Annotated in this window: 43 protein-coding genes and 1 pseudogene (1 of these 44 running past the window's edge); 11 read left to right on the top strand and 33 right to left on the bottom strand. The window is 43.3% G+C overall.

Going from position 1 to position 57,671, the window contains the following annotated elements:
• The 6 genes from AB5542_RS00950 to AB5542_RS00925 form a co-directional block, all read right to left on the bottom strand.
• A protein-coding gene (locus AB5542_RS00950; RefSeq protein ID WP_279037868.1) for a M16 family metallopeptidase crosses the window boundary here: on the bottom strand, nucleotides 1-519 show its start. Its footprint begins 699 nt before the window's first position; the window shows 519 of its 1,218 coding nt (coding positions 1-519); its start codon is at nucleotides 517-519; its stop codon lies off the left edge, out of view.
• A 1-nt stretch (nucleotide 520) separates the two neighbouring features.
• The gene (locus tag AB5542_RS00945; protein WP_279037867.1) at nucleotides 521-1,561 is read right to left on the bottom strand and encodes a hypothetical protein; all 1,041 of its coding nucleotides are present in this window, start codon (nucleotides 1,559-1,561) and stop codon (nucleotides 521-523) included.
• Between the two features lie 36 nt (nucleotides 1,562-1,597).
• Nucleotides 1,598-2,143 (bottom strand): DUF4924 family protein, encoded by a 546-nt coding sequence (locus AB5542_RS00940; RefSeq protein WP_027202772.1) that lies wholly within the window; start codon nucleotides 2,141-2,143, stop codon nucleotides 1,598-1,600.
• Nucleotides 2,144-2,229: 86 nt separating this feature from the next.
• Nucleotides 2,230-2,601 (bottom strand): RNA-binding S4 domain-containing protein, encoded by a 372-nt coding sequence (locus AB5542_RS00935; RefSeq protein WP_368242955.1) that lies wholly within the window; start codon nucleotides 2,599-2,601, stop codon nucleotides 2,230-2,232.
• Nucleotides 2,602-2,743: 142 nt separating this feature from the next.
• Complete coding sequence (gene pth, locus AB5542_RS00930) at nucleotides 2,744-3,313, bottom strand: aminoacyl-tRNA hydrolase (RefSeq protein WP_087421030.1); 570 nt, start codon at nucleotides 3,311-3,313, stop codon at nucleotides 2,744-2,746.
• Nucleotides 3,314-3,333: 20 nt separating this feature from the next.
• Entirely contained in the window at nucleotides 3,334-3,903 is a 570-nt protein-coding gene (locus AB5542_RS00925; RefSeq protein WP_027202775.1) for a 50S ribosomal protein L25/general stress protein Ctc, read from the bottom strand.
• A gap of 368 nt (nucleotides 3,904-4,271) precedes the next feature.
• Between AB5542_RS00925 and AB5542_RS00920 the strand changes: the two genes are divergently transcribed.
• Nucleotides 4,272-4,442 (top strand): DUF362 domain-containing protein, encoded by a 171-nt coding sequence (locus AB5542_RS00920; RefSeq protein ID WP_071595998.1) that lies wholly within the window; start codon nucleotides 4,272-4,274, stop codon nucleotides 4,440-4,442.
• Nucleotides 4,443-4,755: 313 nt separating this feature from the next.
• On the opposite strand, the gene AB5542_RS00915 is transcribed toward AB5542_RS00920, so the two are convergent.
• Nucleotides 4,756-5,292 (bottom strand): 5-formyltetrahydrofolate cyclo-ligase, encoded by a 537-nt coding sequence (locus tag AB5542_RS00915; protein ID WP_279037864.1) that lies wholly within the window; start codon nucleotides 5,290-5,292, stop codon nucleotides 4,756-4,758.
• 149 nt (nucleotides 5,293-5,441) lie between these two features.
• On the opposite strand from AB5542_RS00915, the gene AB5542_RS00910 reads away from it, so the two are divergent.
• On the top strand, nucleotides 5,442-7,022 hold the full coding sequence (locus AB5542_RS00910; protein WP_279037863.1) for an NAD+ synthase: 1,581 nt from the start codon (nucleotides 5,442-5,444) through the stop codon (nucleotides 7,020-7,022).
• Nucleotides 7,023-7,044: 22 nt separating this feature from the next.
• Nucleotides 7,045-7,764: a Crp/Fnr family transcriptional regulator gene (locus tag AB5542_RS00905; protein ID WP_087421027.1), complete on the top strand. Its 720-nt coding sequence runs from the start codon at nucleotides 7,045-7,047 to the stop codon at nucleotides 7,762-7,764.
• A gap of 1 nt (nucleotide 7,765) precedes the next feature.
• Here the strand turns inward: AB5542_RS00905 and AB5542_RS00900 are convergent, their stop codons facing one another.
• Both AB5542_RS00900 and prmC read right to left on the bottom strand, forming a co-directional pair.
• On the bottom strand, nucleotides 7,766-8,221 hold the full coding sequence (locus tag AB5542_RS00900; RefSeq protein ID WP_087421026.1) for a regulatory protein RecX: 456 nt from the start codon (nucleotides 8,219-8,221) through the stop codon (nucleotides 7,766-7,768).
• 12 nt (nucleotides 8,222-8,233) lie between these two features.
• The gene (gene prmC / locus AB5542_RS00895) at nucleotides 8,234-9,085 is read right to left on the bottom strand and encodes a peptide chain release factor N(5)-glutamine methyltransferase (RefSeq protein ID WP_288215161.1); all 852 of its coding nucleotides are present in this window, start codon (nucleotides 9,083-9,085) and stop codon (nucleotides 8,234-8,236) included.
• A gap of 66 nt (nucleotides 9,086-9,151) precedes the next feature.
• On the opposite strand from prmC, the gene cls reads away from it, so the two are divergent.
• On the top strand, nucleotides 9,152-10,606 hold the full coding sequence (cls, locus tag AB5542_RS00890) for a cardiolipin synthase (RefSeq protein WP_279037861.1): 1,455 nt from the start codon (nucleotides 9,152-9,154) through the stop codon (nucleotides 10,604-10,606).
• 213 nt (nucleotides 10,607-10,819) lie between these two features.
• Nucleotides 10,820-13,252, top strand: coding sequence for a bifunctional UDP-N-acetylmuramoyl-tripeptide:D-alanyl-D-alanine ligase/alanine racemase (locus AB5542_RS00885; RefSeq protein ID WP_279037859.1), 2,433 nt, complete (start codon nucleotides 10,820-10,822; stop codon nucleotides 13,250-13,252).
• 78 nt (nucleotides 13,253-13,330) lie between these two features.
• Here AB5542_RS00885 and AB5542_RS00880 read toward each other — a convergent pair whose 3' ends face one another.
• From AB5542_RS00880 to AB5542_RS00855, 6 genes are all read right to left on the bottom strand, one after another.
• Complete coding sequence (locus AB5542_RS00880; RefSeq protein WP_279037858.1) at nucleotides 13,331-14,530, bottom strand: TlpA disulfide reductase family protein; 1,200 nt, start codon at nucleotides 14,528-14,530, stop codon at nucleotides 13,331-13,333.
• A gap of 60 nt (nucleotides 14,531-14,590) precedes the next feature.
• Complete coding sequence (locus tag AB5542_RS00875; RefSeq protein WP_279037856.1) at nucleotides 14,591-15,571, bottom strand: hypothetical protein; 981 nt, start codon at nucleotides 15,569-15,571, stop codon at nucleotides 14,591-14,593.
• Between the two features lie 10 nt (nucleotides 15,572-15,581).
• A complete protein-coding gene (locus tag AB5542_RS00870) occupies nucleotides 15,582-17,093 on the bottom strand; it encodes a RagB/SusD family nutrient uptake outer membrane protein (protein ID WP_279037853.1) in 1,512 nt (503 codons plus the stop codon).
• Between the two features lie 10 nt (nucleotides 17,094-17,103).
• Entirely contained in the window at nucleotides 17,104-20,529 is a 3,426-nt protein-coding gene (locus AB5542_RS00865) for a SusC/RagA family TonB-linked outer membrane protein (protein WP_368242953.1), read from the bottom strand.
• Between the two features lie 277 nt (nucleotides 20,530-20,806).
• Complete coding sequence (locus AB5542_RS00860) at nucleotides 20,807-21,979, bottom strand: FecR family protein (RefSeq protein ID WP_279037848.1); 1,173 nt, start codon at nucleotides 21,977-21,979, stop codon at nucleotides 20,807-20,809.
• Nucleotides 21,980-22,063: 84 nt separating this feature from the next.
• Nucleotides 22,064-22,630: an RNA polymerase sigma-70 factor gene (locus tag AB5542_RS00855; RefSeq protein WP_087421017.1), complete on the bottom strand. Its 567-nt coding sequence runs from the start codon at nucleotides 22,628-22,630 to the stop codon at nucleotides 22,064-22,066.
• Between the two features lie 92 nt (nucleotides 22,631-22,722).
• Between AB5542_RS00855 and AB5542_RS00850 the strand changes: the two genes are divergently transcribed.
• Both AB5542_RS00850 and AB5542_RS00845 read left to right on the top strand, forming a co-directional pair.
• The gene (locus AB5542_RS00850; protein WP_279037845.1) at nucleotides 22,723-24,003 is read left to right on the top strand and encodes a M64 family metallopeptidase; all 1,281 of its coding nucleotides are present in this window, start codon (nucleotides 22,723-22,725) and stop codon (nucleotides 24,001-24,003) included.
• A 127-nt stretch (nucleotides 24,004-24,130) separates the two neighbouring features.
• On the top strand, nucleotides 24,131-25,324 hold the full coding sequence (locus AB5542_RS00845; RefSeq protein WP_279037843.1) for an ATP-binding protein: 1,194 nt from the start codon (nucleotides 24,131-24,133) through the stop codon (nucleotides 25,322-25,324).
• 57 nt (nucleotides 25,325-25,381) lie between these two features.
• Here AB5542_RS00845 and AB5542_RS00840 read toward each other — a convergent pair whose 3' ends face one another.
• The 12 genes from AB5542_RS00840 to AB5542_RS00785 form a co-directional block, all read right to left on the bottom strand.
• Nucleotides 25,382-26,728 carry a hypothetical protein gene (locus AB5542_RS00840; protein WP_279037840.1) on the bottom strand — a complete coding sequence of 449 codons (1,347 nt, stop codon included), beginning with the start codon at nucleotides 26,726-26,728 and terminating at the stop codon, nucleotides 25,382-25,384.
• 12 nt (nucleotides 26,729-26,740) lie between these two features.
• Nucleotides 26,741-28,219, bottom strand: coding sequence for a RagB/SusD family nutrient uptake outer membrane protein (locus AB5542_RS00835; RefSeq protein WP_279037839.1), 1,479 nt, complete (start codon nucleotides 28,217-28,219; stop codon nucleotides 26,741-26,743).
• Between the two features lie 10 nt (nucleotides 28,220-28,229).
• Nucleotides 28,230-31,700, bottom strand: coding sequence for a SusC/RagA family TonB-linked outer membrane protein (locus tag AB5542_RS00830; RefSeq protein ID WP_279037837.1), 3,471 nt, complete (start codon nucleotides 31,698-31,700; stop codon nucleotides 28,230-28,232).
• Nucleotides 31,701-31,841: 141 nt separating this feature from the next.
• Nucleotides 31,842-32,960: a FecR family protein gene (locus tag AB5542_RS00825; protein ID WP_279037835.1), complete on the bottom strand. Its 1,119-nt coding sequence runs from the start codon at nucleotides 32,958-32,960 to the stop codon at nucleotides 31,842-31,844.
• 45 nt (nucleotides 32,961-33,005) lie between these two features.
• A complete protein-coding gene (locus tag AB5542_RS00820) occupies nucleotides 33,006-33,560 on the bottom strand; it encodes an RNA polymerase sigma factor (protein ID WP_279037833.1) in 555 nt (184 codons plus the stop codon).
• Between the two features lie 401 nt (nucleotides 33,561-33,961).
• Nucleotides 33,962-35,347, bottom strand: a complete 1,386-nt coding sequence (locus tag AB5542_RS00815) for a hypothetical protein (RefSeq protein WP_087421010.1) — start codon at nucleotides 35,345-35,347, stop codon at nucleotides 33,962-33,964.
• Nucleotides 35,348-35,367: 20 nt separating this feature from the next.
• Complete coding sequence (locus tag AB5542_RS00810; RefSeq protein ID WP_279037832.1) at nucleotides 35,368-36,867, bottom strand: RagB/SusD family nutrient uptake outer membrane protein; 1,500 nt, start codon at nucleotides 36,865-36,867, stop codon at nucleotides 35,368-35,370.
• Nucleotides 36,868-36,877: 10 nt separating this feature from the next.
• Nucleotides 36,878-40,384 (bottom strand): SusC/RagA family TonB-linked outer membrane protein, encoded by a 3,507-nt coding sequence (locus AB5542_RS00805; RefSeq protein WP_279037831.1) that lies wholly within the window; start codon nucleotides 40,382-40,384, stop codon nucleotides 36,878-36,880.
• A 142-nt stretch (nucleotides 40,385-40,526) separates the two neighbouring features.
• Nucleotides 40,527-41,642: a FecR family protein gene (locus AB5542_RS00800; protein ID WP_087421007.1), complete on the bottom strand. Its 1,116-nt coding sequence runs from the start codon at nucleotides 41,640-41,642 to the stop codon at nucleotides 40,527-40,529.
• A 353-nt stretch (nucleotides 41,643-41,995) separates the two neighbouring features.
• A complete protein-coding gene (locus AB5542_RS00795; protein ID WP_279037827.1) occupies nucleotides 41,996-42,553 on the bottom strand; it encodes an RNA polymerase sigma factor in 558 nt (185 codons plus the stop codon).
• A 135-nt stretch (nucleotides 42,554-42,688) separates the two neighbouring features.
• Nucleotides 42,689-43,780 (bottom strand): TlpA disulfide reductase family protein, encoded by a 1,092-nt coding sequence (locus tag AB5542_RS00790; RefSeq protein ID WP_279037824.1) that lies wholly within the window; start codon nucleotides 43,778-43,780, stop codon nucleotides 42,689-42,691.
• 77 nt (nucleotides 43,781-43,857) lie between these two features.
• Nucleotides 43,858-46,158 (bottom strand): sensor histidine kinase, encoded by a 2,301-nt coding sequence (locus tag AB5542_RS00785; RefSeq protein ID WP_279037821.1) that lies wholly within the window; start codon nucleotides 46,156-46,158, stop codon nucleotides 43,858-43,860.
• A gap of 110 nt (nucleotides 46,159-46,268) precedes the next feature.
• Here AB5542_RS00785 and AB5542_RS00780 point away from each other — a divergent pair, with 110 nt between their 5' ends.
• From AB5542_RS00780 to AB5542_RS00765, 4 genes are all read left to right on the top strand, one after another.
• Complete coding sequence (locus tag AB5542_RS00780; protein ID WP_279037819.1) at nucleotides 46,269-47,645, top strand: glycosyltransferase family 2 protein; 1,377 nt, start codon at nucleotides 46,269-46,271, stop codon at nucleotides 47,643-47,645.
• A gap of 21 nt (nucleotides 47,646-47,666) precedes the next feature.
• Nucleotides 47,667-48,599 (top strand): DUF4922 domain-containing protein, encoded by a 933-nt coding sequence (locus AB5542_RS00775; RefSeq protein ID WP_279037817.1) that lies wholly within the window; start codon nucleotides 47,667-47,669, stop codon nucleotides 48,597-48,599.
• A gap of 2 nt (nucleotides 48,600-48,601) precedes the next feature.
• The gene (locus AB5542_RS00770; RefSeq protein ID WP_279037891.1) at nucleotides 48,602-50,029 is read left to right on the top strand and encodes a SpoIID/LytB domain-containing protein; all 1,428 of its coding nucleotides are present in this window, start codon (nucleotides 48,602-48,604) and stop codon (nucleotides 50,027-50,029) included.
• 90 nt (nucleotides 50,030-50,119) lie between these two features.
• Entirely contained in the window at nucleotides 50,120-51,382 is a 1,263-nt protein-coding gene (locus AB5542_RS00765; RefSeq protein WP_087421001.1) for an MFS transporter, read from the top strand.
• An 85-nt stretch (nucleotides 51,383-51,467) separates the two neighbouring features.
• On the opposite strand, the gene AB5542_RS00760 is transcribed toward AB5542_RS00765, so the two are convergent.
• From AB5542_RS00760 to AB5542_RS00735, 6 genes and pseudogenes are all read right to left on the bottom strand, one after another.
• On the bottom strand, nucleotides 51,468-52,649 hold the full coding sequence (locus AB5542_RS00760; protein WP_279037814.1) for a thioredoxin family protein: 1,182 nt from the start codon (nucleotides 52,647-52,649) through the stop codon (nucleotides 51,468-51,470).
• 51 nt (nucleotides 52,650-52,700) lie between these two features.
• Nucleotides 52,701-53,993 (bottom strand): BT_3987 domain-containing protein, encoded by a 1,293-nt coding sequence (locus AB5542_RS00755; RefSeq protein WP_279037811.1) that lies wholly within the window; start codon nucleotides 53,991-53,993, stop codon nucleotides 52,701-52,703.
• A gap of 16 nt (nucleotides 53,994-54,009) precedes the next feature.
• A complete protein-coding gene (locus AB5542_RS00750; protein WP_279037810.1) occupies nucleotides 54,010-55,047 on the bottom strand; it encodes a hypothetical protein in 1,038 nt (345 codons plus the stop codon).
• Nucleotides 55,048-55,068: 21 nt separating this feature from the next.
• A complete protein-coding gene (locus AB5542_RS00745) occupies nucleotides 55,069-55,611 on the bottom strand; it encodes a hypothetical protein (protein ID WP_140402583.1) in 543 nt (180 codons plus the stop codon).
• Nucleotides 55,612-55,624: 13 nt separating this feature from the next.
• Entirely contained in the window at nucleotides 55,625-57,040 is a 1,416-nt protein-coding gene (locus tag AB5542_RS00740) for a RagB/SusD family nutrient uptake outer membrane protein (RefSeq protein WP_288215157.1), read from the bottom strand.
• 12 nt (nucleotides 57,041-57,052) lie between these two features.
• Nucleotides 57,053-57,671, bottom strand: a pseudogene (locus AB5542_RS00735) (SusC/RagA family TonB-linked outer membrane protein); the annotation flags it as partial.

Genomic DNA, 57,671 nt, shown 5'->3' with positions numbered 1-57,671 from the left:
GAAATCCAGCACCATATCCCGGGAAATCCGTTCCACGGAAGCCTCGTCACCCAGAATATTCCGTCCGATCGGGTAACCGGTATAAATCAGCTCCTCGAAATCGTCGAAAATCAACTCTCCCGGGTTATCCTTGTACGAGTTTATCTCGTCCAGCACCACGTCCTTCTCCTTCTCTATCTCCTTCTCCGGGAACACCGAATGAAACACGATGTCGGCAAACAATTCCAACGTACGCTCGTAATCCTTTGCCATAAACGTGGCATACACGCACGTGTCCTCCTTCGTGGTATAAGCATTTAACTCACCCCCGACATCTTCCAGACGACTCAATATATGATAGGCTTTACGTTTCTCCGTACCTTTAAAAATCACGTGTTCTATAAAATGAGCCATTCCCAGTTCATCCTCCCGTTCATCCCGGCTCCCCACGTTTATAATCAACCCGCAATAAGCGGCTTTATTCGGAACATAGTTATGGATTAATCGTAATCCATTAGCAAATATATGTGTTTGATACATTTTATTGAATAAAAAGACTTCCTCCCGACAAATTCAGATTCACTTTTCCCGCGTATTTTTTATTCCCGATAAACCCGGTCTCCAGCACGGTATTCTTATCCGTCGTCGGTTTATTCTCCAACGTCACGCCCTCGGGCAATTCCACCTTCAAATTTTTATTACGTGCCAACTCTAGCGTGTAACCGCATCCTTCCATGAAAGTCAATCCCACCTTCGTGGAAGAACCTTTCACGTCAACAGTGGCGAACGAGAAATTGATATTACGCACGTTCAACTCTCCCCAACGCATATCCATCTTGAGCGACCCGCCAATATCCTGCACCTCGTATTTCGTGTAGAAAGAAGTCCCGTCCATATCCTCGACCATCCCCAGATAACAGGTTCCTCCCGATGTCTTCAACGAAAGTTTATCCGCCTCCATCAACTGCAAAGTCGTTGACGTGCAATCCAGTTTCATCTCCTTCCCTTCCCCGATCTTCACCTTACAGGATTTGAACTCGGCCGTCATGTTTCCCAATTTCTCCACCTCAAATTCTCCCTTATTCTGTTTCACGGAAAACTCTCCACCCGTCACTGAATTGGCCTTAAAATTACCGGATACGATCTCCACGCTCATATCCCCCACGAAATCGGCCACCGAGGCGCCTCCCTCCGTGCATACCAGACGTACTTTCTTACCTTTCGGAACCTTGATATGATAGTCAACGCTCACCGTCACCCCCGCGAACATCTGCCGCAGGCTCATATCCTTCTGGAACAACGTCTCCACGTTCAACACAGCCCCTTGCTCCTTGGCCGTTATGGAAATATACTCTAATATCTCGTCAACCTTGGCTTTTGTTTTTGCCTCCACCCACACGGAAGTCGTGATGGAAAACTCGTCACCTTCCTGCTTAACATCGATATTCCCATAGCGGTTCGTAACCGTCAACTCGTTAATGGATGCCGCGGGAAAGCTCTTCTTAAATTCCTTTGATCCCTCCTCTGCCCAAGCGTTTACCGCTCCGAACAAAACAATTGCCAACAATAATAATCTCTTCATATCGATTGATTTAATCATGAATTACTCGACAACAAATCACATCATCTCCTCGTTCTCCTCCACCTCTTTGTACCGCAGTGCTAGGTAAGCCAGCATCCGGCTAAACGTCTCCATTGCCATTGTCGTTTGCGAATTTATCTCTTTTTTCTGTAATCGCAACATCAAATGCCCATAAAGAGCATGAAGTGCCAGCTCGACATCGGAAACCTCCTCCGGCAAGTTCGTCTTCCGGCGATAATCCAGCAAATTATTCGCAGCCATCATGAACAACTGCTTGTACTTCATATCCTGCACGTTATGGAGTAAATGGAAATGCAACTCCGTCAACTCGTTCACCATGTTCTTCACCACCTGCACGTGCCCGCTCTTCGTCACCTCCTCTTTCCTCATCATCTCGATCAAGTTGTCATACCAATCGCTGATCTCCTTCCGTGTCGCGTCATCCCCCCCGAACTGGCTCACCACGTTCCGGTTCACCAGCTCAATATCCATCTGCATCGCCCTCAACATATCCTCCACCTGCCACATATACAGGATATATTCGGCCACATTACTCTTTCTCTTCTCGCGTGCTATCAACATACTAATTTATGATTTACGATTTATGATTTACGATTAGAAACATGAGCCTTATACGGCTGGAATCTAAAATCATCAAATCTAAAATTTCAAAGTTCTTTGAGTTTATCAATCAACCTTCGATCCCGTTTCGTGGGACGTCCTGTTCCTCGATCCCGGCTCTCGAATTGCATGAAAGTTCCCCGGAGAATATCCAGTTTCTCCTGCGAGGTGATCTCTTTCACGAAATCGACGGCCAACTGGGCAGACATTCGTTTATCGGTGATTTGTTTCACCACGTATTCCCGTTCAATCGGCGGAACCCGTACTTTCACGACATCCCCGACCTTTACCTCCCGGGACGCTTTCACGTGCGCATCACCGATAGAGACGTGACCTTTACCACATTCCTCTGCGGCTAACGAGCGGGTTTTGAAAATCCGAACCGCCCACAACCATTTATCTATTCTAACCTTCTCCACGGCTTATTCATTTATAACTTACAATCTGTCAAAGCTAAAACTTATTCTGCAAATGACAAAACAAATGCTGACCAGAAATCACGAACCTGAAATCTTCATTTTAAAATTCGGAATCACGACTTCAAAATCACAAATCGTAAATCTAAAATCGCAAATTATTACACAGGCTCATCGTCTTATCTACCCCGATAAAAATAAAATTCTCGATCACCTCCCCGCAATGCTTCAACATGGCCGGAAAACGTTCCTCTTCCTCCGAAGACCACTCTCCCAACACGTAATCCACCTGTTTTCCCTTGGGGAACTCGTTCCCGATACCAAAACGCAAACGAGCGTAATCCTGTGTTCCCAGCAACTGGTTAATACTCTTCAAACCGTTATGTCCCCCGTCACTTCCCTTGCCTCTCAAACGGATCGTCCCGAAAGGTAACGCCAAGTCATCTACCACCACGAAAAGGTTCGACAACTCGATTTTCTCTTTTTGCATCCAGTAACTGACCGCCTTACCACTCAGGTTCATGTACGTGTTCGGTTTCAACAAAATCAGGGTACGTCCCTTCAACTTCACCGTGGCAACCGCACCATAACGCATATCTTCAAAAACAGCATTGGACGCCTTAGCAAAGGCGTCCAATACTTTAAATCCGATGTTATGTCGTGTATTCTGGTACTCGGGACCTATGTTGCCCAATCCCACAATAAGATATTTCATCTGTCTATTTTTTCAAACTACTATTGAGCGCTTTGTGCAGCTCTTGCAGCTCTTGTCAATTTAACCTGAGCAACCACAACGCTCTTGGCATTCATTAACTCTACGCCTTCCACGTGAATATCCTGTACTTTAATAGCCTTACCAACACCTAAAGAAGTAACATCAACAACCACTTCATCCGGCATATCTTTTGGAAGAGCTTTTACTTTCAACTTACGAGTGATGATAGCCAACTTACCTCCGGCTTGAACTCCGGCAGCGTGTCCCGTTACCCGAACAGGAACGTCCATTACAACTGGCTTATCCTCTGAGGTCTGGTAGAAATCAATATGTAAAACCTTATCCGTCACCGGGTGAAATTGAATATCTCTCATCACGGCTCCGTAAGATTTACCATCAAGATCCAAATTTACCAGATATACATTAGGAGTGTAAAGAAGTTTCTTCAAATCTTTATCCAAAACCGCGAAATGAACGTTTGCCTCTCCACCATAAAGAACGCATGGAACTTTCTCCGCATATCTTACAGCTTTGGTAGCTTTTTTACCTAAATCGTTTCTTACTTCTCCTTTTAAATCAAATACTTGCATAATAATAACATTGCTTGTGCTACTCAAATCCAGACTGATGCCCCGGGGTTATAAGCCACGTCTGCATTCCCATTACACGTTTAAAACTATCCCCGTACTTTTAATGCGGCGCAAATGTACGAACAAATTATCAGAATCACAACACTTTTTCCTTTTTCCAAAGTTTACAATCAATATAAATAAGCATTCATCAATACCACATCAAAAACCAAAACAACACACTGAAAATCAATAATAAACAATCAAAAATCCGCCATTTTCAATGACAAGTTTTCACACGGAACAACCCTTTTTATTCTGAAAAAGTTTTTTGTTTCAATTATAGGTCTTATTTTCGCGTCATTATTAACAAACAAATTTTTTTAGAAATGGCTTACGTAATATCTGATGATTGTATTTCTTGTGGAGCATGTGAATCAGAGTGCCCGGTAGGAGCAATCTCTATGGGTGATGATCACTATCAAATCAATGCTGATGAATGTATCTCATGCGGGGCTTGCGCTGGTGTATGTCCTGTTGGAGCTCCGAAAGAAGCTTAATCATCATAAAAAGAAAAGAACAAAGCTGCCTCTCTCGGGGCAGCTTTCTTTTTGTACCTATTCGAAACCATTACCGATAACTCCTTCAAATCAACCCTTCTCACGGGGTTGTAAAAGCACGATGCCTCACGCTTGTTTGCAAGTCGTATCCTTGTTCCCGTGAACAACCGGAACGTGGCCAAAGTTATTTTTACTTATTCTTTGTTAAAATGGCGGCAATAATCGGGCGATAAGGCGGCGACAATCGGGCGACAGCGCCTAACAGTCACCCAACAACCGCCCAATTTTCAAACTTTACCCAAGGAATGCCCCGTCAAATCCCATGAATCACGAGATCCATCCGCACGTCCAGCTCATCGACAGGCACCTCTTCCACGAACTGGAACCCGAAACAAATCCCCACTTTCCGGGCAACACGTGTCTCTTTCAAAATCTTATCGTAATACCCGCGACCTCGTCCCAGACGATTACCGTGGCGATCAAAAGCCACGCCCGGCACGACAATCAAGTCAATCGCATCGTAATCCGTGTATAATTCGCCAACAGGCTCCAATATGCCGAAAGCCTCTCCCGGTTGCAGGGATTCCATGCCCTTGAACACCCGTAATTCCAACACGTCCCCTTTCACGCAAGGCAATAGGACGGTCTTCTCCCCCGCCCACTTGCAGACGTAATCATGCGTGAATACCTCGTCGTCCATCGACCAGTAGAGCAACACGGTCCGGGCCTCCTTGAAAAAATCCGTCTGCTCCAATTCCTCCCACAAGGGACGAGACATCTCCACCTTTTGTTCCAGAGAATACTGGCTTTTCAAAACTTTAACCTGTTTTCGCAATTCTTTTTTATCCATGGTAAACAATCTTCCTAATCTTTATTCATTATTTTGCGCAAAAATCGTACTTTTGCAGCAATAAACAAAACAAGCTGCCAAAGAGTTACCAGATATATTTGGACGCTTACCAACAATCCATCCCGTCAAGGGATACAACGTGCAGAATTATGAAAATAGCGATACCTCAAATCAACTACCACATCGGAGATATTTCCAAAAATAAGGATCTTATTATTGCTGCCATAAAAAAGGCGAAAGCCATGAAAGCGGAACTCGTTCTTTTTCCCGAACACGCCATCTGTGGGGCTTACCCGCAAGACCTTTTCGAGAAAGAATATTTCGTGAACGAATGCCGTGTCAGCATTGAAAAGATCGCCGAGCAATGTCATAATATAGCGGCATTAGTGGGCGGCCCGAACCTAGACTTGGAAGATGGCATCTTGATGAACGCCATGTTTTTCATGTACGACGGGGAAGTGCGAGGCGGGGTAAACAAAACCATATTGAGCGACTACGACGTTTTCGACGAGAGCCGGTACTTCATCCCGGGAGAATCCAACACGCCCCTACGCTACAAGAACCAGAATATCCGGGTCATCTTCGACGAGTACGAATCCAACATGATCGAGAAGACCGACACGATCATCGTACATGTCGGTTCAACACCTTTCACCACGGAAAGTTTTGCTTACCGGAAAGAAAGTCTATCATACATCGCACGGAAACAGAAATGCCCGCTCATATCACTCAATCACGTGGGAGCGAACGCCTCCCTGATATTTGACGGAAACTCCTTCGTGGTTAACAGCAAAGGGATTTCAACATACAAACTAGCCGCATTCAAAGAAGATTTCATGGTCATCGACACGGAAAGACTGCTTAATGCCCCGGCCCTCAAAGAAAAAGGACCGGATTCCATTGCTCTTATTCACGATGCACTTATCCTCGGAATAAAAGATTTCTTCCACAAAAACGGGTTCTCAAAAGCCGTACTCGGACTTTCCGGGGGAATCGATTCGGCTCTTGTCGCCGCACTGGCTACAGAAGCCCTTGGAAAAGAAAACGTGCTGGGCATACTGATGCCTTCCCGATTCTCCACCGACCACTCTGTCACAGATGCCGTTGACCTAGCCAAAAACTTGGGCATCTCTCACGAAACCTTACCCATAAAAGAAATATACGACAATTTTATCGCCACGCTACACCCTGTTTTCAAGGATGCACCCTTCAACGTGGCCGAAGAAAACCTGCAAGCCCGTATTCGCGGGTCTCTCGTTATGGCCATTTCCAATAAATTCGGTCACATCCTTTTGAACACCTCCAATAAAAGCGAGGCAGCCGTGGGTTATGGTACCCTGTACGGGGACTTGTGCGGATCGCTTTCCGTGCTGGGCGACGTGTACAAAACCGACGTGTACAAATTATCCCGTTACGTGAATCGAAACGGGGAATTAATCCCCGAGAATACCATCACGAAAGCCCCCTCTGCCGAACTGCGGCCCGGGCAAAAAGATCAGGACTCCCTACCAGATTACGACACACTCGACGCTATCTTGAAACTATATCTCGAAGAAAATAGTTCCAAACAGGAAATTATAGCGAAAGGATTCGCCCCGGAAATCGTTGAAAAAACGATAACCTTGGTCAATCGTAACGACTACAAACGGGCACAATGCCCGCCGATACTGAAAGTCAGTAAAAAAGCGTTCGGCAGCGGACGCCGTATGCCACTTGTTGCCAAACTATAACACCAGATAAGAGAACGAGTTTATGAGAACGATAAAAGACAAAGAGTTACACGAAAAATATTGCAACATTTGCATTGATAGTCCCAATTCCCTTTTTGCAAGTCTTGACGAAAGTAGCAAAAGCATTATTCGCCAAACCAGCATTTGCAAAATGTACAGGAAAGGAGACTTGATTTACGAAGAAGGGAATAAACCTTTCGGGTTAATTTGTCTGATCACCGGGAAAGCTAAAATCGCCAAGAAAGGTATCGCGGGACGGGAACAAATCGTGCGTATGGCAAAACCCGTCGGGTTTATCGGCTACCGGGCTTTCTTTGCCGAGGAAATGCACATCGCATCAGCGGAGGCTCTTGAGGAATCCATCGTCTGTATCATGAAAACAGAACTTATTTTCGGTATCGTACGTAGTAACTCGGATGTTGCCATGAACGTGATCCGGGCGTTGGCTACCGACCTCGGATTCTCGAACCGCCGAACAGTAACACTCACGCAAAAACATATTCGCGGACGTCTGGCTGAGGCCTTGCTCGTGCTGAAAGACACTTACGGGTTCGAGGACGATAACATGACCCTGAAAATTTGTCTCTCGCGGGAAGACATGGCCAATCTCTCGAACATGACCACCTCCAATGCCATCCGCACGCTCTCCAACTTTGCCTCGGAAGGCATACTGGAACTCTCCGGCAAGCAAATCAAGATTACGAACATGGAGGCGCTGGAAAAAGTAAGCGAGATGGGATAATTCAATCCTGCAATTGATCGATACACCGACTGATCGTTTCATAATCAAAGCCACGACTCAAAGCAAAGCGGAAAAGCTTTGCTTTTCGCTTATACGGGTCCTCCTCTTTTAATCCCCGATTCTTTTGTTTCAACAGCGCCAGACACGTGGCGTCACTTTCCTCATCGGGTAAAGAAGACAAAGCCTGTTCGATAATACGTTCCGGCACACGCTTTTGCCGGAGCATTTGCATGATCTTCAACTTTCCCCAGCGATTAAAACGATGCTTATCCCGGGCATACGCCTCTGCAAAGCGAGTATCATCCAAGAAATGATTCTTCACCAAAAACTCCATAACCGCAGCAATATCCTTTTCCTCTAACTCCCACCTCTGTAACTTTTTAAGAATATCAAAACTACAATACTCCTTTTTACTACACTGCCCGGCAACAATATTCAACGCTTTCTTCGCATCCACTTTCGATGTAATTTAGAATTTAAAATTTCCCCGGGCTTTCACCATTCTCTCCCGTTCATTAATATCTTTCCTCAATTCAATATCCTCGTACCCCATCTCCCGAAGTAACTCGACGGTTTCTTTCCCAAAAGCCTCGTTGATCTCGAAAAACAACAATCCACCCCGGTTCAGATGATCACGACCGAATCCGGCAATCTTCCGGTAAAACATTAACGGATCAGTATCCGGCACGAAAAGAGCCCGGGAGGGTTCATAATTCAACACCCGATCGTGCATAAGCGCCTTCTCCGACTCCCGCACATAAGGCGGATTGCTCACGATCACGTCGAAACCGGGCCATTCCCATGCCTCGTAACGCAATATATCACGTACTTCAAATTTCACCTCCACGCCATTTCTCCGGGCATTGTCGGCAGCTTGTCGCACGGCTTCCGGGGAAATATCCACCCCACAAAGCTGTACTCCTTTCAATAACTTACCCAACGACACGATGATACACCCACTCCCCGTTCCAATATCCAAAACACTCGCACCCGGCTGCACACCCGATTCCACGATCCACATCACCAGTTCTTCCGTCTCCGACCGGGGAATCAAGGTTTCGCTATTTAGCTGGAAATCAATACCGGCAAATTCCGTTTCTCCCAATATATACTGGATCGGTTTATTCGTTTTTAACTCTTCCACGACGAGAAGGAATTTATCGATAAAGCTTTTTGCCAAAAATTCGTGTTTGTTAAGATGGATTTCTATATTTGTACAATGCAATAGTTTGCAAAAGGCAAGAGAGCATAAAACTTTTATTTCATGCTCGGTATAAGTATCCTTTAGCTCCTGTAATGCGTATTGTTGTAAATCAAACATCGTATTCATGGAACAAAGATACGGTTTAATTGAAGATTGAAAATTGAAAATTGAAAATTTAATTGCGTGAACTGGACGGGTATTGCGATTGACATTGGCATTGTACTGTATATTCTCACCATCTTGGCGATCATATACACGATCATACTGGAAAACAGAAATCCGGTACGTACACTTGCGTGGATACTCGTACTCGTGCTGGCACCCGGCGTCGGGCTATTCTTTTACATCTATTTCGGCATGAATTACCGGAAGATCAAGATGTTCTCCATGAAAGGCTTGGGCGACTTCAAGTGGTTGCAATACATGAGCGAGGACCAGAAACAACGTATCAAGAAAGCCGAATTGTTGAAAAAAGAAGACATGGAAGCGGTGAAACCGTTGATGACATTACTCTTGAACAACAGCAAAGCCCTTCTTTCCCGAAATAACACGATCGAGATTCTGAATAACGGGGAGGCTACTTTCGGTTCGATCTTCAAGGCCATCGCCAAAGCCAAAAAATACATTCACCTCGAATACTATATCATTGATAAAGGAGAACTCGGAGAGAAACTGAAAGAATTACTTATCGCCAAAGCCAAGGAAGGCGTGGAAGTTCGTGTGATCTATGATGACGTGGGGTCGTGGAAATTACCCAAACGTTACATCAAAGAGATGCAGGCCGCCGGGATTCAGATATACCCCTTCCTTCCCGTACGTTTTCCCTTGTTCACGAACAAGGTGAACTACCGGAACCACCGGAAAATCGTCGTCGTGGACGGGGACACCGGGTTCATTGGCGGGTTAAACTTCGCCGACCGTTACCTGCACGGATTACCCGGCATCGGCATCTGGCGTGACACCCACCTGAAAGTGAAAGGAGAAGCCGTCACCTCGTTGCAAGTGGTTTTCCTGTTTGACTGGTACTTTGTTCGCCAGGAACTTCTACTGAACAAGGCGGAATACCTTCCCAACAAGAAAGTCGATGGCAACGTGGTTGTTCAAACCGTGGCATCCGGTCCCGATAGCGATTGGACATCCATCCAACAAGCCTACTTCACGCTGATCAACATGGCCAAGAAGTACGTTTTCATCTCGACCCCCTATTTCATGCCGGGAGAGACCACGATCAACTCGCTGAAAACCGCCGCCATGAGCGGCGTGGACGTGCGTATCATGATCCCGTATAAATCCGACTCGCTACTCACGCACTGGTGTACACGCTCCTACGTGGAGGAACTACTGGAAGCCGGGGTTCGAGTATTTCAATATCGTAAAGGATTCAACCACAGTAAAGTGATCGTCATGGACGGACTGGTATCTTCCGTGGGTACCGCCAACATGGACATCCGTAGTTTCGAGCAAAACTTTGAAGTCAACCTCATCATCTACGACCGCAACGTCAGTCGCCAACTCGGTTCTGATTTTCTGGACGACCTGAAAGGTAGTTCCGAAATCAGCATCCACCGCTGGAAATTCCGCCCGAAACGGGATAAAATCCGGGAATCTCTAGCCCGACTTTTCGCCCCGTTGCTCTAACACGATACTTCAATCCCTGTTCAGTCAGAGTTTAGCGAGAAATTGGTACACACCCCCTCATTCCCCAAACTCACCGCACACAACATCAAAATTTTCTTTAGCAAGCAAGTAAAACGAGCCTTTAAAATCCGTAGCTTTGCAGTTATTAGAACAACACCATTGAAAATTGCAAATCCCTCATTTTCAATTTTCAATTTTCAATTTTCAATTATTATGAACGAAATCGCCGAAATCATTAACGGTACTTTACATTGCGGGATACCCGTGGAAATCATGGAATACAGCATAGACAGCCGTTCTGTTGTTACTCCTGAACATACCCTATTTTTTGCCTTAACCGGGAACAATCATAACGGACACGATTACATCCGTACACTATACACCGATGGAGTACGAGCCTTTGTCATCAGTGAATTTCGAGAAGAATTCAACCAATTGACAGGTGCCAACTTCATTGTCGTTGAAAATGTATTGACTGCTTTACAACAGCTAGCCGCCCATCATCGACAACACACGCAAGCCGAGGTCATCGGGATCACCGGAAGTAACGGGAAGACTGTCGTAAAGGAGTGGCTCTACCAACTCCTGGCAAACGATCACGCCGTGTACCGCAGTCCCCGGAGTTACAATTCGCAAGTAGGAGTTCCTCTATCTCTACTGGGAATTGATCCAAAAACCGAAATTGCCATTATAGAAGCCGGGATATCCCAAAAAGGAGAAATGCAGCACTTGCAACAGATGATACAGCCAACTATCGGTATTTTCACGCATCTCGGGGATGCACACGGAGAAAACTTTGCCTCCAGAGAAGAAAAACTAGCCGAGAAAGCACAACTATTCACGTCTTGCCAATGGGTGATCGGGCAAACAGGAGAGGCGCTGGAATATATCAAAACACGAGTACCTTCTACCACCTCGTTTCTTCTTTGGGGGGAAGACCCGAAGGCTGACATTCATGTAAAAACAATGAACATCGCACTCGGACACAGGGACGTACAGGTGACATTCGGTAATAAGCACTTTATCCTTGATATTCCATTTCCGGACATTGCCTCCTACGAAAATTGCATGAACGCCGTCAGCATATTGCTATTAAAACAATATTCTCCCGACGTGATCACCTCACGAGTACAACAGCTTTCCGCCATTGCCATGCGCATGGAAATCAAAGACGGGATCAATAATTGTACGCTCGTGAACGACTACTATAATTCAGACCCATCCTCTTTCCAACTGGCGTTGAATATACTGGCAACGCAGGATGCCTCGAAAGAGCGGGTCGTTATCCTATCCGATTTCATGGATACGGGAAAAGCCGGAGACGACTTGTACCCTTCTATTGCCGAGACTCTCCGCCAAGCAAATATATCCCTGTTCATCGGGATCGGTAAACACTTGAGTGAACATCGTCATGATTTTGCCGCTAATTCCCGGTTCTACGAGGACACGGAACATTTTCTCCGTCAGGAAGAACGGGATAATTTCAATAACCAGATCATCTTGATCAAAGGCGCCCGGGCGTTTCAATTCGAATACATCGCCGGATTCCTACAAAAACAATCACATAGCACCATATTGGAAGTTGACTTGGACGCCATGGTTCACAACCTGAATCATTTCCGGTCACTGACCGACGCACATATTGCCGTCATGGTCAAAGCCTTCTCGTACGGTAGTGGCTCCCGTGAAATCGCCTCGTTGTTACAATATCACCGGGTAGATTATCTCATGGTCGCTTTCGCCGACGAGGGCATCGAATTACGGGCCGCGGGAATTACCATCCCGATTGCCGTCATGAATCCCGAACGAGAAGCCTTTGACAACATGATCATGTTCAACCTCGAACCGGAAATCTACGCACTGGACATTCTCGAAGATTTCAACAGGGCACTGAATAAACACGGGATCAAACGATTCCCCGTACATATCAAACTGAATACCGGCATGAATCGTTCCGGTTTCGACGAACAGGATCTCCCGCACTTACTGGAATTTTTCCAAACGGAACGCTCCGTGTACATCCGTTCCATGTTCTCCCATCTCGCAGGAAGCGACGAGACCATGCATGACGAGTTCACACTGGGACAAATACATCTGTTCGAACGAATGACCGAACGAATCCAAGCCCAATTCAACTATAAAATCTGGCGACACATTCTGAATTCTGCCGGGATCGAACGATTCCCGCAACACCACTTCGACATGGTTCGCCTCGGGATCGGTTTACACGGTATCAGTGCCACGCACGCCAACCTCCAACCTGTAAGTAGTTTTAAAACCTACATCTCGTCCATCCGTGAGGTTCCGGAAGGCCAATCCATCGGGTATGGACGCAAAAGTTACACCACCCGTCCTTCCCGAATCGCCGTAATCCCGGTCGGGTATGCCGACGGGCTGAACCGTCACTTGAGCAATCGTGTCGGTAACGTGTTCGTCAAAGGGAAAAGAGTGCCAATTATCGGTAACATCTGCATGGACACCTGCATGATCGATGTCACGGACACAAATGCCACCATCGGGGACGAGGTGGAGATTTTCGGGAAACATATCCTCGTCACCGAATTATCGAAGCAACTGGGAACCATCCCGTACGAAATCCTCACGGGCATCTCTCACCGCGTGAAACGAGTATATTACAAAGAATGAAATAAATAAAAACCCTTCCCGACATTCTTTCCAGAACCGGGAAGGGTTTTTCCACTGTGTATGTTTACGAGAAGCTATTTACTCTTCATAACGATCACCCAAATACTTGATCAACACGACATCCAACTCCGAACCTCTCACCCCGTGATCTATAATACGTCCTTCCTTATCCAGAATCAAACAGAAAGGAACGCCTTGTATTTTGTATTTATTAATTACCTCACCTTTCCAACCCTTTAAATCACATAATTGTGTCCATTTCATATTCTCTTCTTTCAAGGCTTGTTTCCAATCTTTTTCCTTGTCATCGATCGAAACGCTGATCATGTTAAAGGCATCTTTCCCCTTTCCATAAGCATCGTACACGTGGCGCAAGTGAGGAATCTCCCCCCGACACGGACCACACCAAGAGGCCCAAAATTCTACCATATTATATTGACCCGGCTTCACGTAATCAGACAAGTGTACCGTTTTACCGTTCTCATCCACCAATTCCAGGTCCCTGTACTTCTCTCCTAAAGCAATTGGGGCCATACTTTCCAAACTCTCTTTCAATTGTTTATACCCTGGAGTTTCACGTAAGGAAGTATCTATAGCCTGCAACAAATTATCCATATCTGCTTTTGAGAATTTCGCAGTATAAACCATATTCTGTGCCACATCCACGGAAACCGGCGACTTCGGATTAGCTTTTATGAAATCCCATTGAATTCGGGTAATCTCTTTCTGGGCATCATTCATTTCCCGGGTTAACGCAATCCCCTCCCGTGTATTAAACACACCCTCACTTGCCGGGATATGATAAACCTGCAAATATTTATCCCATGCCTCACTATTCCTGGTTCGATAAGGTTTAAGCTTTTCTTGATAACTCAAGAATAAATCATGCACCGGTGAACCCGTTACTGTCACGTTTCCTTTCACTTTTCGCCGAAAACTGTTACGGGAAGGTAATGAATCAATAGAAGGACTTTCATACTTTATATCCACGTTGTCCACGAACACATCCGATCCCCGCAAATCTTTCTCGTATGATTCGACCTTATCCGGAGATAAATCAATCAACAACTGATAGCGTGTCGGGACATCCACTTTACCCGTCAAAATGAATTTTCCTCCTTTCACGACACTGGAATCCACCGGAGTGTTCCAATTATATAAATACACCTTCATGCCGTCAGGCGTTCCCGGCACGGAACCGCTAATCTTATAACCGGGTTCCCGCTGACAGGCAACCAACGTTCCCAAACAAACAATACCATACAATAATCTTTTCATACCTTCTATATTAAAATTTATTATCTACAAGTTCAATCAAAAATATATACCTTCATTAGCTTATCCCACTGTCACATTTACCCAGAACTTACTGAATTCTTCCAAATCAATTTTCAAATTTTCTTTATAATATTTAAGTGTTAGATCATATTTTCTTTTCACAAGAGGATACGTATTCAATACTTCTTGACGTTCTTCAAGAGGATGGCATGCAATCCAAGTTGCATAAGTAGCCATATCTTCATTCGGCATATACTCCCGGGTAATCATCAAGAAAGCATAAGGCTCTACAAAACCCAAACTTCTCAAGTAATCCATATTCAGTTCTCCAGTCATCCAATCCACGACATTATCCATCGCCTCCGCCTGTTCTGACTCTGGCATCTCCCCTAAATATTTCCCAGCTGATACTTGAGCAAAATCTAATGGAGCAACCATATCTCGGGCAAAATAGGTAGAAGTCCTCGTTTTAAAAAAACTATTAACAATACTATATTTCCAGAGTTCCGGTTGAGGTCCAATATTATCGTCAATCTCTCCCCAATATACAATCCCTTGTTGCGCCTCATCGGTAAAACCCATACTCATAAATTCCGGTGCCCAAACTCCATAATAGTTCAACAGCATATCAAACCAGAAATTCACTTTTATCAATACTTGCCGCTTGATTACTGTAGTTTTTACAATTTCCTCAGGCAATGCATCATAAAATGATTTTAATAACTTTAAAAATGCTTCTGCTGTCACTTCATCTGCAGCTTCTAACGGCCAAGCACTTTCCGGCAGATAATACAGCATATTAATCTGTGTTTGCCCAACATTCGTACGCAAGGCCTCGTCACCACTTAAAGTATAGTATACATTATGATCATATTTCTGATACAAATCATAGCAAATTTTCTGAGCCTCCGATGGCCCATCTGCTATTTCAGGGATAGGCCCCGTGTATTCAAATTCCGGAGACAGTCTACTTTCATCATTACAAGCAGCAATTGCCACAAGTAAACCAATCACAACTAATATTCTATATATTGTTTTCATATTCACTTTTTTATCTAGGATTTGCACCAATTTCAGGATTTACACTCAATTCCTTTTGAGGAATCTGTAACACATATCGAAGATCATTTTCTTTTAAAACGGCAGGATCAGCAACTAAGCCTTGATGCGTCAGGGAAGGACGTGTTGTACGCCGGAGATCAAACCAACGTTGCTCCTCAAAACAGAATTCCAATCTTCTCTCTTTCCACACGGTCTCCAACAAAGTTTCTTGAGAGAAATCTTCTGGCTTTAATTTTCCATTTGTCTCAAAATCACTCACCCTAAATTTCATTTCCCGCAAAGTGTTCAAATACCCCACAGCAGTAGATATTCCATTCGGTTTATGAGCATAAGCTTCAGCCAATATTAAATACATTTCTTCTGTTCGCATAACACGGGTATATCCGTATTCCGAACTCAACTGGTCGACAAAATTAATCGTAACAACCCGATAATATCTATTTTTCAAATAGCGAATTCGACTTCTAGTATTACGCCTCATGAAATAGTATTTCCGAACGTCGCCCGCACTATATGCCCGATACAAATCTTCACTCGGATAAAAGACAGATTGAGCCGTGTTACCTCCCAATATCATGTAAAGTTCATTGATCCCGTTCACGAATAAAACATTGGTATTTTTTTCACTTAAATAACCTATACCCGGAACATTATCTTCACTCATGTATGATAACGGATTATTATTATATATGACCGGATTCTCTCCTTCATCTCTCAGATCAAAAAGAGACGAGTTACTTCCAATCACGTTCTCAGCCTGTTCTATCGCTAAATCCCATTCTTGCATATAAAGATAGACTCTAGCCAATAACGCTTTTGCAGCAATCGGAGAAAATCGATTCTTCTTCACGCTGACATAGTTTTCTTCCATTAATGGAATCGCTTTCTTCAAATCATCTACAATCTGTCCATAGACTTTATCCAGCATCTCCCGAGTATAAGGCTTATCATCCGCAGATGTTTCTAAATTTATCGGAATCCCGGGAGTCGTGCTACTTGTTGCAGGATCATATGGAGGAGCATACATATTCACCAAATAAAGATAACGAAAAGCACGTAAAGCATAAGCCTCCCCTTTCAAATATCCCCGGATGCGCTCCGTCTCTTCCTTATTTGAAGAGATTCCCACGGCTTGATCAATCTCGTCAATGACCACATTCGTGTAGTAAATACTATTGTAAAACTTCCCAAACACCTCATCTCCATTAGGCATTGTAGATTCAATATTATTATCCCACATATAAGCACCTAAATAAGAATCGGCCACATTCCCATACCTTGGATCACGATCTGCCGCAATATAACTGATGTCATCTGTCAAAAGATCAATATAAGGAAGTACAGCTTCCGTCAGATAAGCTTTATTCAACAATTGTTCATAATCATCCGTTGAAGTAAGCTTTTGCTTGTTTTGCGGTATCTCTTCCAAATAACCATTACACGCAAGGAAACAGGAACTAATACACACAAGTAAAAATTGATATATATATCGTTTTTTCATAATCTTTCATTTAAAAATTGATATTCAACCCTAAAGTAAACGTGGTCGCTAAAGGCAATGAACCATAGGACGTTGTCGTATAATTAATCGTCTCCGGGTCATATCCTTTCAAACGTTTATCCGCTATCACAAACAAATTCTGAGCTTGGAATTTCAAGGTTACATTACCCAATTTGCGATCTCCAACAACTACTTTTTCCGTCCAGCGGACCGGTAGTTGATATTCCAGCATAAGATTTCTGAATCTTAAATAATCCCCGGGTATTACCGTCTTATCGGAGGCATTATACCAATCTGTTGCATAGAAATTACCTTGTGCCGTTGATATATAAGCACTTCCTTCTGATAACGCCGGGATCACTTTCCCCGTATTATCATGTCCCGGACGCCATCTATCCTTGATACTACTATTTGCATTCTCATCATCAGCAGGTCGCATCACATACGCTCTACCAGGTAAACGTACCACATTTTTCAGACCAAAAGCAAATAACATGGATAACGAGATATTCTTGTAGCTGACTCTAGTGTTCAATCCCCCGGATAATAGCGGGTCACGAGTTCCCTCATATTTCAAATTAGCAATATCATAAGGATAATTCACTATTTCGTCATCAGATACACCTAAAACATTTCCATTCTTATCATAAAACATGGGCATTCCTATATCATCCAATTTTGCAAAACGATAAGAAAACATTCCATTGATAGGTTTCCCCTCGTACACTTCTCCCGGGGTATACACACTCTGTACTAAATATTTAGCTTGAGCAGAGCTATTAGACTTTGTTACTTTATTATTCACGTATCCCATATTGAAAGCCGCAGTCCATCCCCATTCCTTAGTTTTTATAATTGTTCCGGTCAATGAAATATCGAGTCCTTGATTACGTACATCGGCATAATTGACGTACTTACTGGAAAATCCGGATACAGAAGAAATTCCTTTATACGCGATCAGATCCTTACTCTTATCAAAATAATAATCAATATCAAGAGCTAAACGATTATCAAATAACCCGATCTCCAATCCCACGTTAAATGAAGAAGTCGTTTCCCATTTCAAATCAGGATTAGGTGCCTGTTCTATCTCCATCTCAAAAGAACCGGTAACCGCATTGGGAGGAAGAGCAGAAGCAATAATAGAAGGACTACTATCTTCCACGATATTTCCCCGTAGACCGTAAGAAGCACGCAATGCCAAATTGTTAACAATTTCATTGTCCGACAAGAACGATTCATTACTAATAATCCATCGTCCGGAAACAGACCATAGAGGCAAATAACGATACTTCGGGTTTGAACCGAAAAGATTCGATCCGTCAAACCGGATATTCGCATTTAATACATACCGGTCATGGAACATAACTGACACCACGCCATAATATGATATATTAGAACGATCCACCAAACTACGTGTAGTTTTATTCCGTTTTAAATGTCCGGTTGTTTCTCCCAATGCCGGATCATAAAATGAATTTCCTCTATCGTGGAAATATCCATATATATTAGATGACAAACCTTTATAATTTGTATTTCTAAACTCCTGTCCAAGTAGTACATCTATGGATAATTCGTCCGTCAAAGAAGTTTTATAGGTTAACCCGTTACGAATCAACGAGGAACGTTGTTCATAGGTTGTTTCATTATATTCCCCGCCATAGGGTAATGGAGAGTCTTTCACTTGATCTTCCGTCTGTTCTCCATAAGCATATCCCCTAATATCAGCAATATAAGCACTCCTTTCTGTCGCGTAATCCCGAGCCGTTGAATGAGACGAAGCATAGCTAAACAATCCCTCGTATTTTAATCCCTTGAACAAGTTCACTGATAGATTAACAATACCTTTCATGTCTGTTTGCGTACTTTCATTACTACTATTAGCTAATTCATTCAAAATATTAAATTTTGTACTTCTTCCCATAACCGAACTCGAATAATAGTGTAACTCTCCATTATCCTCATACAAAGGTATTGCCCTGGAAGTACGAACAGCATACTTAAATAAATCAATAGAAGAATGATACATCTCCCGATCTCGACGGTCTACTTGCAAGAGGGCTCCCAAATTCACACCTCGAAATAACTCGGTATTCATTTTCACCATTCCACCGTAATTCTTATACTCGCTCGCCTTATCGACCCCCTCTTCACCATTATAATTCAAAGAAATATAATAATTCATTTTTTCGGTTCCGCCAGAAACACTCAAGTTATGGGTTTGCGTGTAAGCATTCCGAAATAAAATTTTAAACCAATCGGTATTTAATTGTTCTAACTGATTAGCCATCGTGTTCAATTGCTCACGCATAATCAAACTACGAGAATAACTATTCAACAAACCTTCCAACCCTGCCGTTCCATCATAATGTGAACCACTCCAGATAGATAGTCCATCTTCATAATTCTCCCAAGCGAGAGCGACACGCTCTTTTGAATTTAACAAATCAAAATCACTATAATGCGGACGGGTACTTACAGTTGACGTGTGTTGATACGCTATGTTAAAACTATTGGCCTTCCCCTTCTTCGTGGTGACCACGATCACGCCATTGGCAGCACGTGTTCCATAAATAGCAGTTGCAGAAGCATCTTTCAGCACGGTAATACTCTCGATGTCATTCGGGTTAATACCGCCAATCACCGAATTGAACATATTCATCACGTCCGGACTGTTCAAATCAGCAGCCGTCACCGGGACGGAATTTTCCAGAATCACGCCATCCAATACCCATAACGGGTCTGCATTACCGGAGATGGTCGCCGTACCGCGAATACGAATCTTAGGAGCCGCACCCGGAGCCGCGGATGTATTCACCACGGAAAGCCCCGGAACCACACCTTGCAACATCTGTTCGATACTCGAAGCTCCAATTGTCTTTAGTTCACTTGTTTTCACCGTCACCACAGAACTCGTCAAGTTACGTTTCTCGATTTGCTGGTATCCCGTTACCACGATCTCCCCAATACTCTCCGCTTCTTCCTCTAACACGACAACCAAAGCGGGTTGATTTTTCTTATAAGGAACATCCTTCGTTTTCATCCCTACAAATGAAAAACGCAGTCTCACGCTGTCCTGTTCCGGAACCCGTAACAAGAAATCACCATCCATTCCCGTGGCCGTTCCTAACTGGGTCCCCACGATAAGTACGGTTACGCCCGGTAATGGTTCCCCGCTTTTATCTTTCACGACACCACGAATTTCCATCTCTTTATTTGCTTGCTGCACGGAACTTTTCCCTTCGAAACGGACCATGATAATATTATCCCGGAACGTGTAAGTAAAACCTGTTCCCTCAAAAACTCTATCCAACACGGATTTCACGGACTCCTCTTTTGCTTTTACAGTCAGTTTATTCAACTGTTCTGTTTGTTCCGTGTTAAAAATAAAATGCAGATTCGTCTGACGCTGGATCTCGCTAAATAACGTTTTCATCGATACTCCTTGTAGATCCAAGTTGACTTTCTCCTGTTGGGCAAAACTATTTGCCGAAAGAGAAAATGTGAAACAACACATCAAAAAAATAAAAAGCTTCATCGTTTTCCAAAATTTTTGTCCATGGGGTCGGTAAACCCTAAGGCATAATAGAATTTTTTCCATACCTTTGTAGTTAGAATGTTAGTATTTACAATCAGGCATTGCTCGTAACATTAGCCTGTTGTCCTATTATCATTAATGGCGGAAGATGCTCGTAACATTTTCCGCTATTCTTTTATTCCATCACGATAATCGTCCTTCCTTTCACAGAGAATTTCACCTGAGTCACTCCTGATATAGCATCAAGAATATGGGAAACTTCCTCGTAACGTCCCAAATGCCCGGTAAAATGCAGTTGTTTCAAACTTGCCGTCTGGAAGAACACATCCACGTCATACCATAGAGACAACGTGTTCATAATCTCTTCCAAACTCTCGTTATCAAACATAAACTCATGCTCTTTCCACGCCACGTAAGGCCGCACATCCACATCCCGAATTTCCATAGTGCCTTTCTCTCTGTTATAAAGAGCCAACTGTCCCGGCATCACCGAATATTCAATGTTCGTATTCGTTTCTTGAATACCAATCTTTCCCTCGACCAAAACAGTCTCAACATTTGCAAGATTGTACGTGTTTACGTTAAAAGAAGTTCCATAAACCCGGATTTTTAATTTATCCACGTTCACGAAAAAAGGTCGTTTTGCATCTTTTGCCACTTCAAAATATCCTTCCCCGGAAAGAAACACGTCTCGCCGTTCAGTCCCGAAAGCCACGGGGTAACGCAACTCACTGCCCGAATTCAAGTAAACAACCGTCCCGTCGGACAAGGTAACCGTGTATTCTCCTCCACGAGGAACTTCCAACACGTTATATTCCGTCTTTCCCGTTGCCACCTGCTCCGGGTAAACCATTCCTAACGAGTTATTGGTAGCCGCGATACCTTCTGCCACGTCAAAACGAGTTTCTTGTTCTCTCGTGATTTCAATCACCCGATTATCAGCCAACCGAAGAATAGCCTTGCTCTTTCCGGGCTCTATACTGGCCAATTCCGTACCCTTTTGTTCGGCACCCGGTTTCGTTTCTCTTATAAAATATCCCGCTGCCACCATCATCAAGGGAATCATCACGGCTGCCACGAATTTATACCACCCTAAACGACGGGTATTATGCTTCTCTTTGATGTTTCCCTTCAAAATGACCTTCTCCCATGCAGAATCTTTATTCACATTCTCGTAAATACCAAAATCATGGGCAACATTCTTTTCATCACAAATCTCTTTAAAAAGTTTTTCATGCGAAGGCTCTTGACTAACCCACTCCTCCAACTTCACTTTTTCTTCCCCAGATAAATCCCCCACGAGATAAAGTTGGATTAATTGTATGATATATTCATCGTAATGTTTCATCATCCTTGTTATTTTACACCAAAGACGACAAGAGCAAAAAAAAGGAGTATAAAAAATCGACTTTTTTTAGAAAATATTTTCCAATCACATGAAACCCACTTTAAACAAGGCATATAGCACATATACACCACCCAATCTTTTTCGCAAATAAACAATAGCATTCCGTTTTTGAGTCTTCACGGTTAATTCGGATATTTGAAGGATTTCCGCAATTTCGCTATTCTTTTTTCCTTCCAGGTAATGTTTAAACACTTCCTGGCACCGTTTGGGTAGTTCATCCAATACCTGGTATAAACGGCGGTACACCTCATCTTTCATAACCTCCAATTCAGGCATTTCGCCCGCCTCTGATGTCCGAAGCGTGTAACGCACATACTTTCCCTCCACTTCCTTGTGTTTCAAATAATCCAACGAGGCATTCTTCACCGAGTTATACAAGAAATTCTTAAAACCATAGTAGGAACTGTAAATCGTATCCCGTTCCCACACCTGCACGAATAAGTCCTGCACGACATCCTCCGCAATCTCTTGTCTCTCTACCCACTTCATGGCATATAGCACGAGATAACGATAAAATCGGTCAAACAATATTTTAAAAGCTCCCACCTGCTTTTGATTCAACTGCTCTATTAATAACTCATCTTGAACCATTTTCCCTAAGGATTATTATACAGATTTATTCGTGTATAAAAATAGTAAAAAACTATCTTTGCACAAAGATAAACACATAATAAAACAGATTTATGAAACGAATCATAGCACTCTTGCCCTGTATCATGTTATTATTACAAGCAAATCAATCCTGGGCCCAATTCGACAAATACTTTCACAACAAAACTTTACGTATGGATTACGCCCATTGCGGGGATAGCCAGCATGACGAAATTTATTTCGAGGAGTTATTAGAGGAACCTTACTGGGGCGGTTCGAAGACCAACCTCATTGATACCATGTTCTACGGGAATTATTATCTCAACGTGTACGACGTGGCCTCCAACCAACTCATCTATTCCAGGGGATATTGCACTCTTTTCTGGGAATGGCAAACCACCGATGAAGCGAAAACAACTCAACGTTGCTGTTCAGAGACTGTAGTCATGCCTTTCCCGAAAAATGACGTACGCATTGAAATATCCGCCCGGAACAAGAAAGGTAAATTCGTAAAGAAATTTGAATACACCGTGGATGTTGATAGCTATTTTATCAAGAAGGATCGCCGGATGCAGTTCCCGACTTATGACGTGCATTACACCGGAAACCCGTCACGCCGGGTGGATATCGTCCTGCTCCCCGAAGGTTACACGGCAGATGAAATGGACAAATTTAAAGCCGATTGCAAACTTTTCGCGGAAGGCCTGTTCAGCCTTTCTCCTTACAAAGAAAATCAAGGTCTATTTAACATCCGGGCTGTCCTTGCCCCTTCACAAGAATCCGGTGTCGATATTCCCGGTGAATACATTTGGAAGAATACCATACTGAATTCTTCCTTTTACACTTTCGATTCCGAACGTTACATCATGACCTACGATAATAAAAGTTTACGGGATTTATCCGCTAACGTCCCCTACGACTTCATCTACATTATTGCCAACACGCAAAAATATGGTGGTGGAGCCATCTATAACCATTACGGTATCAGCATTTCCGGTAACCTCCATGCAGCCAAGGTTTATGTTCACGAGTTCGGCCACCTGTTTCTCGGCCTTGGAGACGAATACGTGGAAGTCGGCAGCAGTTACAACGATATGTACCCGACCAACGTGGAACCTTGGGAGGCTAATCTTACCACACTGACAAACTTTAATAAGAAATGGAAAGATATGCTTGATAAAGATACCCCCGTTCCCACTACCTACGATCCCCAAAATCCCAAGAAACTCGGGGCCTATGAAGGAGGTGGTTACGTGTCCAAGGGTGTTTACCGTCCTCGTTATGACTGTTTGATGAACACCCTATCCGGTGATGACTTCTGCCCCGTTTGTATCCGGGCTATCAAGAAACAAATCGATTTTTATACCCGATAAATAAGAAAAACGTACCTTCAACGGTACGTTTTTCAGTATAAATTGTACCACGAAAGGTACGATTTTCTCATAAAAGTGTACCTTAGAAGGTACACTTTTTGTATATTTGCATAAAAATAAAATGAAGATGGAAACACTTATCCGAAATTATATCAGGCTTATCGACTCAACTCCTGTCAACTTCCAACGTTATCTTTACAACACGATTGACTGGCAGGACCGCCTTATCGGGATAACTGGAGCACGAGGAACAGGGAAAACCACCCTCTTGCTACAATATATCAAAAATAATTTCACGGACAGGACTCGGGCAATATATGTCAGTCTTGATAATATCTGGTTCGCCAAAAATTCATTAACGGATCTCGTAGAATATTTTTATACTCACGGGGGTACTCATCTATTTCTCGATGAAGTCCATCGCTATCCCAACTGGTCTATTGAAATCAAAAACATATACGACAGTTATCCAGAAATACATATTATATTCACGGGATCATCAATTCTTGAAATATATAAATCCAATGCAGACCTTTCACGCCGGGCAATACATTACCATTTACAAGGATTATCACTTCGAGAATACCTGAAGTTTGAACATGATATAGACCTTCCTCCCCTATCCTTATCAGATATATTAAACAATCATCTGAATATTGCCTCTGAAATAACGTCTAAAATCAAAATATTACCCTTGTTCGAGGAATATTTAAAACAAGGATACTATCCATTTTATAAAGAAAATAGCAAGAATTATCTACTGCGGCTACAAAACATGATCAATACCATCCTTGATTATGACTTGCCCGCCGTTGAAAACATCGAATATACCACGCTATTGAAAATAAAAAAGATATTGATGATCATCTCGTCCCTGGTCCCTTTTACACCAAACATGACGTCACTAAGCGCAGAAATAGAGACAAACAGGACTTCAAGCATCAAATATCTCAGTTTCCTAGAAAAAGCCAAACTGATCAAAATGCTCCCGTCCTCGAAGAAAGGAATGAATTCATTAAATAAACCAGAGAAGATCTACCTAGATAACACGAATTTATTGTATGCTCTCACGACCTCCAATATAAACGACGGGAACAAGCGAGAAACCTTTTTCGCCAATCAAGTTGCCATGAACCATACCTTAACAATTCCCCCAAAAGGAGACTTCTTGGTTGATAACATTTACACTTTCGAAATCGGGGAAAAAAACAAGAATTACGACCAAATCAAGGATATACCCGATAGTTACGTCGTTTTCGATAACGCTGAAACAGGATTCGGAAATAAAATCCCGCTATGGTTATTCGGGATGATGTATTAAACAAAATTGTCCCACGATCTAAAATCATCGTGGGACATCATCACACACTATTAATAATTATTCTTCCCCAGTGAAAGCCCAAGTAGACTTATACGCCCAACGGGAAGGACAAGCTTTTATGACAGAACGTATTCTTTTTACCTGATCCACTGAAAGTGAATTTTTCCGACTATATCGATCCATCACGTTAAACGAAGTAAAATACTCGATAGGATCTACATCAAGGTCATAAGAACATTCACTAAGATCATTATTCTTGTAAATCAATTGATTCCATTTAGAATAAAAATAAGTATCAGGACAATAATCCGTATCCCCGGTTTCAATTACTTGCCAATAAATATCGCTATTGTCATAATAATCCGTCCTTCTCAACCCGAAATAGGCTGCCAAAGCAGTCCCAAGTTCGAAAGAGTTACTCCCCATAGCATTGGGATTTAAGAACTCATGATAATTCACCATAAAACCGGCATCTCTAAAATTTACCATATCCCAAACGGTATAATTATCAACCACTTCAATATTAAAACCCGGAATATCCTCGTTTCCACTTAGCATAAAACTCGGATCCAGCGCATAATAAGTTTCCGATCCGCTATCAGAAATGCTATTCGAAAATTTAGCAATCCATATATTCAAGTACTGCCTCGGATCCCAGATTAAACGACTTTCAATATATTCAACATAAGAATCCTTACTACTCAAAGCGGAACTCATCTGTACCTCATGCTTTCCTTTTTCCACTAGCGGCATACCATCTTCATCATATTCCGCCAATCGAAATGAGATCTTCGCGTTTCCACCATTAGGATCCGTGGTCACTTTCCGGTTAAAAATATCATTTATTCGATCCAATTTTTCCTGCAAGAACTCGGAACTAATGGAATAAGTCGGCCCACTGGATGGAGGCGGTATCAGCACGTGAAATATTACCGGATACACGATTTCGTCATAATTTTCGTCCGGCAATTCCCGAATCGTTATTTCGTAATCATCACTTCTGACATCGCCCGCCTGCGCATAAAAACGAATTTCACGCACACCGGGTTCCGTTGTTGAAAAGATATTATCCTTGAGTTCTGTCCCATTCTCATCATACACTTTAATATAGTCTTTTGGGAGTAAATCGCTAGGAATTTCATAAAGTACTTTCACACTCTCTTCATTATAATACATCGTGTCCGCTTTTTGCACATCCGTGTATTTCGTGAGTTCTTTCTCGCCAAAAGCTAACACATGAAATTCCATCTTGGCAACACCATTCGGCAATAACGTCTTGTGATCCGCCCGCAAAATCAAAGCTTTAATATCTGCCCCCGTCACGGAGAAATCCTTCACCGTAACATCTTCCGGCGAACATGATGCCAGAAGTAATATTCCCATTATTAAATTAATATATTTCATAATTTGCAAGTTTTATTCCACTAAATGCCAACCCGGATTTTGTTCAATGTTATTATTATACAATAATTCAGCGTCATTAGGAATCGGTAGAGTATAACGGTAGTCATCCGATTCCAAGGTAAATGTATGAACACTTTTATCGTCAAGATCTAATCCCTTGCGTTCTATTTTCAATCCCAGACGTTTCATATCCAAGAATCGGTAATCACCTTCGTAACAGAACTCTTTTCGCCGTTCATTCAGTATCTCTTGCAAGACATCACCTGTAAAATCCCCGTATCCCGGCACCCGGAAACGCTTAAATTTCTCCAACACCTCTTTCGCCAAATCCATCTGTCCCATGCGTGCCTTCGCCTCCGCATTAATCAAATACATCTCGGCAACCCGGAATAAAATTTGCACCGAATTGTAATTCCTCCGGTAAGTATTCCACTTTTGAACATACCACTTATCATTACCATCCATTTCCTGAAAACCAAGATAAGCATCCAAGCGAATATCACCTTCATCATACAAATCTACCAAATCCAATTCCGGTAATTGACGCTCATCCTCGGCTCCCCAAGGGGCAAAATAGATTCCGGTCTTAGCTCCATTATAAACCAACAATAACTGGGTATAAAGATTATCTTTTGTTATACCCATCGGGTAATCATCCGGGATCGACATGTCAAGCAATTCATCCCTGGTAGTAGCAAGCTTACGTTTCGACATGACCAGATTAGAATATTTCTCGGCATTACTCCAATCCGAATCTTCAGCAGCAGCAGATTCAGCCTTATAACAATATATCTCCGCCAACAGAGAATAGATAATGTCTTGACTATACATCACATTCCATTTCGTGGGCAACACATCGAATTGCTCTACCTCGTGCAATTCATCCAGAATAAATTTATACACATCTGTTTGTTTCCAGCGCCCGGAACCGATCACGTTGTCTGAATCCAGATTTAACGGAATACCCAAATTATTATCTTTATAAGGAGAGAAATACTGGGTCAACTTAAAAATATAATATGCCCTGAATATTTTAGCTTCTGCAGTGATTCGCGTATATTCATCAAGATTCTCGTTTTTATCCGGTACATTTCCCAGATTATGAAATATTTCATTCATATAACCGATGGACAGATACAAACGTTTCCACAACCGATTGGCTAAAGTCAGTCCCTTCCAGTCTATATTTTCTCGGTATAAATCATCATAATACTGCCCGATTTGATAATATCTCCATTCGAGCATATTCACATCATTTCCGTACATCGCAAAAGAAGTGGCAATATCGGAATCAAAAGGGAACGTGATTGCTTCCCCGTTAAAATAAACAGATTGATAATTAGAAGCCATCGCAAAAAAGTACGAAGACATGGTTTGCTTTACATCTTCCAACGTGTAAACCACTACCTTATTTTTAGGGGTCAAATTCAAGAAATCCTTACACGAGGAACATATTCCCACGATACAAAGAAAAAACAATATTTTTTTCATAGACTCAATTTTAAATACCTAAACTTAACGTCAACATATACCTTCTGGCACTCGGGTATCCGAATGCGCCCATCGTTTCCGGGTCAATCCCGCTATATTTGGTGATCGTAAACACGTTATGCACGTTAAAACTCAAACGGGCACGTGTCAGGTAAGCTTTCCGGCACAACTCCGGGGCGACATTATATCCCAAAGAAATATAATTGCAACGCAAGAAACTTCCATCTTCTATATAGGAATCCATAGATGCGGTCTCGAATGCCCGGTAGTCTAAAGTCAACTCGGGCACAGTCGTTATATCTCCCGGTTTTCTCCAACGGTTTAATTCATCCTTAAACACGTTTTTATTGGCATCGTAAACACTTCTTTCACCATAATTACGGAACGAACCGATCTTGTGCCCGGTCATAAAGGAGAAAGAAGCTTGCAAGCTTAAACGCTTATAGGTAAAATCCGTGTTAAAACCTCCGGAAATAGGGGGATACGCTTCACCCAGGTAGGATTTGGCTTCATCGGGTAACATCTGGTCTGCATCAATAACATAGCGTCCATCATCTTGAATATGTCCCATTTGCTGCCCGTATTCATCCACGGCGTTCACGTAAATCAACGAATGCCCGGTCAGAGGATCAACCCCGGCATACTTATAACCGTAATACGCGTTAACCGGATACCCTTCCACGAATTGCTTATAGCCAACAGTCAGTTCACTGGGTAAATCCATTATCGATTTATAAAATGTCTCTTCCACCTTATTATCATTAAACGCGATATTAAAGCCTGTTGTCCAACGAAAATCGCCAAAAACAACATTCACCGTGTTTATAGAAATCTCCCACCCTGAATTTCGCAAAGAAGCGACGTTAGCAACCACGTCTCCCCGTCCGACGGAGTAAGGTACACGTTTCGTGTCCAGTAAGTCCCGCGTAACATTGTTATAGTAGTTCACTGTTCCGTTAATCCGATTCCGAAAGAGCGAAAAATCAAGTCCCACACTACGATCTTGCTTCTTTTGCCACTTGATAGAAGGATTACCCGGTTTAACAGACGAAGGAACCAGCTCATTCTGGTAACGGTAAGACGTGTAGCCATAAGTCAATAGCGTGAACGGATAAGCATTTCGGTCGATACTTCCCGTGTAACCGTAAGAACCACGAAGAGCCAAAACATCGATAAAGCCCAGTGACCTTATAAAATTCTCTTCTTGCAAATTCCATTTAAAACTGGCATTCCACAACGGAGAGAAACGATTAGCAGTCCCGATAAGATCTGCTCCATCCCATCTCATACTGCCAGCAACAACATATCGGTCTTTGTATGTGTAAGTACCCGATATAAAAAATGAAGCACTTCGATCCTGTCCTTCTCCAGTGGATCCCAATTTGCTCAAGCCCAAAAGATTTGCAGATACATTTACCACATCCGGATAACCGATAATCGATTTACTCGGGTCATATTCCGGGGAATAATTCGTAAAACTATTACTTTTTGAAGAGGATGCTTCTTGCCCGAAAACTAAACTAACATAATGCGTATCATTAAACAAGCGGGCATATTCAAGTTGGTTCCGGACTGTCCAACTTTGACTGCGGGCAGTTGCCTCGGTCAATGATCCCCGGTTCAAATAATCCGGCACTTCCGATTCGGCATACACCGTTTTTAGCCATGAATCATATTTTGAAGAATACGACCCCGGAGCTAACATGGATTTCGTATGAGAAGATGTATTGGATAAAGTTACCAAAAAAGAATACATAAAGCCCTTAAACAACTGTAATTCCACCTTTGTACTCATTGAATTGCTCACGTAACGCGTTTTGGAAGTATTCTCTTCCATATCTTTCAATATATTGAAATCAAACTCGTACCCGTCCTTCACCATACTCATATCCGGCATCCAAGAACGATCGTACTCGTAATTACCCTCATCATCATAAGGACGTTCATATGTATTCGCGAATGTGGCATACCGTAACGGATTGATAAATGATGAAGAACTCTGGTCATTTCGCACACTAGAACTCAAGTCAACATATATTCTCAACCATTTATTGAAATCATGAGTTAAATTCAATGATGCACCCAGCGCATTGTATTTATTATTCGGCATCACGCCTTCCGAGCTTTGGTAATTAAAAGAAGCGTAAAACTGCGTCTGTTCCGTTCCTCCCGACAAAGAAACATGATGATTGTGATTACACACCACGCTAAAAAGTTCGTCATACCAGTTCGTATTAATTTTACTCAACTCCTCGATTCCTGCCTCGGCCTCCTTACGAGTTATTTTCCCGGCATCTGCATCGCGCAAGAAACGAGAAACTCGTCCCATCGAGGCTATTTGTGGGAAATCCTCGTATATACCTCTTTCGTATGCAATTTTCTCTTGCGTGTTCATCATCTCCAAATTACACTTCGGGGCCTCTTCCACGGAAATAGTGGACTGAATATTAAGATAACTTTTCCCCACACGACCGCGTTTCGTCTTGATCACGATAACCCCGTTCGCAGCACGGGCACCGTATATAGCGGAGGCGGCGGCATCTTTCAAGATCGTGATACTCTCGATGTCATCCGGGGCAATATTCCCCACCCCACTCGTTAAAATCGTGTTCTGTAAATCCGTGGCTCCCACGCTTACAGACGGTAGATCCCCCTGCATAGGCATCCCGTCGACAATCCATATCGGGTCTGAATTACCCGTCAAAGAATTGATTCCCCGGATACGAATCTGGGCTTGTGCGCCCGGTCGGCCGGAAATACTCATCGTGGTCACTCCTGCCAACGTTCCTTTCAATACTTCCTCCAGGGAAGTATATCCTTTATTCGCGATTTGCGCGGCAGTCACGACATCCACCGCTCCGGTCATTCTTGTCTTCTTGATCTCCTGGTACCCTGTCACCACGACCTCATCCATCTCGTTCACATTCTCTTCAAGGACAACAACAATCGGTTTCACTTGCTTTTTATACTCGACCTCTTTCATCTTCATCCCGATAAAGGTGAACAACAAAACGATCTCTTCTTGTTCCGGCACGACTAATGTAAATTCTCCCTTCACGTCTGTCGCAACACCAATCGTGGTCCCTTTCAGTAAAACGGAAACACCCGGCAACAATTCCCCCTTTTTATCCTTCACCACGCCCTTAATCGTAACTTTCTTCACCTCATCCGGTGCGTTCACCTTTCTTTCTGAAATAAGAACATAGTTATCTTTAACCTGATACTCGTACTTTTTGCCCAACACCTGTGCCAGAATCTCATCCAAAGTCCCGCTAGTAGAAGTCAACATCACGTTCTGTTTCACATCCAAAATTGCCGTGTTGTAAAAAAACTCATAGTTACTCTGTTTCTTAATTTGCTTGAAGATCGACTCAATAGTCCCGCTCTTCACGCTGAACATCTCCTGCGCACCTTGGGAATAAACATCTTTCGCCCAAACGCTGGAGGCTGAAATCAATAATAGAAAAAATAGATTTCGCATGTACCTTAAAAATTTTACCGATCCATTTTTTTTCATACATTTGTAATTAAAGTTAATGACTCACTCACGAACATCGTCTGGTAAACTTTTTCGTGAATGTTGTTATCCATAGATACAGGGAAGGTGAGATTTCCCTGTATTTTATTTTCGGGTAATTAATATATTCTTTCCGTCGACTTGAAATTTCACTTCCGTGATCATCCCGATCAGTTCCAGTAGATAACTGGCAGGACGATCCTTCTCTGCAACCCCGGTGAAACGTAAATCCCGCAAAGCGTCGTCAGAATAAGACACCGTACAATCATACCAACGATTCAACGTGACCATAATGTCCTCCAAACGCATATCCTCAAACCGGAACTTTCCCTGCATCCAGGAGACATAAAGTTCCGGGTCTACCTCAGCCATCTTCACTTGATGATTCTCTCGATTATACTCGAATCGCATCCCCGGGGTAATATCGAAATCCTGTTGTAACTGGTGATTACGCACGGCGACTTTCCCGCTAACCAACGTCACCGAAACATCTTGATCCGTCGTGTAACCGGAAAGATTAAAAGAAGTTCCCAATACACGCACGTCAATATCTGCCATTTTCACGATGAAAGGTTTATCCGATTTCGTCACGTCAAAATAAGCCTCGCCCGTTAACTTCACCTCTCGCACGTCCCCGGTGAAAGGCACCGGGTAAGTCAAGGCAGAACAGGAATTCAAGTGCACACTTGACCCGTCAGACAAGAGTACTCGAAACTCTCCCCCGGCCGGAACTGTAATCGTGTTATATAAAGGTTCCGATTTAGTGGTAGCCAACGTGTAGTCCAGCACCCGGGAAGAATCATTTTTTATGACCACGCCTTCTTGTTCCTGAATAATGGCCGTACTATTTAAAGGCACTTCCCGGCCATCACTCAATTGCAAAACTGCAACACCTTGTGCTGGTAGAATATCCTGCCGAGTCAGCTCCTGCCGTTCCGATTCTCCCGATCCTCGGAAATAAATCACGCTACTTCCCACCATCGCTAAAATAATAATAGCCACGGCATAACGATAGAACACAACCACTCGCCGATTCCAAGGCACATGTATCTTGCGTTTGATTGAAAACCATAATTGTTCTAGTTTACCTTCAGGAACTTCCGGTAAATTCTCGACCTCATCATCAAATTGCTCGTACCACCGAGCAATTCGCTCTTCCTCTTCCGGGGTACATCGATGTTCCCGGTACTTCTTTAAAAGATCGTATATTTCATTTATCCCCATATTCGCCGTATTTACCTTAAAGACAATTTCGGGGAACAAAAGGTACTATATGAAAAATAAAAAATTTTTACGTCTCACCTCGTATCGGAGCCTACGTGTAATATCACCTAGTTGATTCTTAACGGTTTGTTCGGATACGGCCAACTTTTCGGCAATTTCTTTTATCGATAAATTTTGTTCCTGCCGGAGCATGTACACGCATTGCAAACGAGGAGGAAACCCATCCACGATTCGCCGGATATTTTCATCCAAATCCTTGGCCACGATCTTCACCCACGTGTAATTATCCTCTTCATTCGGGGCACATATATCCTGGTATTTATCACGAATCTGTTCTTGTTTTATTGAATTCAATATATGATTTCTCAACCAAATCAAGAGATACCCTTTCACGGAAGACGAGACCTGAAAAGAATCTCTTTTTTCCCACACTTGGATAAAAAAGTCTTGGAAAATATCATCCGCATCAAAGGAACTGTTCACACGTGCAAGGATATTCCGATACACAATATCAGCATACCGGGAATACAACTCTTGAAAGGCAGAGACACTCCCGTTCTTTATATCACGTACAATTTCAATGTCCGATTTTTCCGACACGATCCAAGCTTTAAAGATAAATATTCGAACGTTTAATAATATTTCAAAATTATCCAATTTTGCAATATATTCAAAAAATATAGATACTTTTTTCTATTAACAATCAAGGATTTCACTAATGAGGCTAAAAAAGGAAATCAGTCTTTCCGAAATATCATTAAACGTTCGTTTAATGATTCTTTCAAAAGGAGCATTTAATCTCATACTCCATACAAGAATAACCTGTCACAAGCCGATGTAGTTTATATGTATTATTTCCAACTTATTATTGAATATCAACTCGATAACTTCCGTGTAAATTTTTCATTCCTCGACACGTCAACATTCCCCCAAAAACAGAACCTTCGACAGGACACCCCAATGTCCTGCCAAAGGTTTTAATTTACCACACTACACGAAAATCAATTTTCTCCCGTGAAAGCCCAATTTGATTTATAAGCCCACCGGGAAGGACATTGTTTCAAAACCATTCTCACCCTTTTCACCTGATCGATAGAAAGGGAATTTTTGTAACTATACATATCCAGCACGTTGAAAGACGTGAAATATTCCATCGGACGGGTCGGATCATTCTCCGGCTGACCATCCAAATTGTTTCCCTTGAACACGGTTGGATAATAACCGTAGTCAAAACTATACGTGTCCGGGCAATAATCACTATCGCCATCCGCGTTCAAATAGCTATACTTGTCGCATCTCGTCTGGAGAACACCCAAATACTCCGCAATCGGGGTTGCCAAGCTAAACTCGTTTTTCCCCTGCACCGTCGTCGGGGACAACAGAGCGTTCAAGTTCAACATAAACCCGACTTCCAAACAATTTGTAACATCACTAAGATTAAAAGCATCCTTATGTTTCATCGTTATCCCCGGGATGGATGTCAGTTCATAATCGGAGTGCATCACCGTGGGTGCCAGCATTCGGTAAGACGTCGTGGTTCCCGTGTTGGAAGTCGACGTCGTGAACTTTGCAATCCAGATATTCATGTATTTATTCGGATCCCAGATAATACGCTTTGAATTCGCCAAAATATACGCCAAATACTGGGTCGTCTTCGTGGAAGACGTTCCCATAGCCGTGAAATCCGCCGCAGTTATGTTTTCCACGTTCTTTCCGGGTTCCTGCATCTTCAATCCATTCTGGTCATACGTGGCCAGTTTAAACACGACCTTCGCATTTCCCGCATTAGGATCTGTCGTAATTTTCCGGTTGAAAGCATCCGACACCCGTTGCAACTGCCGTTCCAGCAACTCCACGCTGACATCGTAAGATGGTGCCGCCGTGGCCGGTGGCACAAGTAGGTGAAACACCACGGGAATCACCACTTCTTCATAGTTTTCATCCGGCAACTCCCGGATCGTGATACTCAATCGCTCGCTTTCCAAATTTCCTCCTTTCGCGTAAAATTGCTTTACCGTCCCGGGAGCATCCGTCGTGGTCGTGTAATAACTTCCCTCCAACACGTTCCCGTTTTGATCATACACCTTGATATAATCCGCCGGCAACTGATCCTTGGGAATCAAAAACTCTTCCTCGATCTCTTTCCCGTAAAACTCTTTTGTCTCCTCGTCCCGCCCGTATGACATCACGGTTCTTTTACCATACACGAAAGTATGAAATCCCATCTGGCTCACCCCGTTAGGCACCAACATCTTGTGATCTGCACGTAACTCGATTCTTGAAATCTCATCCGGTAAAATATTCAAATCAAAAATCACGCTCTTTTCTTTTTCACACGAACTAAAAAACAGCATCGTGATAAAAAAAATGATTATATATCTCATCATATTCTATTCATTTACATTTATTACTTCCAACCTGGGTTCTGGGGAACATTATTATACATCAACTCGTAATCGGCAGGTAACGGGAACGCATACCTGTAATCATCGCTATCCAACGTGTACGTCACCACTTCATTCGTCGCCTCGTCCTTCACCCGGCGAGTGAGCGTAACCCCGGTCCGTTTCATATCCAGCCAGTTCATCATTTCCTCGTAAGCAAATTCCTTACGACGCTCCACCAGGATCTCCCCGATCACGTCATTCCCGGAATACCCCGTGTACCCGGGAATCTTGCTACGTTTAAATTCATTCAGCAATTCCAAAGCCCCGTCCTTCTCTTGACGGGCTAACGCTTCCGCCTCGATAAGCAACAAATCAGAAAAACGGAACAACACATGCACGTCATTCGCGTTATGATTGTTCGTGTATTGCCACCGAGTCACGTATATCTTCCCATCAATCTCTTGGAAATAAACTTCCCGACGAATATCGTGTTCATCATAAAGACCGTACAACTCTTCCGAAGGTTGTTGCACCAATAGTTGCGAAGGTCTTCCCCAGGGCGCGTAATCATTCATGGCGGAGGCATACAAAGAAAAACGTAACAAGGCAAACTTGTGAGGTTTCGTGGTTCCCCTTGCCAGAGGGACAGTTGTCAGTTCAAACTGTTCGTCTACCGTATTTTCCACTCGTTCCCCATTGCGGGCCGCCTTCGCGTAAAACTCAGCCTTACTCCAATCATCCGCCTCGGCCGCACAAGACCCAGCCTTGTACTGGTAGGTCTGGGCCAGAATCCCGTACATCACTCGCTTATTAAAGAATAAGTTCCAAGCCTCCTCCGGTACAGTCTCATACTCCAATACCTCCATAATCTCCCCAATCAATTTCGCATACAAATCCGTTTGTTTCCACCTCTTTCCTCCCTGCACCACGTCTGCATCGAAATTAAACGGGATACCATACTCGTTCTTATCGTAGGGAGCAAAAAATTGATTCAGCCGGAGCAGGTAGTAAGCCCTCATCACCCGTGCCTCTCCCGATATTCTCTCTGCATCCGTTTTATTATAATCGGGTACGTTTTCCAGATCCTTCAATACCATATTAATATAGCCGACAGAAATGAAAACATTCTTCCACAATAGCGCCGGAAAAGTATATCCTTCCCAATTCTTCCCCTCCGTGTACTCTTTTATAAACCCACGTCCTCCCCGGGCCGGGTTAGCAAAATCATCAAACAGGAAATTCACCATATCCAAGTCATTCGTGTACAAGATGGATGCCACGTTACAATACCTCGTGAAAGGAAACTGCACGTACTCGTCATTAAACCTCACACTATTACTTATGGTCCCCCCGCTATGATAACTAGAGGAAGTAGTTGCGAATAACAAGGTCGACATCGCATCGCGGACATCGCTGATCGTATAAACCACTTTTGTATTCTTGGGAGGCATGTTCAAAAAATCGGAACACGCCCCGAATAAAAACACCATGCTAAAAAATAACCATATATTTCTTTTCATAATTCTTACATTAAATTCCGATTGATAACGTGAAACTATATGTCCGAGCGCTTGGATAAGTGAAAGCACCCTTTGTTTCCGGGTCTATTCCTCTGAACTTTGTCAACGTGAAAACATTCGCCATATTCAGGTTCAGACGGGCTCTCGTGATGTACAACTTGGCACACAAAGCCGGGTCCAGATTATATCCCAATGAAATATTATTACATTTCAGATAGTCCCCCTTCTCAAAACGGAAATCAAACAATTGGTACAAGTACTCGGTCCGGCTAGTACCATACTTGGGAACATCGGTCATGTCACCCGGTTTCCGCCAGCGATTCGCCTCGATCTTCAACAAGTTTCTCGCAGAGGCACTGGTTGTTCCTCCCGACACGTAGTACTGGAACGAACGAGCCAAATGTCCCGTCATATAAGTAAATTGTGCGAAAAGGCTAAACCGCTTGTAATTAAACTGCGTGGTGAAACCTCCCGTGATAGGCGGGTCACTCCGTCCCAAGTAACCGCGGGACGAATTAGCCAACTGAGTGGTCAAGTCATTATCCATGTTATAGACATACTTACCTTCCGGGGTCAAAGTCCCCAAACGATTCCCATCATCATCAAACCCGTCCACGTAAGCCAGCGAGTTTCCCGTGTAGGGATCGACTCCCGCGTACTTGTAACCATAGAATGCTTTCACGGGGCGTCCTTGGATATACAAATTATATATGCTCTCGAAAGTCGAGTTCGTACTAGCAGAGACTTCACTTAAATCCTGGTAATAAGTTTCGGTCACCTTATCTTTATTCTTCGTGAAATTCACCGAGGTCACCCAACTGAAATCAGTCGTGCGCACGTTCAGAGTTCGCAGACTGATCTCCCATCCCCGGTTATTCACGGAAGCCACATTTGCAGCCACAGAAAGGCGTCCCGTCGAGGCAGCAATCTTTTTATCATCCAGTAAATTTCGGGTATCATTATCGTAGTAGTTCACGACCAAGTTGATCCGGTTATTCAATAGAGAGGCGTCAAAACCAATGTTCCTATTCTCCTGCCGTTGCCACTTGATTGAAGGGTTGGAAGGATCATAACGGTCCATAATCTTCTCCCCGTTATACGAATAATTGCTCACTTTACGTAAAACAGAGAAAGGCAAGGCATTCCGGTCAATACTCCCGACAAAACCGTAGGACACCCGGAAAGCCAACTGATTGATAAAACCGAACCGGGTCATGAAAGACTCATTATGCACGTTCCATTTACCACTCACGTTCCAAAGAGGTGAAAAACGATTATCCGTACCGATAATGTCCACCCCGTCCAGACGGGCACTTCCCTGTATCACGTAGCGGTCCTTGTAACTATAAGATCCAGTCATAAAGAACGATGCACTCCGGTCTTGGGTTTCGGAATGGGATCCCAGTTTTGCCAATAAATCGGTAAAAGAAGATTTCAACGTAACTCCGGTCAAATCCGGGTAACTCGCCACACCGTACACGTCACTCCACTCCGGAATCATGCTGGTAAAACCGTATCCTTTCGAAGAGGAAACCTCTTGTCCCAGGTAAGCATTCACGTAATGATCGCCACCGGAGAATCCCCGGGCAAATTCCAACTGGTTCCGGATGGTCCACTGCTGGGAACGGGAAGTAGACTCCTGAACCATCCCGTTGTTCATCTCGTCCGTAATCTCTCCCTCCGTGTATATACCTGCCAACCAAGAGGCCCGTTTCGAGGCATAAGAACCGGGAACCAATTCCTTCATCGAATGATTATTCGAGTTCGAGAATGTCCCCATAGAAGAAAGCATCAGCCCTTCCATAATCTTGAATTCAAGTTTCAAACTCACTTGATTACTCACGTATCTTGATTTCGTCGTGTTATCGTTCAGATCCTTCAGGATATTAAAATCATACCTGTACCCGTCCCGAATGGAACTAAGCTCGGAAAACGAACTGCGGTCATAATCATAATTCCCTTCCTCGTCATACAAACGCTCGTAAGTATTCGCATAAGTCGCATAATCCAGCGGATTCACCGGAGAGGCAGAACTACGATCGTTACGCAAACTGCTACGCACATCAAAATGTACTCGCAGGAATTTATTGAAATCATGGGTCAACTTCATGGATGCCCCCATGCTCTCGTATTTATTATTGGGCATCACCCCCTCCTGCGACAAATAAGAAAGACTGCCATAATACTGGGTCGTTTCGTTACCTCCCGAAAGGGATATGCTATAATTCTGGGTATGTGCCACCCTGAAAATTTTGTCAAACCAATTTGTATTGATTTTACTCAATCTCTCGATTTCTGTTTCAGCCTCGACCTTCGTCAACAACCCGTTATCCACCTTTTTCAACAGCTGGTACACCCGTCCCCCAACGTTCAACCCCGGAAAATCCTCGTATATACCTCTTTCAAAAGCAATCTTTTCCTTGGTATTCATCATCTTCAACCGGTTATCCGGAGCCTCACTCAACCCGTAGGACACTTGAACATTAATGTATGAACGTCCAACCGTTCCCCGTTTCGTGGTTACCACGATCACACCGTTTGCCGCACGGGAACCATAAATCGCCGTGGCCGCCGCATCCTTCAGTACCGTGATACTTTCAATATCATCCGGGGGAATGTTACCGATACCGCTCGTCAGCACCGTCTCTTCAAACTCCGTTCCTCCCATACTCACCTCCGGCACGTTTCCCGTAAGCGGCATCCCGTCCACGATCCAGATCGGATTCGTGTCCCCGGTCAAGGAATTGATACCCCGAATCCGGATTCGAGCCTGGGCTCCCGGCCTTCCCGACAAGTTCATGACGGCCACTCCGGCCATCTGTCCCTTCAACACGTCCTCCACGCTGGTATACCCTTTATTCGCAATATCCTTTGAAGTCACGACTTCCACGGAACCTGTCATCCGTTCCTTCTTAATCTCCTGGTACCCGGTCACGATCACTTCCTCGACTTCCGTAGCGCTCTCTTCCAGCACGACGACGATCGGTTTCTCCTGCGCCCGGTAAACCACGTCTTTCGTCTTCATCCCGATAAACGTGAATCGTAACACGATCGTGTCCTGCGCGGGAATCGTCAACATGAATTCTCCTTTCACATCTGTCGCCACGCCCACCGTCGTCCCTTTCAACAGCACGGATACGCCCGGTAAAGATTCCCCCTTTCTATCTTTCACAAGACCTTTTATAACGATTTTCTTCACCTCATCCGGCAAAACATGTTTCTTTCCCGAAATCAGGATATAATTATCCCGGATCGAATAACTGTATTTATTCCCCAGCACCTGTCTCAAAATATCCTCCAACGTCCCGTTCGGAGTGGCCAACGATACGTTTTCCTTTACATCCAGCACCGCCGTGTTGTAAAAAAACTCGTAACCACTCTGTTTTTTGATCTGTCTGAAAATAGACTCGATCGTCCCGCTCTTCACGCTAAAAATCTCTTGAGATTTTTGGGAATAACCATCTCTTGCCCAAATGCTAGAGGCGGAAATCAATAATAGCAAAAAAAGATTTCGCATGTACCTTAAAATTTTACACATCCATTTTTTTTTCATACCTTTGTTATTACAGTTTATAAATCACTCACGAAAAATAGTGTTGATTCATTTCGTGAATGGTATTTGTCAATTGAAAACGGGGAGGGTGAGAGCTCCCTGTTTTTTATTTACGTGATATTCTTATCTTTTTTCCCGACACGTCAAATTTCACATCTGTCACCGTCTCGATCATTTCCAGCAAGTAACTTGCCGGACGGTCTTTCTCCGCGGCCCCGCTGAATCGCAAGTCCCGCAACGTATCGTCCGCATATTCCACGTTACAATCATACCAACGATTCAACTTGCACACGATGTCCTCCAGCCGCATATTTTCAAACTTGAACTTTCCCCGCATCCATGACACGTACAACTCCGGGTCCTCCGCCTTGATTTTAATCTTTCCATTATCCTTTTTATATTTAAAGGTCAATCCCGGTTCCAAGACATAGGTTTCCTCCTGATCACGCTTGTTCACCACTACCTGCCCCTCGACCAAAGTTGTCGTTACCCGGCTATCATCCGCATAATCAGAAACATTAAAGGTAGTTCCTGTTACCCGGACATTCACGTTGGATGTTTTCACGAAAAAAGGATGAACGGATTTTTCTACCTCAAAATACGCCTCCCCCTCCAATTCCACCGTTCGATTTTCTCCCGTGAAAACGACCGGGTATCTTAGCGATGAACAAGAATTTAACCGAACCCGGGAACCGTCGGACAAAAGCACCAAATACTCGCCCCCGGTTGGTACCGTGATCTTATTATACACGGGTTCAACTTCTTTTTCCCGGACACCGGTATAATCCAGCACCTTTGCGGAATCATTTTCAATAACCTGCCCTCCCCGTTCCTTGATAATCGCCGTTCCCGTTAACGGAATACTTCGCCCGTCACTCAATTGTAACATCACGACACCCTTTGCTGGTAACAAATCCTGATGAACGGTTTCCACCGGATGATTCCCCCTCTTCTCTTTGGCCAGATAAAAAATACCTCCCCCCACGGAAAACATGATGATCAGCATGGCTGCATAACTAAAAAACAAGCTTCTCTCCCGTCCCCGCATTTTACGCTCGATTGAATACCACAGCTGTTCCAATTTCTTCCGGGGAATCTCGGGTAACTGCTCCACCTCGTCATCCTGTTGTCGATACCAACGCACGATCCGTTCTCGTTCCTCCGGTGTACACGTGTTCTCCCGGTACTTCTTCAATAAATCGTATATTTCATCTACTCCCATATCGTTTCACTTTACATTAATTCCCGTTCACTTTCACACTTCACAACATAATTGTTATCAAACCTTAATCCCTTTCGGAGAAATATCGTGTTTTTCATCGGTTATCCGACTGTATTCCATGACACTTACACCTACGTCTCACCTATAACTCTTCGATAAGTTACCGATAAGTCATCGATAAGTCACCGAAACACGGCGTTCATTTTACCCTGACTTTACCCTGATATACAATCAAGATACCGACGAGTCACCGACGAGAGTCACCACAAACACTACATAAAAAAGCCTGGAGTCCCTTTATTTATTCCGAGCTGTCATAAATAGGACAACTCCATACATCAAGTAGTACTATTCTATAAACAAAAATTTTCTCGACTAATTTCTTTCCGCAGTCTTTTCAATATATCAGTCAATTGATTTTTAACCGTTTGTTCCGACACGAATAATTTATCGGCAATCTCTTTCACCGACAAATGTTGTTCTCGACTCAACATATACACGGACCTTAATCGGGGAGGGAATTTACGAACGATATGTTTGATCTTGTCATCCAGATCCGCCGCCACGATCTCAACCCAAGTATAATCATCGGCCTCGCTCTTACCTTCCCCGGACATCTCGTGATAACGATCCCGAATCTGTTCTTTCTTGATCGAATTTAAGATATGGTTTCTCAACCAGACTAGTAGATAATTTTTTACGGACGAAGTTATTTCCAGCGACTCTCTTTTCTCCCATACCTGAATAAAAAAATCCTGAAAAATATCGTCCGCATCAAAAGACGAATTTACACGCACCAAGATGTTCCGATAAATCAGATTAGAATAGCGGGTATACAAATCCCGAAATGCAGAAACCTTACCTTCACGCATCCCTTCAATAATATCTATATCTGATTTATCCGATTGCATCTAATATCTCCCTATGCACACGTTCATGATGATCAAATATAACCCATTTTCAGACACAGTCAAAACATTGCACAAACTTTTTATCTAATAATCAATAAATAATAAATTATTATTTACACTAAAACTTTAATTATATCATTCTATCATCAGGCTGTCCAGCATCTGTTCCAGTTGTTTTCCGCGTAAAAAACTCCCCACAATCCGGTTATCACTATCCAACACGAAAATGGAAGGTACTGCACTTATTTTATAACGTTGTGCTGCTGAACATTTCCACCCTTGCAAATCCGACACGTGCTTCCATGTCAAACCATCCTCCCGGATCGCTTTGACCCAAGGTTCCCGTTTTGAATCTAAAGACACGCTTAGAATCTCCAATCCCTTGTCTTTATACTTCTGATACAGGGCCACCACATTGGGATTTTCCGCACGACAAGGGCCACACCAAGACGCCCAGAAATCCAGCACTTTCACTTTTGCTTTCACAGAATACAAAGACAAAGAATCTCCTTCTGGTGTTAACAAAGTGAAATCAGGAGCTATCTCTCCTACTGCGGTAATTTTAGCATCCCGGTAACGTTGCGTGATCACTTGCCCGTAAGGACTACTCTTCATCTCCTCGCTTAAACGATCGTACATCGGTTTCAAACGCTCGAAACGCATTTTCGGGTGATGCCGGGAGACGAGGTAAACAGCCACCAACGTGTTACCCCGTTCTGCCAGGATTTGTCGTTCAGTCTCATTATAGATGGAATCTAACCGTTCCTCTTCTTTAATAAGCTGTTCACATCGGCTCCAATCTTTTTGCTCACGAGCTTCTCGGAAAGCCTTCTCCATCTCCGGCATATCCTTGTATATTTCAGCTTTCACATCATTAAACTCGTTACTGATTCTTTGAAGTTCTCCTCCTGTCACAACGGGACGTTCTCCGGAAACCTTAACCAGAAACGGGACATTCTCCAAAAATAACGGGATAGATTGTCGTTTCCCGATTCCCCGTATCTGGGCTATCCGGGGTTCGGGGATCTTTCCCTCGATTTTGAATTTCCCGTTCTCGACAACACTCATCCCCAGCGTGTCCCACTGGCTATTCATGGCTAAAGCCACCAAGTAAATCGTTCTGCCATTTTCCACATCCGGGACAACACCATCAATCGTGAAACCTTTATTTATATCACATCCGGCTAATAAGGCCAAACAAAAGATTAAGAAAAAATTCTGTTTCATACGTCTTTTATTAATTCCACAAACAATATCAAATAAAAGACAATTGAACAACTAGAAAAGTACTATTATAAAGCGAATTATTCTTCAGAAAGCGGGTCCAAGTGCAACGGGTGGCAAACCACAAAACGGGCCCCCTCTTTATAATCCCCATCCACCCAAATGTCTCCGCCCATCATCGTGATCGTCAACTTACATATGGCCAATCCCAAACCGGTACCCTGCACGTATTCATCCAGTTTCTCGAAACGTTCGAACACCTTCTTCTGTTTATCCTCCGGAATTCCCCGTCCCGTATCGGTCACGCTAAAATAAACACAATCCTGCTCTTCATTGATCTCGATTCCCAGCGTGATACTCCCCTGTTCTGTGAACTTATTGGCATTCGACAACAAATTAATCAATATCTGTTGCAAACGTTGCACGTCTGTCTCCAGTATAAATTCTTCACAGGGTGTCCGGAACACGTACTCCACCACATCCCGTTTCCCGTAACTAGTTGTCGCCAACACGCTCTGGCACAAAGAAACGATCTCAACCTCCTCGTAAGACAACTTCAATCGTCCCGTCTCCAAACGGGATATATCCAGAATATCATTGATCAAGCGAAGTAATAAATCTGAATTTTTTTGGATGATAGCCACGTACTCATGACGGCTTTCCGCATCACAATCGTCCGAAGTCAGAACCCCGGAAAATCCCACGATAGCATTCAACGGGGTACGAATCTCGTGACTCATGTTAGCCAAAAATGCAGACTTCAACCGATCAGACTCCTCTGCCTTTTCCTTTGCCTTCCGTAACTCTAGCTCCGCTTGCTTTTGCTTGGTCATATCCTCCATACGCACCACGACACCCAACAAATTATTATCATCATCAAAAACAGGATTCGCCAACATATACACGTAATAATTCCCATGTTTCACAACAACATCAGCCACTTTTCCCGTTTTCATGGCCATTACCGCCGGACAGAAAGAACAAGGTTCATCCAGTCCTCTCAAAACCTTATAACAAACTTGGCCCTTGGAACTTTTAATTTTTTCCGGATCGACATCATAATCAATCCCGTTATGCCATTTTATCGTGAAATCCGGATGAATAAACTTGATCCCGGAATTAACATTATTCAGTATTAAGATATTATCTTTCTGGGCCTGCCACAAGGCATCTTTAAAACGTTTGGTTCTAAAATAGAAATATAAGGCTAGGAAAAAACCGAACAGTAGAACTAAAAAAGCCGAAACAACCCCTATAATCTGGTATTTATATTCCTCGAAATAGGACAACTTCTTGTTGTAAAGAACAGCATTCTCGACCTCCGCTTTATTCAAGAATCCCTCTGAACATAACTTGGTATAATCAAAACAATACTCGTTCGGAATGACCTGCATACCCGCCAGCACGGTCGAATCATGTTGTCTCTCTAACGCCAAAGCTTGTTTGGCCATATCTTTTCCGACAGTCCGGTACTTCGGTACACATCCCCCGACAGCCCAATGCCCCATCCCGATAGAAGTAATCGTGAAAGCCGGAATTTTAGGATTCGCCATCATCATCGAATACGTAGCATTCCGCATAAAATAACCATCATTTTTATCTACTCGCCACGTCCCCAACAAGATAACCGTTTTCTCCGGTAACCGGGCAATAGCATCACTGATCGAATAAATCGTGTGTTTCCGGCCATCCAAAAGAATCAAATCCAGCTCTGGGAATTTCTCTTTCATCTTCTTCTTCACCAAAGCCTGCAGAGAGACTCCCCCGTAACTATTATCCGTGATAAAAGCGATATGCTTGGTTTCCGGGTAAAAATCCAGAATTAACCGAAGATTCGCTACCACGTCATACTCGTAAGCAAAGCCAAAAACCTCTAATTCCCGAATATTATCACTCATCACGTCCACACTCTCCGCCTCCCAGTTCTCCAAATCGGTACCCTCCTCCGGTAACAAGACTGCATTCCGACTCACCATCCCTCCCATGATCGGGACATCCCGGGTAATCAGTGAATCCTGAGACCAATAAGCCGTCCATGCCTCCTGCCCCAACAGAATAATGAGCTTCGGTAAACCCTTTTCGATATTCTTATCCAGTAATTCTTTCATCCGCCCTTCCCATGTACAAGCCTCGGAGAAACTTTTACAATTCATATTCTCTATGTCAATCGAAAATTTTCCACCAAGTAGGCCATATTCTTCTATAAAATCCGATATATTCCTAGCCGTCTGGGAAGTTTCCGGGTTGTAGGAACTGATAATTAATATCCGGGAATCGGGCTCACCGGTCCCTCCTTTTGTTGTCCAGGAAACGAACAACAAAACAAGTAACACCCCCGTGTACCTAAGATTCCTATATAGCTTTATAAAAAACTCCAACATCTTCTATTTGTAACTTCGCAAAGATATTTATTTTCACTTAAAATACGCCAAAATTCATGCACTTTCTACAAAAAGATATATCTTTGGCTTAAACCTTAAATTTGTAATTTATGTCTATTATTTCTTGTACCGTTTCCCGGCTAAAAAGGGACGAACAAACAGAGACCTACGTGCATTTTGAACAAACGGCCACGTTACGGGAAATCGTTACCACGATAGATTCACCTTATGTCTTTTTCTACACGAAATACCCGACTCCACGATTAGGAGAACACGCACAAAAACGTTTTCTTCAGGTAGCACAAGCCACGGGAGCCGTCATGCTTTACTCGGATTATTACACGGAACAAGATGGTTCGCAAACGGCACACCCGACTATTGACTATCAATTGGGGAGTGTCAGGGATGATTTTGATTTCGGATCGATACTTTTATTCAGAACAGACGTTTTAAAAAAAGTGATCAGCGAAATGGACTCGGAGTACAATTTTGCCGCACTCTACGATCTACGCCTGCGTCTTTCCCGGGAAGGATTGATTTTCCGGATTCCCGAATTCCTGTACTCGGAAAAGGAACACGATCCCCGACGTTCCGGTGAAAAGCAATTTGATTACGTGAACCCTCGTAACCGGGAAGTACAAACTGAAATGGAACAGGCTTTCACGGCTCACTTGAAGGCCATAGGCGCCTACTTGCCTCCTGTATTCAAAACCGTCCCGTTCCAAGACGAGCATTTTGAAACTGAAGTCTCGGTTATTATTCCCGTCCGCAACCGGGAAAAGACCATCGCGGAAGCGATACGATCCGTCTTTTCACAACAGACCAATTTCAAGTATAATATTCTCGTTATCGACAATCATTCCACCGACGACACGACCGCTATTGTTAAAAAGATGGCCCAAAAGCACTCGCAAATAATCCATATCATTCCCCCTCGCACCGACCTCGGCATCGGGGGATGCTGGACACATGCCATCATGAGCGAACATTGTGGACGATTCGCCATCCAGTTGGATAGTGATGATTTGTACATCAGTCGACACGTTCTCCAACGCATTGTCGACACGTTCCACAAACATCAATGTGCCATGATTATCGGTAGTTACAAGATGGTTAATTTCAAGCTGGAAGAAATACCTCCCGGCATCATTGACCACAAGGAATGGACGCCGGACAACGGGCGTAACAACGCCTTACGTATTAACGGGCTGGGGGCGCCCCGAGCATTTTACACGCCATTACTCCGGCAAATCAGAATCCCGAACGTCAGTTACGGGGAGGATTATGCCACGGCACTCGCAATCTCCCGTGAATACCGGATCGAACGTATTTATGAACCGCTATATTTATGTCGTCGCTGGGAAGGTAATTCCGACGCGGACTTGAACATCCAACGTGTAAATGCGAATAATTACTATAAAGATAAAATACGTATGATTGAAATATTGGCAAGGCAACAGAGAATTGAAAATGAAGAACAATCTTAAATCAAAAATTAATTCCTTATCATGTTTTTCGACGAATTTACGAAATCACAACTAGCCTCCTGGCCCTTGGCCCGGAATAATTACGAACGCTTGCGGAATGTCATTTATCGTACGATTGATTTCGATGGGTTCCAGATTCGCATCCAGTACAACCCGGACCGGATTCAATCGGCCGTGGCTAAAATAGACGAGCAATCAATCAAGGCAAGAGCCTGTTTCTTGTGTAAAGGAAACATTCCGCCGGAACAAACTAGTTTCGATTATAACCCCACACTGGATATACGGGTAAACCCTTATCCAATATTCGATCGCCATTACACGGTTCCGGCCAAGCAACACATTCCCCAGCTCATCAAGGGACATTTCCAAGATATGCTGGCCATTGCACAAACTTATCCGGAGTACACGATCTTTTATAATGGTCCCCGTAGCGGAGCCTCCGCCCCGGATCATTTTCATTTCCAACTGGTACCCCGTCACATCATGCCCCTGGAAACCGATGTAAACTCCTGCCCGAAAGAAATCTTGTGGACTTCCGAATCACGGGAAACCACAATCGAAAGTATTCATCACTACCTCCGCAAGAATATCATACTTCATTCAAACAACCGGGAGCAACTAATGGATATTTTCGAGCAATTAGTGTCACTCGTGGGCCAAATCACCCCGAACGACCCAGAACCCATGATAAACCTCTTTGCCTGGTACGAAAACAACGAATGGTGGGTAGTCATGTTTCCCCGTCGTCAACACCGCCCGTGGCAATTCTTCGCGGAAGGAGATGAAAACATACTGTTCAGTCCCGGCTGTGTAGACTTTGCCGGTCTGATCATCTCACCCCGGGAAAAAGATTTCAACCGTCTGAACGCTCCCTTGCTGGAAGAACTTTTTTCCCAGCTAACCCTTACCGACGAACAGTTTGAGAATTTACGATTTATGATTTACGATTTATGAAGATGAAAGAACCTGTAACTTGTAATCGATCAACTTGTAATTCGCCGCAGGCGATCACTCTTTCCATTGGCATCCTTTTCGCTCCTGCCATCACCTTCCGTTTGAACGGAACCTACTGGAACAAGGATCAAAAATATTCCGGAGAATATACCATTTCCAAAGAAGGAAAGGACTTGATTCTACATTCACCTTCAGGAACACAGATCGTACCGGATCACTTCACCCTTACACCGGAGAACGATGAAACGGCAAACTTCGATTTGTTAAATGTCATGATCGGGATCAATTTTCACTGGCAACGCACGGAAGACCAGAAGTTCAAAGGTACATTGAAAATCATGGACGAGGGAAAACATCTGACAGCAATCAACATATTACCCCTAGAAGATTATTTACTAAGCGTGATCTCTTCCGAAATGAGTGCCACCTCATCTTTGGAACTCCTGAAAGCCCACGCGATCATTTCCCGCAGTTGGCTGATCGCACAAAAAATAAAGAGCGAGAAACTAACCGACACTTACCAGTCCTGCATACAGGATGAACAACAATATATCCGGTGGTATGACCGGGAAGACCACGAGCATTTCGACGTGTGCGCAGACGATCATTGTCAACGCTACCAAGGTATTAGCAAAGCCTACACGCCATTTGTCCAACAAGCCATTGAGGCCACCCGGGGGGAGGTCCTTGTGTATGACGGAGAGATCTGCGATGCCCGGTTCTCCAAATGCTGCGGGGGAGTAACCGAGTATTTTGAAAACACCTGGGAACCCGTGAATCATCCCTATCTTACAAAAGTGATTGATAGCGATACCCAGTCTTCAACTCCCGACTTATCCCAAGAAGAGAACGCCCGAAAATGGATTCTCTCCACCCCGGATGTATTCTGCAATACCCGGGACAAGGCTATCCTGTCCAACGTTCTCAACGACTATGATCAGGAAACTCAGGACTTTTTCCGCTGGCAAGTATCCTACACTCCCCCGGAACTATCTGCATTAATAACATCCCGTATCGGGATAGACTTCGGGGACATTCAATCCATAGAACCCGTGGAAAGAGGTGTCTCCGGGCGCATCACCCGTCTCCGCATCCAAGGTTCAAAACGAGACATGATTATCGGGAAAGAACTTGTCATTCGCAAAGCTTTCTCCCAATCCCACCTGTATAGCTCGGCCTTCATCGTGGAAACAGAGAAAGATACCTCCGGAGCTATTACCCGTTTCACCTTGAAAGGTGCGGGATGGGGACACGGAGTCGGTCTCTGCCAAATCGGAGCTGCCGTCATGAGTGCCAAAGGCTATGATTACAAGCAAATCCTCTCGCACTATTTCCCCGGCACCCAACTTGAAACTATTAAAAATGCAAACTCCTCCGTCAGCTTTGCTGCCACCTCCTCTATAAACAGAGGAGGAGCTGGCAAGTCTTAACGAAAAACGGCGAGCAACTCAACTCTCCCTCTGTTTATAGAGGGAGTACCCCGAAGGGGGGAGGGAGTTCAAAATCTAAAATCATAAATCATGAAATCTAAAATCACTAAATCGGCCTGGTCCTGGATCCCCACTCTATATTTCGCACAAGGTCTACCCTATGTCGTTGTCATGACACTTGCCGTTATCATGTTCAAACGGTTGGGAATAAACAACACGGACATAGCCCTCTACACGAGCTGGCTTTATTTACCCTGGGTGATTAAACCCCTATGGAGTCCGCTGGTAGACATCGTGAAGACCAAACGCTGGTGGGTGATCACCATGCAATTAGTGATCGGTGGAGGATTAGCCGGAATAGCACTGACTCTTCCCGGACCTCATGCCTTCCGCTACTCGTTAGCATTCATGTGGTTATTAGCTTTCAGTTCTGCCACCCACGACATCGCAGCAGACGGGTTCTATATGCTGGGACTCGACACCAAGAAACAAGCCTTCTTCGTCGGTATCCGTAACACGGCTTACCGCCTCGCCATGCTCACCGGACAAGGATTGATTGTCATGTTTGCCGGTTGGCTTGAAAAGACCTATTCCTCCACGCTCCCGGAAGAGATTGCCGTTCCCAGGGCATGGTCAGTCACCTTCTATCTATTAGCAATCCTATTCGTACTTCTCTTCCTCTACCACCAATTCATCCTCCCCAAACCGGAAAATGATATTCCCATGAAAAACGGTAACCCGCTGAATGCCTTTTTCCAAACCTTTATTACCTTCTTCCAAAAGAAAGGAATCATTGCAGCCTTAGCCTTTATTCTGCTCTTCCGTTTTGCAGAATCACAACTTGTAAAAATCGCTTCCCCTTTCTTACTGGACAATCCCGAAGTCGGTGGCTTGGGACTAAACACCATGCAAGTCGGCACCATCTATGGAGTCGTTGGCCTTATCGCCCTCACGATAGGCGGAATCCTAGGCGGTATCTTCATGGCCAAGAATGGCCTAAAACACTGGATCTGGTGGATGACCGCCGCCATGAACCTGCCTAATATCGTGTACGTTTATCTGGCATTCGTCCACCCTTCCAACATCTGGCTAATCTCCTCCGCCGTCGCCATCGAACAATTCGGTTACGGGTTCGGTTTCACGGCCCTCACCTACTTCATGATGCTCTTCAGCAAAGGTCCGCAGCAAACCGCTCATTACGCCATCTGCACCGGATTCATGGCCCTCGGCATGATGCTCCCCGGCATGATCTCCGGCTATATCCAAGAACTGATCGGCTACCAACACTTCTTTCTCTGGATCATGCTTTGTACCATCCCCAGTTTTATTGCTGTGAAATACATCAAAATATGAAAGTCGTTCGAAAACGAACGACTTTCCCAAACAATATAAAACACAAACACATGAATATCCCTTATCTCAACACTCTTATAACATTTTATTTCCTATCATAGAAATGCGGATTCAATATTTTAGTCGCTAAAGTATCTACTCGCATCGCCTCTTTCTCATATCCGGCAGCCCTCAACATATCTCGTTTCAGATACATCAACCGGGAACGGATTCCTGCATCTTTTTGACTCTCTACAACCCGATCAAGTTTCTCTATTCCGGACAGGATTTGTTCCGGACTTCCATTCTCCTTTAACTTCTCGCAAAAGATATACACGTATTCTCCGACCTTCTCATCACCGACACCGTATTTCTTAATAAAACGTTTCAAATATTTTAAAACATCATCATAATCACCTTGATAGGCCATCTCTGCCATGTTTAACACGAACAAACTGAAATCCCTCTCCTTCCAATCCATAGAATTGATGCAGTCTCTGAAAGCAACTAATTTTTGGTAATTCTTTTCCGATCTTCCCCGGTCAACCCTCCCCACGTTGTCTTTGACCTGCCAAGTCAAAACTTCTTCTAATTTACTTTTTACTCGTTCATCACCTATTTTAGTGGCTATCTGCTCCCGTCCATGCCAAGCTAATTGAAAAACTGGCATCAAAGCATCATTCCCCTCTTTTTCAAATAAACTCCAATTTTCCGGTATAGCTAAACGTTCCACTGTCATATCTTTAAAATATCCGGCTAATACCTCACTATATTCTCCGTAATACAAAGATTTTAACACTCTCAGATAAGGAATAAGCAAAGCCTCCCCTCGCTCTCCCGCCTGATAACGTTCCCGCATTCCCGCCAAATTCCGTTTACCATCCAAAGCTTCCCGTCCAAGCTCCAACATCCCCGATTCATCAATTCCCCCCAAAAATCCATGCACGATTTTCAAAGTTGAAGGATTCACGAATAACAACAAGGGAATAGATGAGATTTTAGGCATATCCAAAAACTCCGGAGACTTATCTCTCTCTATATCATAGGAAACGCTCACGAAGTTCTCGTTATAAAAGTCTGCAACAACATTCCTGCTGAACACGTCTTTCACCAAAGCCTTACACGGGTTACACCATACGGCATTGCAATCGATAAAAAGTAATTTATTCTCTTCTTTCGCTTTCGCTATAACTCGCTGCCAATCCGCTTTTTCCAATCGAATAGAACGATCTTGTGCGTACGTGGAACCACATATCCATACACTTAAAAACACAAAAAACAAACGCATTTTTTTACTTTTAGATGACAAGGGAGATAATCTCCCTTGTCAGTTACAATACTACTTATCTTTTATTTCTCCCATTGCCGCAACCTCTCTAAAACCGATATATGGAGAATTCTCCCATTCCGCTATATTTATTTTGATATGCTTTCCTGTAATCTTCGGAAAATATACTCGTTGAGCGTCAAGATTAGGTTTTCCTCCCTCAGTTTTAAAATTATAAGTCCCGGCTAGTTCCCATTCCTCCTTATCCATGCTGACATAAATCTCTGCTTTTTTTTGTCCCACCTTATTGGGGTCATAATCTTGAACATACATTTCCACACCTGTAAAGTTAGCCACTTTATTTTCATCTTTAAGCGATAATATCACCCAAAACTCTGATGCCTCACCTGCCGCCATCCAATTGTCTCCCAAAGAACCATCAATTAAAATATCCCCACTTCCTTTCCACGTCTTGGATACTGATGCTTCCCAGTTACTTTGAGCTATCATATCATTAAAAAACAAGAAATATTTTCGATCACTCAGAGGATCAACACTAACACCCTGACTATCTACATCCATCCTTATTGGCAATAGAGAAACACCTACCGGAATCATATCCCCCTTCACGTTAAACAACACTTTTTTCTCCGTCTCTTTTCTTTCAAAACTGACCTGACTTGTCTCCCAGGTAACAGCCTCGGAAGGCACAGCCTCATAATCCGCACCGTACTCAGCATTAAAATCGCTCACAAGAGTAGCATCAGCAAAAAAGTTCACCGGTATAGTCAAACGATTATCAAAATTCAAGGAACATGAGAAATCCAAGCTTAACTCGTCTTCATGATGAAAATACACGGAATCAATTCCGGCTTCAATCAAAGCCAAGGGCTGCAACACATTAAAAGCAACAATCACAGTCCCGTAACGATCCTCTGCAGCCTGCCCATTAACATAGATACGATAAGGTAATGCGTACTCTATTTTTCCATATGTTCCCAATTCCACAATCTTATCCGGAGAACACATCACTTTGAACTTGGCATATTTCATCTCATCCGTTACCTCAAACACAGTTTGTTCCGCATGATAACAAGATTCCGGCAAAAGTTTTAACGTTGTCCCGTGTTCTTGATTATAATTATCCAACACACTCGCATCTACCACGTACTCGACTTTAGATACCCCTTTATCTGCCCAACTTTTGGTTGCCCACAAATAAACAGCTTGATCTTCCTTAAAATTGTAAATGGTCTCCTCCACGTAATCCCTTACCTCTAAAGTCACGTCCGAGGATTCCACGTCATCATTTGAACATGACGCAAATACCCATAAACTTAAAAATATATAACAAAATCTCTTCATAACTTTCTATTTAATGCTATTCCACGTCCTCAACATTTCCATCCCGTACACAACGAACGGCTATCGCAATCCCCTTCAATTCCATCTCTTTCATCTCCCAAGGATCATCCTTCCAATCCCCGGAATTGGTAGCCTGCAAAACCCAAACTTTTTTAGTCTCAGGATTCCATGTTGAAGTCCATAACATACCATGTTGCCACTGCCAGTTTCCCCCAGGTATTTGTTGATAACCAGACATCGCAACTCCCAACTTTTCACGTAAAGCTCTCGCAGCCGTTTTTTCTTGTTGAGTATTAAAATTAGCAACATTGGTCATATAAATTATTTTCTCACACTCTTCTTTTGTCGGTAAACGCCACCCACCAGGGCAAGGAGTTTCTCCCCCCTGACTCCAATCCGAAAAATGTTCTCCCTCGGCATTCCATGACGGATCAAATTCCGGATATCCTCCCAAAAGAGTCTGCCCATTGGGATACGTGTAGTAACCTCCACGTCCATCATCTCCTCCGAATTCCTTATTGGCAACCGGAGTATTATTCCCCCAATGATAATAATTTCCCTTAAGTCCAGCCGCCATATTATTTGTTACGGTCTTATCAAAAGCCATCGTTGCACCCATATTTCGATCAATCACAAATAATCCCAACTCCGCTCTTAAATCCAAATACTTATAGACTCCCATGGTATTTCTTACCGTAATCCGACATTCTCCTTTCACATCTTTCCTTGTCGCACTTGTTGCAGAAATTACCACTTCACAATTTCTCACGGTTCCCCATTTCAGCTCTCCGGTTTCCGGATCTACATCTAACACCTCCGGAGTATCAGAACTCCACACGACAACAGAATCTACCGTATTAGTCGGAACACTCACATAAGACATAGATGGGAATTCACTATCTACATATAACGTGAAAGCACTGGGACTCACTAGAATCGTATTCACCGGTCCCCCTTCTGCCAAATCTTCCTTATAATCTTTTATATCACCAGCATAATCACATGCATAGAACATAGCTATCATGGATAACAACAAAAATATACCTTTTTTCATAATCTTAATTTTACCGAATTACTATTCTATGGTTATCTGGCATTTGGTAAATTGGGGATCACCCACTTTCACCGTTTCCGTATCCACCAACCGAATCAACAAAGTTAATTTCTCCGTCATTTCCGGATCTTTCCGCATCACCACGGGGACATCCACACGAAATGCATTTGCGGGAATCTTTAACAATTCGCGTAACCCCGGGTCATCAAACGCAACATAGTGTTTTCCCTCCACGGCTTGATTAGGAATCTCGTAAGAAAGCGAATCCACGATATTCCCCACGTGGTCATAGACATAATCCCAACCCACGGCTTTTTCCTGAACAAGTTTCAAATAACGGTCATAGTTTTTAGCACGTCCCATAGTCTGTACCGGAATCCAGCATGTATCATACTCTGCATTCGGATCAAGAGCCATACCCCATGAATATTCGACCACAATGTCCTCATCAAAATTCGTGGTATAAAATTGAACTGTATCATTTCCCGTGTAAGGTTCTAGTTTTTCCTCCTCACAAGCAATAAACATACAACAAACGAAAAGACTTAATAATATATTTCTCATAACGGTCTACAATTTATATAATTTCAGACTCTCTTCTAGGAATTGGTAAAACATACTGGGCCTCTGCACATTTCTGATTTCCCCACAACATTCTCTCCACTCCGAGACGTTTACTCATGTAAAACACCTGTCCTTCCCCGATAAACTCTTTATAATATTCTCTCTGCAATATATCCATACGACTCCCTTCCGTCAATTCCTTATACCCCATACCCCGGGAATTGCAAAATTCTTTATACAAAACATTAGCAACATCCAAGGGCGCACACTCTATCATGATCAAGTACATCTCTGCCAAACGAATCTGAGGTATCCAATTATTGTTATAAGCTTTATACTTATAAGTCGTAACATTTTGTGGCTCACCCGTAAAAACATCCGGATCAACTTTCCAACATAAGGTATACCTAAAATCATTTTTATCATCAAATAACCCCTCTATATTAGAGATTGGTGTTTTAAAATCAGCAGTATTATCGTTAAACTCTTGTTGCCAATTATAATATGACAAGTAATATCCAAATAAACACTCAGCTTTCAACGTGTTTACCGCCTCATCAGTACTTGTGATATTTATATCATTTGCAGTTCCCAATCGAAATTTGACACTTCCATCCGCATTTAGAGTTTCCTTCACCATTTGCGCGTATGTCAATGCACGTTCTTTATCTCCCATCCAAAGCGCAATTCTGGCTTTTAATCCCCACACGGCATAGTAATTAAAATGATTCTGACGCCAATAATACTCTAAACGATCATAATCATCTCCTCCATTCTTATTCAGCTCATTACAAGTATGAGTCAATAAAGGCTCATACTTGCCCAACAAAAACTCAGCCGAATCCAAATCTGCCTGCAATTTCTCCATGTACTCCCCATATGTATCATAAGTATTTACCTTTTTAGATACCTGTTGTACGTAAGGCAAATACCGGTAACTAGCATCAACATTATTCGGCATAGGTCCCCACAAACGTATCAAATCAAAATGGAGCATAGCCCGCATCCCCAAAGCCTCTCCTTTGATTATATTATACGATCTTTCCGGAAGGAAATCCTGCTGTTTTAAGTATTCCAGAATAGTATTAGCATGAGCAATCATATTATATTGATTCAAGAACACATCAGCTAGACGAGAATCCGCATCAGCATCCTTATATTGATGATCAATCAAACGTTGCTCGACACTCTCGGAACTAGCAATCCATATACTTGCCAAGAACTCAACATCTGAACATTGTAAATGCCCCGTAGGGCCATAATTTGAGCCCATAATAGAATACAAGCCATTTAATGCTTGCCAGAATCCCTCTTCTGTCTCGTACAATTTTGTTTTTTCGATCTCGTTTTCCGGACGTATTGTCAACCACTTATCACAAGAAGTCAAAAAGAAAAAACATACACCTAAACTTAGTATCACTTTTTTCATAACAAATTCTTATTAAAATGAACATGAAATTCCGAATGAGGGTTGAATCGCAAAAGGATAACTGGTTCCTCTCTCTTGCTTTATTGTCGACCAATGGAAAACATTACCGATACTTGCAGTCAATGCTAAACGGGAAAAACCTGCTTGTTGAACCCATTTTTGACGGAAATCATAAGTCACGCTTATATTGTTACACTCAAAAGTACTTTCATCCTGTATGTAACGATCCGTCATATAATAATTCTTGTAATCCAACCCTGAAAAAATCGCCTCATCCCCCGGATTCATCCAACGCTCACTGCTCACCCGACGGTCCACGTTAAAAGCTAAATTCACGTTCTCAATTTTATTTGCATAAGTTTGATTATACTGTTGTCCTCCCGTACGAATCGTGAAACCCGCATACACGGAGAACCCTCGCCAAGAGAAAGAAGTATTTAAACGTCCATCCAGTTTCGGCATACGATCTCCACAAACCACACGCTGTGAAACATCGTACTTGTAACTTTGTGTCCCGTCCTTATACAGATAAACCAACTGCCCCGTACTTGGATCTACACCTACAGTTGGAACAGCGTAAATAGCGTCGACACTGTTCCCCTCCTCGTAGACATAATACATTCCTGAGGAT

Origin of the sequence: Butyricimonas sp. RTP31003st1_G1_RTP31003_210430 (genome assembly GCF_040920905.1) — a bacterium.
In the GTDB taxonomy this organism is placed as follows: domain Bacteria; phylum Bacteroidota; class Bacteroidia; order Bacteroidales; family Marinifilaceae; genus Butyricimonas; species Butyricimonas paravirosa.
This window is presented reverse-complemented; position numbering and strand designations above follow the sequence as displayed.

What these genes read in the sequence shown, in the direction of transcription:
- AB5542_RS00945 (WP_279037867.1), bottom strand. Translation starts at nt 1,561, where the DNA reads ATGAAGAGATTATTATTGTTGGCAATTGTTTTGTTCGGAGCGGTAAAC.
- AB5542_RS00940 (WP_027202772.1), bottom strand. Translation starts at nt 2,143, where the DNA reads ATGTTGATAGCACGCGAGAAGAGAAAGAGTAATGTGGCCGAATATATC.
- pth (WP_087421030.1), bottom strand. Translation starts at nt 3,313, where the DNA reads ATGAAATATCTTATTGTGGGATTGGGCAACATAGGTCCCGAGTACCAG.
- AB5542_RS00925 (WP_027202775.1), bottom strand. Translation starts at nt 3,903, where the DNA reads ATGCAAGTATTTGATTTAAAAGGAGAAGTAAGAAACGATTTAGGTAAA.
- AB5542_RS00920 (WP_071595998.1), top strand. Translation starts at nt 4,272, where the DNA reads ATGGCTTACGTAATATCTGATGATTGTATTTCTTGTGGAGCATGTGAA.
- AB5542_RS00915 (WP_279037864.1), bottom strand. Translation starts at nt 5,292, where the DNA reads ATGGATAAAAAAGAATTGCGAAAACAGGTTAAAGTTTTGAAAAGCCAG.
- AB5542_RS00910 (WP_279037863.1), top strand. Translation starts at nt 5,442, where the DNA reads ATGAAAATAGCGATACCTCAAATCAACTACCACATCGGAGATATTTCC.
- AB5542_RS00905 (WP_087421027.1), top strand. Translation starts at nt 7,045, where the DNA reads ATGAGAACGATAAAAGACAAAGAGTTACACGAAAAATATTGCAACATT.
- prmC (WP_288215161.1), bottom strand. Translation starts at nt 9,085, where the DNA reads ATGTTTGATTTACAACAATACGCATTACAGGAGCTAAAGGATACTTAT.
- AB5542_RS00885 (WP_279037859.1), top strand. Translation starts at nt 10,820, where the DNA reads ATGAACGAAATCGCCGAAATCATTAACGGTACTTTACATTGCGGGATA.
- AB5542_RS00880 (WP_279037858.1), bottom strand. Translation starts at nt 14,530, where the DNA reads ATGAAAAGATTATTGTATGGTATTGTTTGTTTGGGAACGTTGGTTGCC.
- AB5542_RS00875 (WP_279037856.1), bottom strand. Translation starts at nt 15,571, where the DNA reads ATGAAAACAATATATAGAATATTAGTTGTGATTGGTTTACTTGTGGCA.
- AB5542_RS00870 (WP_279037853.1), bottom strand. Translation starts at nt 17,093, where the DNA reads ATGAAAAAACGATATATATATCAATTTTTACTTGTGTGTATTAGTTCC.
- AB5542_RS00865 (WP_368242953.1), bottom strand. Translation starts at nt 20,529, where the DNA reads ATGAAAACGTTATTTAGCGAGATCCAGCGTCAGACGAATCTGCATTTT.
- AB5542_RS00860 (WP_279037848.1), bottom strand. Translation starts at nt 21,979, where the DNA reads ATGAAACATTACGATGAATATATCATACAATTAATCCAACTTTATCTC.
- AB5542_RS00855 (WP_087421017.1), bottom strand. Translation starts at nt 22,630, where the DNA reads ATGGTTCAAGATGAGTTATTAATAGAGCAGTTGAATCAAAAGCAGGTG.
- AB5542_RS00850 (WP_279037845.1), top strand. Translation starts at nt 22,723, where the DNA reads ATGAAACGAATCATAGCACTCTTGCCCTGTATCATGTTATTATTACAA.
- AB5542_RS00845 (WP_279037843.1), top strand. Translation starts at nt 24,131, where the DNA reads ATGGAAACACTTATCCGAAATTATATCAGGCTTATCGACTCAACTCCT.
- AB5542_RS00840 (WP_279037840.1), bottom strand. Translation starts at nt 26,728, where the DNA reads ATGAAATATATTAATTTAATAATGGGAATATTACTTCTGGCATCATGT.
- AB5542_RS00835 (WP_279037839.1), bottom strand. Translation starts at nt 28,219, where the DNA reads ATGAAAAAAATATTGTTTTTTCTTTGTATCGTGGGAATATGTTCCTCG.
- AB5542_RS00830 (WP_279037837.1), bottom strand. Translation starts at nt 31,700, where the DNA reads ATGCGAAATCTATTTTTTCTATTATTGATTTCAGCCTCCAGCGTTTGG.
- AB5542_RS00825 (WP_279037835.1), bottom strand. Translation starts at nt 32,960, where the DNA reads ATGGGGATAAATGAAATATACGATCTTTTAAAGAAGTACCGGGAACAT.
- AB5542_RS00815 (WP_087421010.1), bottom strand. Translation starts at nt 35,347, where the DNA reads ATGATGAGATATATAATCATTTTTTTTATCACGATGCTGTTTTTTAGT.
- AB5542_RS00810 (WP_279037832.1), bottom strand. Translation starts at nt 36,867, where the DNA reads ATGAAAAGAAATATATGGTTATTTTTTAGCATGGTGTTTTTATTCGGG.
- AB5542_RS00805 (WP_279037831.1), bottom strand. Translation starts at nt 40,384, where the DNA reads ATGCGAAATCTTTTTTTGCTATTATTGATTTCCGCCTCTAGCATTTGG.
- AB5542_RS00800 (WP_087421007.1), bottom strand. Translation starts at nt 41,642, where the DNA reads ATGGGAGTAGATGAAATATACGATTTATTGAAGAAGTACCGGGAGAAC.
- AB5542_RS00795 (WP_279037827.1), bottom strand. Translation starts at nt 42,553, where the DNA reads ATGCAATCGGATAAATCAGATATAGATATTATTGAAGGGATGCGTGAA.
- AB5542_RS00790 (WP_279037824.1), bottom strand. Translation starts at nt 43,780, where the DNA reads ATGAAACAGAATTTTTTCTTAATCTTTTGTTTGGCCTTATTAGCCGGA.
- AB5542_RS00785 (WP_279037821.1), bottom strand. Translation starts at nt 46,158, where the DNA reads ATGTTGGAGTTTTTTATAAAGCTATATAGGAATCTTAGGTACACGGGG.
- AB5542_RS00780 (WP_279037819.1), top strand. Translation starts at nt 46,269, where the DNA reads ATGTCTATTATTTCTTGTACCGTTTCCCGGCTAAAAAGGGACGAACAA.
- AB5542_RS00775 (WP_279037817.1), top strand. Translation starts at nt 47,667, where the DNA reads ATGTTTTTCGACGAATTTACGAAATCACAACTAGCCTCCTGGCCCTTG.
- AB5542_RS00770 (WP_279037891.1), top strand. Translation starts at nt 48,602, where the DNA reads ATGAAAGAACCTGTAACTTGTAATCGATCAACTTGTAATTCGCCGCAG.
- AB5542_RS00765 (WP_087421001.1), top strand. Translation starts at nt 50,120, where the DNA reads ATGAAATCTAAAATCACTAAATCGGCCTGGTCCTGGATCCCCACTCTA.
- AB5542_RS00760 (WP_279037814.1), bottom strand. Translation starts at nt 52,649, where the DNA reads ATGCGTTTGTTTTTTGTGTTTTTAAGTGTATGGATATGTGGTTCCACG.
- AB5542_RS00755 (WP_279037811.1), bottom strand. Translation starts at nt 53,993, where the DNA reads ATGAAGAGATTTTGTTATATATTTTTAAGTTTATGGGTATTTGCGTCA.
- AB5542_RS00750 (WP_279037810.1), bottom strand. Translation starts at nt 55,047, where the DNA reads ATGAAAAAAGGTATATTTTTGTTGTTATCCATGATAGCTATGTTCTAT.
- AB5542_RS00745 (WP_140402583.1), bottom strand. Translation starts at nt 55,611, where the DNA reads ATGAGAAATATATTATTAAGTCTTTTCGTTTGTTGTATGTTTATTGCT.
- AB5542_RS00740 (WP_288215157.1), bottom strand. Translation starts at nt 57,040, where the DNA reads ATGAAAAAAGTGATACTAAGTTTAGGTGTATGTTTTTTCTTTTTGACT.